The 57,671-nt window shown below is 67.6% G+C and carries 46 protein-coding genes (1 of these 46 running past the window's edge); 23 read left to right on the forward strand and 23 right to left on the reverse strand.

Annotation, left to right across the window (positions count from 1 at the left end; all coding sequences use genetic code 11):
• Window positions 1-83: 83 nt before the first annotated feature.
• Window positions 84-1,286 (reverse strand): amino acid aminotransferase, encoded by a 1,203-nt coding sequence (locus ACYP33_RS01145; protein WP_459619169.1) that lies wholly within the window; start codon window positions 1,284-1,286, stop codon window positions 84-86.
• Window positions 1,287-1,326: 40 nt separating this feature from the next.
• A complete protein-coding gene (locus tag ACYP33_RS01150) occupies window positions 1,327-2,718 on the reverse strand; it encodes an amino acid permease (protein WP_414439325.1) in 1,392 nt (463 codons plus the stop codon).
• Window positions 2,719-3,559: 841 nt separating this feature from the next.
• Here ACYP33_RS01150 and ACYP33_RS01155 point away from each other — a divergent pair.
• Window positions 3,560-5,278, forward strand: coding sequence for a phospholipase C (locus tag ACYP33_RS01155; protein ID WP_459619172.1), 1,719 nt, complete (start codon window positions 3,560-3,562; stop codon window positions 5,276-5,278).
• Window positions 5,279-5,373: 95 nt separating this feature from the next.
• Complete coding sequence (locus tag ACYP33_RS01160) at window positions 5,374-6,798, forward strand: cytochrome-c peroxidase (RefSeq protein WP_459619174.1); 1,425 nt, start codon at window positions 5,374-5,376, stop codon at window positions 6,796-6,798.
• Window positions 6,799-6,962: 164 nt separating this feature from the next.
• Here the strand turns inward: ACYP33_RS01160 and ACYP33_RS01165 are convergent, their stop codons facing one another.
• The gene (locus ACYP33_RS01165; protein WP_459619175.1) at window positions 6,963-7,172 is read right to left on the reverse strand and encodes a hypothetical protein; all 210 of its coding nucleotides are present in this window, start codon (window positions 7,170-7,172) and stop codon (window positions 6,963-6,965) included.
• A 16-nt stretch (window positions 7,173-7,188) separates the two neighbouring features.
• Between ACYP33_RS01165 and ACYP33_RS01170 the strand changes: the two genes are divergently transcribed.
• From ACYP33_RS01170 to ACYP33_RS01220, 11 genes are all read left to right on the forward strand, one after another.
• Complete coding sequence (locus tag ACYP33_RS01170; protein WP_414447477.1) at window positions 7,189-7,719, forward strand: GNAT family N-acetyltransferase; 531 nt, start codon at window positions 7,189-7,191, stop codon at window positions 7,717-7,719.
• A 296-nt stretch (window positions 7,720-8,015) separates the two neighbouring features.
• Window positions 8,016-8,360: a DUF6916 family protein gene (locus tag ACYP33_RS01175; RefSeq protein ID WP_459619178.1), complete on the forward strand. Its 345-nt coding sequence runs from the start codon at window positions 8,016-8,018 to the stop codon at window positions 8,358-8,360.
• Between the two features lie 43 nt (window positions 8,361-8,403).
• Window positions 8,404-9,018, forward strand: a complete 615-nt coding sequence (locus tag ACYP33_RS01180; protein WP_459619180.1) for a phage tail protein — start codon at window positions 8,404-8,406, stop codon at window positions 9,016-9,018.
• 97 nt (window positions 9,019-9,115) lie between these two features.
• Window positions 9,116-19,012, forward strand: a complete 9,897-nt coding sequence (locus ACYP33_RS01185; protein ID WP_459619182.1) for a DUF4347 domain-containing protein — start codon at window positions 9,116-9,118, stop codon at window positions 19,010-19,012.
• Window positions 19,009-20,658, forward strand: coding sequence for a TolC family protein (locus ACYP33_RS01190; RefSeq protein WP_459619184.1), 1,650 nt, complete (start codon window positions 19,009-19,011; stop codon window positions 20,656-20,658). Before ACYP33_RS01185 ends, ACYP33_RS01190 begins: the two co-directional genes overlap by 4 nt.
• The gene (locus tag ACYP33_RS01195; protein ID WP_459619186.1) at window positions 20,655-21,458 is read left to right on the forward strand and encodes an efflux RND transporter periplasmic adaptor subunit; all 804 of its coding nucleotides are present in this window, start codon (window positions 20,655-20,657) and stop codon (window positions 21,456-21,458) included. The genes ACYP33_RS01190 and ACYP33_RS01195 overlap by 4 nt, the downstream gene beginning before the upstream one ends.
• A 4-nt stretch (window positions 21,459-21,462) precedes the next feature.
• Window positions 21,463-22,905, forward strand: coding sequence for an efflux RND transporter periplasmic adaptor subunit (locus ACYP33_RS01200; protein WP_459619188.1), 1,443 nt, complete (start codon window positions 21,463-21,465; stop codon window positions 22,903-22,905).
• A gap of 16 nt (window positions 22,906-22,921) precedes the next feature.
• Window positions 22,922-25,036 carry an HlyD family efflux transporter periplasmic adaptor subunit gene (locus ACYP33_RS01205; protein WP_459619190.1) on the forward strand — a complete coding sequence of 705 codons (2,115 nt, stop codon included), beginning with the start codon at window positions 22,922-22,924 and terminating at the stop codon, window positions 25,034-25,036.
• 172 nt (window positions 25,037-25,208) lie between these two features.
• Window positions 25,209-25,439, forward strand: a complete 231-nt coding sequence (locus tag ACYP33_RS01210; protein WP_459619192.1) for a hypothetical protein — start codon at window positions 25,209-25,211, stop codon at window positions 25,437-25,439.
• Window positions 25,440-25,496: 57 nt separating this feature from the next.
• Window positions 25,497-26,054 carry a hypothetical protein gene (locus ACYP33_RS01215; protein ID WP_459619194.1) on the forward strand — a complete coding sequence of 186 codons (558 nt, stop codon included), beginning with the start codon at window positions 25,497-25,499 and terminating at the stop codon, window positions 26,052-26,054.
• A 189-nt stretch (window positions 26,055-26,243) separates the two neighbouring features.
• Entirely contained in the window at window positions 26,244-26,462 is a 219-nt protein-coding gene (locus tag ACYP33_RS01220; protein WP_414447461.1) for a hypothetical protein, read from the forward strand.
• A 54-nt stretch (window positions 26,463-26,516) separates the two neighbouring features.
• Here ACYP33_RS01220 and ACYP33_RS01225 read toward each other — a convergent pair whose 3' ends face one another.
• From ACYP33_RS01225 to ACYP33_RS01285, 13 genes are all read right to left on the reverse strand, one after another.
• Complete coding sequence (locus tag ACYP33_RS01225) at window positions 26,517-26,921, reverse strand: hypothetical protein (protein ID WP_459619196.1); 405 nt, start codon at window positions 26,919-26,921, stop codon at window positions 26,517-26,519.
• The gene (locus ACYP33_RS01230; RefSeq protein WP_414447459.1) at window positions 26,896-27,366 is read right to left on the reverse strand and encodes a hypothetical protein; all 471 of its coding nucleotides are present in this window, start codon (window positions 27,364-27,366) and stop codon (window positions 26,896-26,898) included. Before ACYP33_RS01230 ends, ACYP33_RS01225 begins: the two co-directional genes overlap by 26 nt.
• 40 nt (window positions 27,367-27,406) lie before the next feature.
• The gene (locus ACYP33_RS01235; protein WP_414447458.1) at window positions 27,407-27,643 is read right to left on the reverse strand and encodes a hypothetical protein; all 237 of its coding nucleotides are present in this window, start codon (window positions 27,641-27,643) and stop codon (window positions 27,407-27,409) included.
• Between the two features lie 10 nt (window positions 27,644-27,653).
• A complete protein-coding gene (rpsU, locus tag ACYP33_RS01240; RefSeq protein WP_414439341.1) occupies window positions 27,654-27,866 on the reverse strand; it encodes a 30S ribosomal protein S21 in 213 nt (70 codons plus the stop codon).
• Between the two features lie 69 nt (window positions 27,867-27,935).
• A complete protein-coding gene (locus ACYP33_RS01245) occupies window positions 27,936-28,205 on the reverse strand; it encodes a hypothetical protein (protein WP_414439342.1) in 270 nt (89 codons plus the stop codon).
• Window positions 28,206-28,592: 387 nt separating this feature from the next.
• Entirely contained in the window at window positions 28,593-29,315 is a 723-nt protein-coding gene (locus ACYP33_RS01250; RefSeq protein ID WP_459619199.1) for an SAM-dependent methyltransferase, read from the reverse strand.
• Window positions 29,309-30,145 (reverse strand): sugar phosphate isomerase/epimerase family protein, encoded by an 837-nt coding sequence (locus tag ACYP33_RS01255; RefSeq protein WP_459619201.1) that lies wholly within the window; start codon window positions 30,143-30,145, stop codon window positions 29,309-29,311. Before ACYP33_RS01255 ends, ACYP33_RS01250 begins: the two co-directional genes overlap by 7 nt.
• 32 nt (window positions 30,146-30,177) lie before the next feature.
• Window positions 30,178-31,338: a dihydrodipicolinate synthase family protein gene (locus tag ACYP33_RS01260; RefSeq protein WP_459619203.1), complete on the reverse strand. Its 1,161-nt coding sequence runs from the start codon at window positions 31,336-31,338 to the stop codon at window positions 30,178-30,180.
• A gap of 8 nt (window positions 31,339-31,346) precedes the next feature.
• Entirely contained in the window at window positions 31,347-32,186 is an 840-nt protein-coding gene (locus ACYP33_RS01265) for a 3-ketoacyl-ACP reductase (RefSeq protein WP_459619205.1), read from the reverse strand.
• Window positions 32,183-33,481 (reverse strand): MFS transporter, encoded by a 1,299-nt coding sequence (locus ACYP33_RS01270; RefSeq protein WP_414447453.1) that lies wholly within the window; start codon window positions 33,479-33,481, stop codon window positions 32,183-32,185. Before ACYP33_RS01270 ends, ACYP33_RS01265 begins: the two co-directional genes overlap by 4 nt.
• A gap of 72 nt (window positions 33,482-33,553) precedes the next feature.
• Window positions 33,554-34,384, reverse strand: a complete 831-nt coding sequence (locus ACYP33_RS01275; RefSeq protein WP_459619207.1) for a shikimate dehydrogenase family protein — start codon at window positions 34,382-34,384, stop codon at window positions 33,554-33,556.
• A 25-nt stretch (window positions 34,385-34,409) separates the two neighbouring features.
• A complete protein-coding gene (locus ACYP33_RS01280) occupies window positions 34,410-35,186 on the reverse strand; it encodes an enoyl-CoA hydratase/isomerase family protein (protein WP_459619209.1) in 777 nt (258 codons plus the stop codon).
• A gap of 47 nt (window positions 35,187-35,233) precedes the next feature.
• A complete protein-coding gene (locus tag ACYP33_RS01285) occupies window positions 35,234-36,775 on the reverse strand; it encodes an acyl CoA:acetate/3-ketoacid CoA transferase (RefSeq protein ID WP_459619211.1) in 1,542 nt (513 codons plus the stop codon).
• Window positions 36,776-37,016: 241 nt separating this feature from the next.
• Between ACYP33_RS01285 and ACYP33_RS01290 the strand changes: the two genes are divergently transcribed.
• On the forward strand, window positions 37,017-37,679 hold the full coding sequence (locus tag ACYP33_RS01290; protein WP_459619213.1) for a TetR/AcrR family transcriptional regulator: 663 nt from the start codon (window positions 37,017-37,019) through the stop codon (window positions 37,677-37,679).
• Window positions 37,680-37,700: 21 nt separating this feature from the next.
• Here the strand turns inward: ACYP33_RS01290 and ACYP33_RS01295 are convergent, their stop codons facing one another.
• From ACYP33_RS01295 to ACYP33_RS01315, 5 genes are all read right to left on the reverse strand, one after another.
• Window positions 37,701-38,747 (reverse strand): porin, encoded by a 1,047-nt coding sequence (locus ACYP33_RS01295; RefSeq protein ID WP_459619215.1) that lies wholly within the window; start codon window positions 38,745-38,747, stop codon window positions 37,701-37,703.
• 264 nt (window positions 38,748-39,011) lie between these two features.
• Window positions 39,012-41,552, reverse strand: coding sequence for a glucose/quinate/shikimate family membrane-bound PQQ-dependent dehydrogenase (locus ACYP33_RS01300; RefSeq protein ID WP_414447447.1), 2,541 nt, complete (start codon window positions 41,550-41,552; stop codon window positions 39,012-39,014).
• A 562-nt stretch (window positions 41,553-42,114) separates the two neighbouring features.
• Window positions 42,115-43,122 carry a cytochrome d ubiquinol oxidase subunit II gene (cydB, locus tag ACYP33_RS01305; RefSeq protein WP_414447446.1) on the reverse strand — a complete coding sequence of 336 codons (1,008 nt, stop codon included), beginning with the start codon at window positions 43,120-43,122 and terminating at the stop codon, window positions 42,115-42,117.
• Window positions 43,123-43,126: 4 nt separating this feature from the next.
• Window positions 43,127-44,533 carry a cytochrome ubiquinol oxidase subunit I gene (locus tag ACYP33_RS01310; RefSeq protein ID WP_414439355.1) on the reverse strand — a complete coding sequence of 469 codons (1,407 nt, stop codon included), beginning with the start codon at window positions 44,531-44,533 and terminating at the stop codon, window positions 43,127-43,129.
• A 325-nt stretch (window positions 44,534-44,858) separates the two neighbouring features.
• Window positions 44,859-46,187, reverse strand: coding sequence for a chloride channel protein (locus tag ACYP33_RS01315; RefSeq protein WP_459619218.1), 1,329 nt, complete (start codon window positions 46,185-46,187; stop codon window positions 44,859-44,861).
• 282 nt (window positions 46,188-46,469) lie between these two features.
• Here ACYP33_RS01315 and ACYP33_RS01320 point away from each other — a divergent pair, with 282 nt between their 5' ends.
• From ACYP33_RS01320 to ACYP33_RS01335, 4 genes are all read left to right on the forward strand, one after another.
• A complete protein-coding gene (locus tag ACYP33_RS01320) occupies window positions 46,470-47,180 on the forward strand; it encodes a GntR family transcriptional regulator (RefSeq protein ID WP_414439357.1) in 711 nt (236 codons plus the stop codon).
• Between the two features lie 85 nt (window positions 47,181-47,265).
• Window positions 47,266-48,063 (forward strand): SDR family oxidoreductase, encoded by a 798-nt coding sequence (locus tag ACYP33_RS01325; protein ID WP_459619220.1) that lies wholly within the window; start codon window positions 47,266-47,268, stop codon window positions 48,061-48,063.
• Window positions 48,064-48,111: 48 nt separating this feature from the next.
• The gene (locus ACYP33_RS01330; protein WP_459619222.1) at window positions 48,112-49,044 is read left to right on the forward strand and encodes a beta-keto acid cleavage family enzyme; all 933 of its coding nucleotides are present in this window, start codon (window positions 48,112-48,114) and stop codon (window positions 49,042-49,044) included.
• A gap of 186 nt (window positions 49,045-49,230) precedes the next feature.
• Window positions 49,231-50,532 carry an MFS transporter gene (locus ACYP33_RS01335; RefSeq protein WP_414447443.1) on the forward strand — a complete coding sequence of 434 codons (1,302 nt, stop codon included), beginning with the start codon at window positions 49,231-49,233 and terminating at the stop codon, window positions 50,530-50,532.
• Between the two features lie 58 nt (window positions 50,533-50,590).
• On the opposite strand, the gene ACYP33_RS01340 is transcribed toward ACYP33_RS01335, so the two are convergent.
• Entirely contained in the window at window positions 50,591-51,826 is a 1,236-nt protein-coding gene (locus ACYP33_RS01340) for a porin (RefSeq protein ID WP_414439361.1), read from the reverse strand.
• Window positions 51,827-52,207: 381 nt separating this feature from the next.
• Between ACYP33_RS01340 and ACYP33_RS01345 the strand changes: the two genes are divergently transcribed.
• The 5 genes from ACYP33_RS01345 to ACYP33_RS01365 all read left to right on the forward strand — a co-directional run bounded on the left by ACYP33_RS01345 (window position 52,208) and on the right by ACYP33_RS01365 (window position 57,524).
• Entirely contained in the window at window positions 52,208-53,137 is a 930-nt protein-coding gene (locus ACYP33_RS01345) for a LysR family transcriptional regulator (RefSeq protein WP_459619225.1), read from the forward strand.
• A gap of 97 nt (window positions 53,138-53,234) precedes the next feature.
• The gene (locus tag ACYP33_RS01350) at window positions 53,235-53,885 is read left to right on the forward strand and encodes a hypothetical protein (protein ID WP_459619227.1); all 651 of its coding nucleotides are present in this window, start codon (window positions 53,235-53,237) and stop codon (window positions 53,883-53,885) included.
• 48 nt (window positions 53,886-53,933) lie between these two features.
• Window positions 53,934-55,256 carry an MFS transporter gene (locus tag ACYP33_RS01355; RefSeq protein ID WP_414439364.1) on the forward strand — a complete coding sequence of 441 codons (1,323 nt, stop codon included), beginning with the start codon at window positions 53,934-53,936 and terminating at the stop codon, window positions 55,254-55,256.
• Window positions 55,257-55,371: 115 nt separating this feature from the next.
• Window positions 55,372-56,079, forward strand: coding sequence for a DUF2848 domain-containing protein (locus ACYP33_RS01360; RefSeq protein WP_459619230.1), 708 nt, complete (start codon window positions 55,372-55,374; stop codon window positions 56,077-56,079).
• Window positions 56,080-56,156: 77 nt separating this feature from the next.
• Complete coding sequence (locus ACYP33_RS01365; RefSeq protein WP_459619232.1) at window positions 56,157-57,524, forward strand: amidase; 1,368 nt, start codon at window positions 56,157-56,159, stop codon at window positions 57,522-57,524.
• Window positions 57,525-57,627: 103 nt separating this feature from the next.
• Here the strand turns inward: ACYP33_RS01365 and ACYP33_RS01370 are convergent, their stop codons facing one another.
• Window positions 57,628-57,671 carry the final stretch of a M24 family metallopeptidase gene (locus tag ACYP33_RS01370; protein WP_459619234.1) on the reverse strand. It continues 643 nt past the right edge of the window, so only the last 44 of its 687 coding nucleotides appear in the window; the start codon falls outside the window, past its right edge; the stop codon is at window positions 57,628-57,630.

Consider the following 57,671-nt stretch of genomic DNA (forward strand, 5'->3'; position numbering starts at 1 on the left):
GGCCGCCGCCCGTGCCGCATTCGCGACACGAGGCGGCGGCCCCGTTCAGGAGGTCAGCCGGCGCCAGCGCCGAAGCGCCGCGCTCAGACCCCGCTTGCGATCACCTCGCCGATCGCATCGACCACGATGCCGACGTTCGACTCGTTGAGCCCGGCCACGCACATGCGGCCCGAACGCAGAATGTAGACGCCGTGCTGCTCGCGCAGTACATCGACCTGCGTTTCGGTCAGCCCGCTGTACGTGAACATGCCGCGTTGCTTGATGTAGCGCGACAGCGCCTCGCCCTGGATATGGGCCTTCAGGCCGTCGTGGATCGCCGTGCGCATGCGCGCGATGCGGCGGCACATGGCGGCCAGTTCCTCTTCCCACTGCGCGCGCAGCTCGGGCGAACTCAGCACCGCCGTGACCAGCTTCGCGCCCTGCGTCGGCGGGTTGCTGTAGATCGCGCGCACGTTGCTGGCCAGTTGGCCGAGCACGCGGCCGGCCGTCGTGGCGTCCTCGCAGATCGCCGACAGGCTGCCGCAACGCTCGCCGTAGATCGAGAAGTTCTTCGAAAAGGACGTGGCGATCAGCGCCGGAATGCCGCGCCGCGCGATTTCGCGCACCGCGAACGCATCGGCGTCGAGGCCCGCGCCGAAGCCCTGGTAGGCCATGTCGACGAACGGCAGCAGCTCGCGCGCCTGCAGCACGTCGATCACCTTGAGCCATTGCGCGTCGTCGAGGTCCACGCCCGTCGGGTTGTGGCAGCAGGCGTGCAGCAGCACGGCGCTGCGCGGCGGCAGCGCGTCGAGCGCGGCCAGCATGGCGTCGAACTTGAGGCCGCCGGTGGCGTCGTCGTAGTACGGGTAGGTGTTGACCGTCAGGCCCGAGCGCTCGAACACGAAGCGATGGTTTTCCCAGCTCGGGTCGCTGACCCAGATCGGCGTGCCGGGGAAGTAGCGCTTGATGAAATCGGCGCCCACCTTCAGCGCGCCCGAGCCGCCCACGGTCTGCACCGTGGCGATCCGGCCGGCGTCGCGCACCGCGCAATCCTTGCCGAACACGAGCGTCTGCACCGCGTCGCGGTACGCCTCGATGCCGGCCATCGGCAGGTACGGCTTCGGGCCGATCGCGGCGGCCAACTGCTTTTCGGCCTCGCGCACGGGGCCCATCACCGGAATGCGGCCGGCTTCGTCGAAATAGATGCCGATGCTCAGATTGACTTTCCGCTCGCGCGGATCTTTCTGGAAGTTCTCGTTGAGCGAGAGAATCGGGTCGCCGGGAAAGGCGTCGATGTGTTCGAACATGGTGGTTCCTGGTCGATCGATGAAATGCGTGGCAACCGGCTCAGGCCGATGCGCCGCGGGCCGCGTCCGTGTCGTTCGGGCGGCGTCCGCGCCAACGATACCCGATTCCGAGCACGATCAGCCACACCGGAATCAGATAGACAGACAGCCGCAAGCCCGGCGACAGGTACATCACGACCAGAATCGCCGCGAGAAACGCCAGGCTCAGGTAATTGGTGAGCGGATAACCGAAGCTGCGGAACTGCGTCGGCTGGCCGGCTTCGCGCTTGGCGCGGCGGAACCGCAGGTGGATATAGCTGATCATCCCCCAGTTGATGATCAGCGCCGACACCACCAGCCCCATCAGGAAACCGAACGCCTTGCCCTGCATCAGGTAGTTGATCACCACGCACAGGCCGGTGGCCACCGCCGACACGCCCAGCGCCACCACCGGAATGCCGCGGCGGTTCACGGTCAGCAGCGCGCGCGGCGCGTTGCCCTGCTTGGCCAGGCCGAACAGCATCCGGCTGTTGCAGTACACGCCGCTGTTGTAGACGGACAGCGCGGCGGTCAGCACCACCACGTTCAGCACGTTCGCCACCAGGTCGCTGCCGAGCGCGTGGAAGATCAGCACGAACGGGCTGCCGCCGCTCGCCACCTTCTGCCACGGGAACAACGACAACAGCACGCCGAGCGCGCCGATATAGAAGATCAGGATGCGGTACAGCACCTGGTTGGTCGCGCGCGGGATGCTGCGCGAGGGGTCGTCGGCCTCGGCGGCGGTGATGCCCACCAGTTCGAGCCCGCCGAACGAGAACATGATGACCGCCATCGACATCGCCAGCCCGCTCACGCCGTTCGGGAAGAACCCGCCGTTGCGCCAGAGGTTCGCGACGCCGGCCTCCGGCCCCGCGCCGCCCGACAGCAGCAGCCAGCCGCCGAACACGATCATGCCGACCACCGCCGCGACCTTGACGATCGCGAACCAGAATTCGGTTTCGCCGTAGGATTTCACGCTGACGAAGTTCAGCAGGTTGATGATCGCGTAGAACACCAGCGCCGACACCCAGTTCGGCATGTCGGGCCACCAGTAATGCACGTACACGCCCACCGCCGACAATTCGGCCATGCTGACGAGGATGTACAGCACCCAGTAATTCCAGCCCGACAGGAAGCCGATGAAGTGCCCGCAGTATTTGTCGGCGAAGTAGCTGAACGAGCCGGCCACCGGTTCGTCCACCACCATCTCGCCGAGCTGCCGCATGATGAAGAACGCGACGATGCCGGCGATCGCGTAGCCCAGCAGCACCGACGGCCCGGCCGCCTGGATCGTTTCGGCGATGCCGAGGAACAGCCCGGTGCCGATCGCGCCGCCCAGGGCGATCAGTTGGATGTGGCGGTTCTTGAGCCCTCGCTGCAGTCCGCCGTTCTCGTTGTGTGTGTTGTCGACCATAGTGTCTCCATACAGTGCGCCCGGCCCCGGGCGTCACCTGTTGTCCCCCGTCAAGGCGCCGCGCGAGCCGCCCCGATCTGCCCGGAACGGCACCGGCTGCGCGCCGAAAATCCGCAATTGTAGCGGGTTGCACCGGCGCAACCTGCCGGCGGCCACCGAAACCGGCGGAAACCCGCGAAAAACTCGATGAAATCGATGCAAATAGTGTGTCATCGACCGAGGCCCCGATCGCCTCGAATCACCTTTCGTTCAGCCTGGTAATAACTTCCAATTTCATCCGATGAATTTCGGCGCGCCCTGCAACGCGCCGAAACCGGCGTCATGACCGAAACCGCACGCCACGCCCGCCGTGCGGACGTGGCACCGATGGACGCCGCGCCTTACGGGATCTGGCCCTGCACGAACGCGTGCGATTGGCCATGACGGGATCGCCGCCATTCGGCACAGCCCGGCACCCTCGATTGAAAGCAATCAGATAGTGATAAGAAATGAAATGGAAATCGATTCTTCCCGTGATTTTCATTTGGCCGTCAAATTCGCGTCACGGTTTCAGGCATATCCATGCCCGACCTACCAGGCGCGCAGCGAAACCCCTCGCGCGCCCGCCTTCGCATTTCTTTCCATTCAAAGTTTTCGTAATACAGGCGATACGCACACGTAACGATTACGAAAGTAACTCTTCCCGCCAGCTTCATACCGGCCTGTTCCAATGCACGCACTTCGAAGACAGGGGGGGTCTCCCGCTTCGAGGGCCCCGCCCGCTACCAACAATGGTCCGCGCCGTCTCGAACGGGGAATTACGTAATAAACACAAGACGGTCTTCCACTGGAGTCTCACACAATGCTGCTTCGTCGAACCTTGATTGCCACTGCCTGCGCCGCATCTGCGATCGCGCTGGCTGCCTGTGGCGGCAATGATGACAACTCGCCCGCCGCGAGCACCACGCCGGCCGCCACGGTGTCGTCGCAAGACGCCCTGACGACCAAGACCCCGATCAAGCACTTGGTCGTGATCTACGGCGAAAACGTGTCGTTCGATCACTACTTCGGTACGTACCCGAACGCGACGAACCCGGCAGGCGAACCGGCCTTCACGGCCGCCGCCAACACGCAGACCGACATTCAAGGTCTCGGCGCCGCAACCAGCACGCTGCGCACCGCCAACGGCAACTTCACGAACACGCTGAACACGACCAACGCCGCGAACCCGTTCCGTCTGGACCGTTCGCAAGCCGCGTCGGCCGACCAGAACCACGCCTACACCGCCGAACAGCAAGCCTACGACAACGGCGCAGCCGACCTGTTCCCGCTCTACACGGGTAGCGCAACGGCCGGCGGCGCGGGCGCCTTCGGCACGAAGGGCCAGGTCATGGGCTACTACGACGGCAACACCGTCACGGCCCTGTGGAACTACGCTTCGCACTACGCGATGAGCGACAACGCGTTCACGGACACGTATGGTCCGTCGACGCCGGGCGCACTCGAAGTGGTGTCGGGCAACACCAACGGCATGCAGATCGTGAAGACGTCGAAGGCTGTTTCGACGGTCGCCGCTTCCACGTACTACATCAACGATGGCCAAAGCGGCTACACGATGATCAACGACGTGGACCCGGGCTACGACATCTGCTCGAGCACGACCGACCAGGCCATGATGCAGGGCAAGAACGTCGGCGACCTGCTGAACGCGCAGAAGGTCACGTGGGGCGGCTTCATGGGCGGCTTCAACCTGTCGACGATCAACTCGAACGGCACGACGCAATGCAAGCGCTCGTCGATCGCGACGGCAGTGGGCGCGGCAACGGCCGACTACATCCCGCACCACAACTGGTTCCAGTACTTCGCTTCGACGTCGAACCCGAACCACACGCGTCCGAGCTCGACGGCCGCGATCGGTTCGAGCCTGCAAGCCGACGGCAAGACGGCTGAACCGGCGAACCACCAGTACGACACGGACGACTTCTTCGCGGCAGTCAAGGCCGGCAACTACCCGTCGGTCAACTTCCTGAAGGCACCGGCTGCACAAGATGCGCACGCTGGCTACTCGGATCCGCTGGACGAGCAAGCGTTCGTGACGAAGGTCGTCAACTTCCTGATGCAGCAGCCGGACTGGAAGAACACGGCCGTGGTCGTGACGTATGACGATTCGGACGGTTGGTACGATCACCTGTACACGGCACCGACCTCGGGCTCGTTCGACGCAGTCGACCAAGTCAACGGCAACGGCCTGTGCGGCGTCGCCAATACGCAACCGCTGGGTGTCGCAGGCAAGCCGGTCAATGGCCGCTGCGGTCCGGGCACGCGTATCCCGTTCGTCGTGATCTCGCCGTACGCCAAGACGAACTACGTCAGCCACAAGGCGATCACGCAAGCTTCGGTCACGCGCTTCATCGAAGACAACTGGCTCGGCGGTGCACGTCTGGGTGGCGGTTCGTTCGACGCCACGGCTGGCGACATGAGCGACCTGCTGAACACGTCGGCAACGGCAACGGCCAACACCACGCCGCTGTACCTCGACCCGACGGTCGGCACGCAACTGAGCGCCGCTCCGGCGAACTGATCGACCCGGTCTGATTGACCGAAAAACCGGCCGGCGCGCAAGCGCCGGCTTTTTGCCTGTGCGGCCTCGGCCGCCCCGAATACGACACTACCCGTATGAACGCTACCGTCACGCCAGTCGTTCCGCCCTCTTCCCCGGCACCGCGCCGCCGCACCCTGCGCAACGCCGCGCTGACGATCCTCGGCGCCGCCGTGCTCGCCGCGGTCGGCTACGCCGGCTATGCCGTTGCCTACCCGGCCAGCGTGCCCGACGCCGTGGGCGAGATCGTCGAGAACCTGACGGGCGCGAATCCGCATCCGGTGACGCTGCAACGCCCGCCCATGCAGCCGCTGTCGGCGGTGGCGCTGATCGGCAAGCAGTTGTTCTTCGACCCGATGCTGTCGGCATCGGGCAAGCTCTCGTGCGCCTCGTGTCACAGCCCGGCGCACGCCTACGGCCCGCCGAACGGGCTCGACGCCCAGCTCGGCGGCACCAACATGAAGCTGCAGGGCTACCGCCCGCCGCCGTCGCTGAAATACCTGGAGCGCCAGCCGAACTTCAGCATCGGCCCGGACGCCGGCGAGAACGACGCGGCGGCCACCGTCCAGCAGCTCGCCACGCAGAACGCGGGCGTGGTGAAGAACCAGAAGACGGCCGGCGGCGCGGCCTCGGTGCAGATGGTGCCGCAGGGCGGCCTGTTCTGGGACGGCCGTGCCGACACGCTCCAGCAGCAGGCGTTCGGCCCGCTGCTGAACTCGGTCGAAATGGCGAACCCGGACACCGACAGCGTGCTCAAGCGCGTCGAGGCCAGCCAGTACGCGAAGCCGCTCAAGCAACTGTTCGGCGAGTCGTTGTTCAGCAACCCGCAACTGGCGATCTCGGAAGTGATGTTCGCGATCGCGCGCTTCCAGTTCGAGGATCAATCCTTTCATCCGTACAACAGCAAGTACGACCAGTGGCTCGAAGGCAAGGCGCGCCTGACGCACGCCGAACTGAACGGGCTGCGCCTGTTCAACGACCCGGACAAGGCCAACTGCGCGGGCTGCCACCTGTCGCAACCGACCCCGGACGGCCTGCCGCCGATGTTCACCGACTACCAGTACGAGGCGCTCGGCCTGCCGCGCAACCACGCGCTGAACCAGAACAAGGACCCGGCGTTCTTCGATATCGGCGTGTGCGGCCCGTTCCGTACCGACCTGAAGGATCAGTCGCAGTACTGCTCGATGTTCCTGACGCCGACGCTGCGCAACTCGGCCACGCGCCAGGTGTTCTTCCACAACGGCATCTATCACGACCTGCAGCACGTGATGGATTTCTACAACGAGCGCAACACCAACCCGGGCAAGTTCTACCCGCGCGGCGCCGACGGCAAGGTGCAGAAATACGACGACATCCCGGCCAAGTACCAGGCCAACGTCGACGTGACCGATGCCCCGTTCGACCGCAAGTTCGGCGATCAGCCGGCCATGACGCAGGCCGACATCAAGGACATCATCGCGTTCCTGCACACGCTGAACGACGAGCCCGTGACGACGCACTGACGCTCGCATGTTCCGCCGCGCCGCCACGGGCGGCACGGCGCCGTGTCGCCCACATGAAAATCCCCCGCTTCGCGGGGGATTTTTTTTGCGCGCTTGGTGGCGTTTTTTGATCGCAAATCGAGTTGCCTATGCAATTTCTCGATTTTTTGAAAAAGTGTTTCGAATCAGTCCCCGAAAACGTTTGTTTTATTTTTTCCAATGCCGGGCATTGGGGCAATCACTGAATCCGGCTTAATAAAATCCAGTTGCCGCTCATCAGACAATTGGATAGCATCCCGAAAGTAAATTTTTCCAGCCGCGCATTTAACTTTTTCAGGCGTCATGAAATCCGTCCCGGCATCTGTCCCAGCAGTGAATTCGGCACCCGCAAACATTTGCGCGCAATCCGAATTGACATTGCACGCAGCCACGCCGGATGACGACGCGTTTCTGAGCGAAGTTTTCGTCAGCACGCGCCGCGAGGAATTCAAGCGTACCGGCTGGCCGCCCGAACGCATCGACGCGTTCCTGCACGAGCAGTCGCGGTTGCAGCAAACCTACTATCGCGAGCACTACCCGCATGGCTGCTTCGACGTGGTGGCGCTCGACGGCCAGCCCGTGGGCCGCCTGTACCACGCCTGGCGGCCCGCGCAGCTCGGCGACGAGGTGCGGGTGATCGACATCGCCCTGCTGCCCGCCCGGCGTGGCGCCGGCCTCGGCACACGGCTCATGCACGCGGTGCTGGCCGAGGCGGCCGCGCAGGGCCTGCCGGTCAGCCTCAGCGTGGAACCCGACAATCCGGTGCAATCCCTGTATCAGCGGCTGGGTTTCCGGAAAACCGGTTCGACCGGCGTGTACGACTCAATGCGGCGTGACGCGGCGCCGTTCGATCGGCCGGCCGAGGCGCTGGCATCGTTACGCCGCGTTACCACAGCAGCATGATGAAAAATAAATCGCGACAGTTTCGCAAATTCGCATGTAACCCTAAAGAAAGCGTCATGGATGGCGTTAACCGATCCAGACACATAGCGAAGTGATAATCGAAACCTTATTTCCGAGGTTTTAAAAAAAGTCGTCACGGGAATACGGTCCCGTGAAAAAAATGCAAAAGGACCCGTTGCGGAGTTATGGCCCGGATACACGAGGCCGAGCCCGAAATGGATCACAAGGATCGCCGATCGGCCTGCCAGGGGGTGTGGACGACCGGCGGGCGTACGGACCAACGCCTGGGAATTGATGTGTCGGAACTGCCTACCCACGACGAGTTGAAAGGCCTGATCGGCCAGGTCCTCGTCATCTCGACGGCCGACGAGGCCGCCGTGCCGCTGACGCAGACGCGTCTCACCGAGGCGCCGGACGGCGTCGCGATGAATCCGGCCCATACCTGCTATCTCGCTCATTTCGAACTGCCGATCGACGTACGGCTGCCGCAGGACACCTATCGGTTCGGCGCGCCGGATGGCCGTGCCTGGCTGCTGTTCGTGACCCCGACGCGCCCGCTCGATACCGGCGCCGGCACGTTGTGCGCCGTGATTCATAGCCGCGTCGAGCCGGACACGCCGGCCGGCGCGCAAGCCTCATAACAACACCCGTCACTTTCCCCACCGACCTCCTTCAGGAGTCAACATGTCCGATCAGTATCTTGGCGAAATCCGCATGGTCGCTTTCGACTTTGCGCCCTATGGCTGGGCGCTCTGTCAGGGCCAGATTATTTCGATTGCGCAGAACAACGCGCTGTTCGCCTTGCTCGGCACCAATTACGGCGGCACCGGCACCAGCACCTTCGGCCTGCCGAACATGATGGGCCGCAGCCCGGTCGGCACCGGCCAAGGCGCCGGCCTGCAAAACATCGTGATCGGCGAATCGTCGGGCACGGAAACGACGACGCTGCTCAGCTCCAACATGCCGATCCACACGCACGCTGCGATCGTAACGGGCGGCGGCGGCACCAGCACCGTGTCGATCTCGATCCCGGCCACCACCGCCACCACGGCGCCGCAATCGGTGCCGGGCAACAACATGGTGCTCGGCCCGGGCGCATCGAGCGGCCACACGGCCACCGTGTACAGCACCGCCGCACCGAACACGAACCTGCTGCCGTTCAACGCGAGCGTGACGATGGCGCCCCCGTCGATCACCAACTCGACGGCCGGTGGCAGCCTGCCGTTCTCGATCCGCAATCCGTACCTCGGCCTGACGTTCATCATCGCGATGCAGGGCGTCTACCCGACGCGCGGCTAAGCAGGTCGTTCGCATCACACATTGCCCGGGCTCGCGTATCGGCCCGGGAGCGCAAGCGCGGCATGGGCCGGGCGCCGCACAGAGGAGAGTCACCGTCATGAAGATCATCAAGCAATGGCTGGCGCGTCAGAATCAGGACGCCGGCCGGCCCACGCCGCGGGTCGCGGCCTCTCCCCTGATACTTGCGCTCGAACCGCGTGTCGTGTACGACGCCTCCGTGGCGGCCATTGCCGCCCAGCCGCACGCGCATGAACACGCGCACGCGGAAACGCATCGCAGCACCGAAACCCATACCGAGGTCGCGGCGGCCAACAGCGCGAACAGCGCGTCGGCCCCGAGCGCCCCGGTGGACAAGCCCGTGCGCAGCGCGGCGCGCTCCACCAGCGATCCGGCCTCCAGCACCACCGGCTCGGCCGGCACCACGGACACCCCCACGCAGGACACGCGTGCGGTCAAGAACGACATCAGCACCGAGATGCCGTCGACCCAGCAGACCCAGGTGGTGTTCATCAATTCGAACGTCGACAACTACCAGACGCTGATCGACGGGCTGCCGGCTGGCACGCAATACGTGGTGCTCGACGCCAATTCCGACGGCCTCGCCCAGATCGCGCAATATCTGCAAACGCACAAGGGCGTGGATTCGATCGCCCTGATCTCGCACGGCAACGACGCCGTGTTCGAGGTCGGCTCGACCCAGATCACCAATGCCAGCCTGGCGACCTACAGCGCGGAACTGGCCCAGATCAGCGCGGCGATGAACCCGGGCGGCGATTTCCTGATCTACGGCTGCGACGTCGCCCAGCAGGCCGACGGTCAGGCGCTGATCCAGCAGATCGCCGCGATCACCCACCTGAACGTGGCGGCCTCGACCGACCCGACGGGCGCCGCCGCACTCGGCGGCAACTGGACGCTCGAATACCAGGTTGGCGACGTGCATTCGGCGCTGGTCGAATCGGCGAGCGCGCAGGCACAGTTCAACGAACTGCTGTTCGACACCAACACGCCGGGGCACGAGTACTACGACCAGGCGGCCCAGGACCAATTCAAGGCGACCGGCTCGTCGCAGTTCACGCTCGACGGCATTGTCTACACGCTCGACCAGGCCGCCAACACGCTTGCGTACAACCCGTCCAACGCCCCGAACGGCGGCGGCAGCGATCTGAGCACCGGGCCGGACGACGGCGTGCTCAGCATCAATGACGATGGTGGGTCGGCGATGAGCAACGTGACCATCTCGCTCGCCAACGGCCATACGTTCAACCTTCAGCAATTCGAGCTGAGTTCGTTCAACGGCGACCTGTTCATTGTGGCGCACTACGCCAACGGCACGTCGAGCCAGCCGATCCAGCTCGCCACGGCCGCCGTGGGCGGCTTCGACGGCGCGGTGCAGTCCCAGCTCGGCAGCGCGTTCAACAATATCGTGTCGTTTTCGCTGATCGACCAGAACGATTCGGGCAGCTTCGAGGTTCAACTCAACAACCTGTTCTACACCGACACCGGCCCGACCGTCACCACCAGCACCTCGCCCGCCAGCACGGCCTGGAGCTCGGCCGACAACGGTGCCGGCACGGGCGGCGCGCCGGTGGCCGTCGACGCGGGCCTGACGCTCAGCGATGGCGGTTCGTCCACGGCCAAGACGGCCACCATCTCGATCACCAATTTCCAGACCGGCGACGTGCTCGGCTTCACGGCGCAGAACGGCATCACCGGCGTCTTCGACCCGACCACCGGCACGCTGACGCTCTCCACCGGCGCCGGCACCGCGACCATCGCGCAATGGCAGGCCGCGCTCGAGTCGGTGACCTACTCCAGCTCGCTGACCTCGCCGAACCTCAACACCACGACGCGCACCGTGTCGTTCTCGTTCAACGACGGCACCTTCGTCAGCAACACCGCCACCCGCAACGTGGCGATCACGGCGACCGACCAGTCGCCGGTGCTCACCAACAGCGGCTCGGCCAGCTACAGCTACCTCGTCGGCTCGAGCGCCGCCGCGGTCGGTTCCAGCGTTCGCGTCAGCGATGCCGACAACACCACGTTCCGCAGCGCCACCATCACGATCGACACCGGCTACGCGACGGGCGACATCCTCAACTTCCAGGCACAGAACGGCATTTCCGCGAGCTACAGCGGCGGCGTGCTGCACCTGACCTCGGGCAACGGCGTCACGCTCGCGCAATGGCAAACCGCACTCGATTCGATCACGTTTTCGACCACGAGCAGCTCCACCGCCCAGCGCGACGTCTCGTTCACGATCAACGACGGAACCAAGGACAGCGCCGCGCTGCATAACACGGTCGCTGTCTCCTCCGGCCCGACGGTCACCCCCGACAGCGGCTCGGCCTCGTTCGTGACCGGAGACAACACGGCCTCGACGCCGGTGGCGGTGGATCCCGGCATCACGATCTCGGACGGCGCCAGCAGCACGCTGAACCAGGCCACGATCCAGATCACCAGCAACTTCCAGGTCGGTCACGACCAGTTGTTTTTCAGCAACAACCCGGCGACGATGGGTGACATCAGCGCCACCTACAACACCAGCACCGGCCTGCTGACGCTGACCTCGGCCAGCGGCACGGCCTCGCTCGCGCAGTTCCAGGCCGCGCTGCGCTCCGTCACGTTCACCAACGACCTGGTGGTGCCGTCGAACGCCACGCGCACGCTCAGCTTCCAGATCAACGACGGCAGCCAGTCCAGCGTGGTGGCCACCCGCACGCTGACCGTGACCGACACCGACCAGACGCCGATCCTCGGCGGCGGCGGCAATACGGTCGGCTTCACGGCGGCCGACAACACCACCTCCACGCCGGTGGTGGTGAACAGCTCGATTACCGTGGCCGATGCGGACGGCGGCCCGATTCACACGGGCACCATCACGATCAGCGGCAACTACCAGGCCACCGACTCCCTGCAGTTCACCGCCAACGCCACGCTTTACGGCGATATCAGCGGCGCGTATACGAACGGCACGCTGACCCTGACCGGGTCCACCGCCACGCTCGCGCAATGGCAGGCCGCGATGCGCTCGATCGCCTTCACGTCGAGCGCCGTCACGCCGTCGAACGCCTCGCGCACCGTTTCGTTCACCGTCAGCGACGGCACCAAGACCAGCACCGCGGTGACCAGCACGGTGACCGTGACCGACACCGACCAGACGCCGCTGATCACCGGCTCCAGCGGCACCGTCACGCTGACCCAGGGCGACAACACCAATTCCACGCCGGTCACGGTGGACAACGGCATCGTGGTGTCCGATCGCGACAACACCACGCTGGCCTCGGCCACCGTCTCGATCGGGAGCTATGACAGCGCCTCCGGCGACGTGCTGCAGTTCGTGGCCAATCCGTCCACGATGGGCAACATCAGCGGCACCTATTCGAACGGCGTACTGACGCTGACCTCGGCGGGCGCCAACGCCACGCTCGCGCAATGGCAGACGGCGCTGCGCTCGATCCAGTTCCAGAACTTCTCGTCGGTGCCGAGCACCACGCCGCGCGTGATCAGCTTCGTGATCAACGACAGCGCCAAGACCAGCACCGCCTGGACCCGCACGGTGGACGTGGCGCTGACCGACCAGACCCCGCTGCTCGCCACCAGCGGCGGCAACACCACCTTCACCTCGGGCGACAACACCGCCTCGACGCCGGTGGCCGTGGATACCGGCCTCACGCTGAGCGACAGCGACAGCGCCACGATGGCCTCGGCCACCGTGGCGGTCACCGGCAACTACCAGCAGGGCGAGGACGTGCTCGCGCTCGGCAGCGGTTCGTTCGGCGACATCACCGCCAGCTTCAACGCCGGCACCGGCGTGCTCACGCTGACCTCGGCCGGCGCCTCGACCACCGCGCAGTGGACCGCCGCGCTGCGCTCGGTCACCTATACCGATACGGCCGTCACGCCGACCAGCGCCACCCGCACGATTTCGTTCGCGGTCAGCGACGGCACCAAGCTCAGCGCGAACGAGACCAAGTCGATCACCGTGGTGGCCACCCACCAGACGCCGGTCCTGACCTCGGGTTCCACCACCAGCCAGAACTATCTGCCGGGCAACTCGGCCAGCAACATCGACAGCAGCATCTCGCTCACCGACCTCAACGTCGGCAGCCCCTCGGCGCTGGTCTCGCTGACGATCACGGTGCGGATCACCTCGGGCTTCCAGAGCGGCGACATCCTGGCCTTCAGCGGCCTGGGCTCGGTGCCGACCAACGGCATCAGCCCGAGCTACAACCCGGCCACCGGCACGCTGACGATCACCTCCACCGGCGGCACGCTCGCGCAATGGCAGAGCGTGCTCGACAACCTGCAGTTCGAGACCGGCAGCAACGCGCCGCTGGGCGCGCGCGCGATCTCGATCACGGTCAGCGACGGCGTGAAGACCAGCACGGCCGCCACCTATTCGATCGACGTGATCAGCTCCGCCCCGGCGCTGGCCACCACCAGCACCGGCAGCGCCAGCTTCGTGGCCGGCGACAACAGCGCCTCCACGCCGGTGGCGATCGATCCGAACCTGACGGTGGCCGATCCGCTCGGCGACGTGGTGGACACCGCGATCGTCGCGATCACGGGCAACCTGCATTCCGGCGAGGATGTGCTCAACTTCACCAACGACGGCATCACGATGGGGGACATCACCGGCACCTTCAACGCGCTGACCGGCGTGCTGGTGATGACGTCGTCGAGCGGCACGGCCACCCTCGCGCAGTGGCAGGCCGCGCTGCATGCGGTGACCTATACCGACACGGCGATCACGCCGACCACGTCCACCCGCAGCGTCGACATCACGCTCAGCGCCGGCGCGCAGACCAGCAACACGCTCACGCGCACCATCACGGTGGCCGACACCGACCAGACGCCGATCATCAGCACCGGCAGCGTCGGCTCGGCCTCGTTCGTGGCCGCCGACAACGCGCCGTCCACCCCGGTCACGATCGACAACGGCATCTCGCTGTCCGATCTGGACAGCACCACGCTGGCCTCGGCCACCGTGCAGGTCGGCACGGGCTTCCACGCCGGCGAGGACGTGCTCGGCTTCACCAACGACGGCCTCACGATGGGCAACATCACGGCCTCGTACGACGCGGTGCACGGCACGCTCACGCTGACCTCGGCCACCGCCAGCGCCACGCTCGCGCAATGGCAGGCCGCGCTGAACGCCGTCACCTACACCGACACCGCCGTCACGCCCGACACCACCACGCGCACCATCAGCTTCACGGTGAACGACGGCGTCAAGACCAGCACCGCGTATTCGCGCGACGTGACGGTGGCCGACACCGACCAGACGCCGATCATCTCGACCGGCAGCACCGGCTCCGCCGCCTTCGTGGCCGGCGACAACGTCGGCTCCACGCCGGTGGTCATCGACAACGGCATCGTGGTGAGCGACCTCGACAACGGCACGCTGGCCTCGGCGACGTTCCAGATCGGCGCGGGCTTCCACGCCGGCGAAGACGTGCTCGGTTTCATCAACGACGGCGCGACGATGGGCAACATCACCGCCAACTACGACGCCGCCACCGGCACGCTGACGCTGACCTCGGTCGGCGCGTTCGCCACGCTCACGCAATGGCAGGCCGCGCTGCGCTCGGTGACCTATACCGATACGGCCATCACGCCCGACACCGCCACCCGCACCATCAGCTTCACGGTGAACGACGGCGTCAAGACCAGCACCGCGCTGTCGCGCAACGTCACCGTGGCCGATACCGACCAGACGCCGATTGTCGGCTCGTCCAGCATCGGCTCGGCCACCTTCGTGTCCGCCGACAACGCGCCGTCCACGCCGGTCGCGATCGACAACGGCATCGCGCTGTCCGACCTCGACAACGCCACGCTGGCTTCGGCCACCGTGCAGATCGGCAGCGGCTTCCATGCCGGCGAGGACGTGCTGTCGTTCATCAACGACGGCTCGATGGGCAACATCGCGGCCTCGTACGACGCCGCCACCGGCACGCTGACGCTGACCTCGGCCACCGGCAGCGCCACGATCGCGCAATGGCAGGCGGCACTGCAATCGGTCACCTACACCGATACCGCCGTCACGCCGAATACCGCCCCCCGCACCATCGACTTCACGGTCAGCGACGGCACCAAGACCAGCGCCACCTACTCGCGCGACGTCGATGTCACCGGCACGGACCAGACGCCGATCCTCACGACCGGCAGCACCGGCTCGGCCGCCTTCGTGGCCGGCGACAACGTCGCCTCCACGCCGGTGGCGATCGACGGCGGCATCGTGGTGAGCGACCTCGACAACGCCACGCTGGCCTCGGCCACATTCCAGATCGGCGCGGGCTTCCACGCCGGCGAGGACGTGCTCGGCTTCATCAACGACGGCGCGACGATGGGCAACATCGGCGCCAACTACGACGCCGCCACCGGCACGCTCACGCTGAGCTCGGTCGGTGCCAGCGCCACGCTCGCGCAATGGCAGGCCGCGTTGCGCTCGGTCACCTACACCGACACCGCCGTCACACCCGACACCGCCACCCGCACCATCAGCTTCACGGTCAACGACGGCACCAAGACGAGCACCGCGCTGTCGCGCAACGTCACCGTGGCCGATACCGACCAGACGCCGATCGTCGGCTCGTCGAGCACCGGTTCGGCCTCGTTCGTGTCCGCCGACAACGCCACGTCCACGCCGATCGCCATCGACAACGGCATCACGCTGTCCGATCTCGACAACGCCACGCTGGCCTCGGCCACCGTGCAGATCGGCAGCGGCTTCCATGCCGGCGAGGACGTGCTGTCGTTCACCAACGACGGCGCCACGATGGGCAACATCACCGCCTCGTACAACGCCGCCACCGGCACGCTCACGCTGACTTCGGCCACCGGCAGCGCCACGCTCGCGCAATGGCAGGCCGCGCTGCAATCGGTCACCTACACCGATATGGCCGTCACGCCCGACTTGGCCACCCGCACCATCGGCTTCTCGGTCAGCGACGGCACCAAGGCCAGCGCCGTCTACTCGCGCGACATTTCCATCACCGACACCGACCAGACGCCGCTGATCGGCTCGTCGAGCACCGGCTCGGCCGCCTTCACGGCCGGCGACAACGTCACCTCCACGCCGGTGGTGATCGACAACGGCATCGGGCTGAACGACCTCGACAATCCCACGCTGGCTTCGGCCACCGTGCAGATCGGTGCGGGCTTCCATGCCGGCGAGGACGTGCTCGCGTTCACCAACGACGGCTCGATGGGCAACATCACGGCGTCGTACAACGCCGCCACCGGCACGCTCACGCTGACCTCGGCCGGCAACACCGCCACGCTGGCGCAATTCCAGGCCGCGCTGCGTTCGGTTACCTACACCGATACGGCCGTCACGCCCGACACCGCCACCCGCACCATCGGCTTCTCGGTCAACGACGGCGCCAAGTCGAGCGCCGTCCTGACGCGCACCGTGACCGTGGCGGATGTCGACCAGACGCCGCTGATCGGCTCGGGCAGCACCGGCTCGGCCACGTTCGTGGCCGGCGACAACGCCGCCTCCACGCCGGTGAAGATCGACAACGGCATCACGCTCTCCGATCGCGACAACTCCACGTTCGCCTCGGCCACCGTGCAGATCGGCAGCGGCTTCCGCGCCGGCGAAGACGTGCTGGCGTTCACCAACGACGGCGCCACGATGGGCAACATCACCGCCTCGTACAACGCCGCCACCGGCACGCTCACGCTGAGTTCGGCCGGCTCGCTGGCCTCGCTCGCACAATGGCAGGCCGCGCTGCGTTCGGTCACCTACACCGACACCGCCATCACGCCGGCCACCGCCGCACGCACGCTGATCTTCTCGGTCAACGACGGCGTGAAGACCAGCGCACCGTACGTGCGCACGGTGACCGTGGCCGACACCGACCAGACGCCGCTGATCGGCTCGACCAGCACCGGTTCGGCCGCGTTCACGGCCGGCGACAACGTCGCCTCCACGCCGGTGGTGATCGACAACGGCATCACGCTGTCCGACCGCGACAACTCCACGTTCGCCTCGGCCACCGTGCAGATCGGCGCGGGCTTCGCGGCCGGCGAGGACGTGCTAGCGTTCACCAACGACGGCGCCACGATGGGCAACATCACCGCCTCGTACAACGCCGCCACCGGCATGCTCACGCTGAGTTCGGCCGGTTCGCTCGCCTCGCTCGCGCAATGGCAGGCCGCGCTGCGTTCGGTCACCTACACCGACACCGCCGTCACGCCGGCCGCCGCCACGCGCAGCATCAGCGTCAGCGTGAATGACGGCGAGAAGTCGAGCGCCGCGATCTCGCGCACCGTGACCGTGACCGACGTGGACCAGACGCCGGTCGCGACGCCGGGCAGCACCGGTTCGGTGGCCTTCGTGTCCGGCGACAACGTGGTGTCCACGCCGGTGGCGATCGCGAGCGGCATCACGCTGACGGACCGCGACAACGCCACGCTGGCCTCGGCCACCGTGCAGATCGGCGCGGGCTTCCGTGCCACGGAGGATGTGCTCGCGTTCGCCAACGACGGCGCCACGATGGGCAACATCACGGCCAGCTACGACGCCACCACCGGCACGCTGACGCTGAGTTCGGCCGGCTCGACCGCCACGCTCGCGCAATGGCAGGCCGCGCTGCGTTCGGTCACCTACACCGATACGGCCGTCACGCCGAACACGGCGGCGCGCACGGTGATCGTCTCCGTAAACGACGGCGTCAAGACCAGCGCGCCGATCACGCGCACGGTGACGGTCACGGCCACGCACCAGACGCCGGTGCTCGGCGCCGACGACACGCAACTGAGCTACACCGCCGACGGCAAGACCACCTCGACGGTCGCGGTCGGCACCGGCATCACGCTGACGGACCGTAACGGCAGCCCGCCCACCAGCGCCACGGTGTCGTTCGGCGGCAGCTTCGACGCCCGCCACGACGTGCTGAGTTTCGTGCCGAGCGCGGCCACCGGCGACATCCAGGCCAGCTTCAACGCCGCCACCGGCACGCTCACGCTGGTCTCGGCCAGCGGCACGGCCACCGTCGCGCAATGGCAGGCCGCGCTCACCGCGGTCGGCTACACCGACACGCAAGCCGAGCGCGCCGACGGCACGCGCACCATCGTGTTCTCGATCAGCGACGGCACCAAGACCAGCGCCCCGCTCACGCGCACGCTGCAGATCGTGGGCGTGCCGGCCCAGGTGGGCACGGCGATCCTGCCGCAATGGGTGCTGACGCCCGCCGCGAAGACGCTCGAGCGTGGCAGGGCCATCACCACCGACCTGCTGCGCGCCGCGCCGCTGCTCGCCGCCAACACGCTCGGCAGCTCCGACGGCGTGTCGAACGGGTTGATCGTGCTCGACGCGTTCAACGCGGACGCCAACGGCCTCGGCCGCGACGTCGGCGCCATCACGCCGCGCCAGACCTTCACGTTCGCCACCCACGACGCGCGCTCGAACTCGCTTGGCGACACCTTCGTCCAGCCGCTCGATTCGCTCGTGCCGGCCAGCCTCGACGCCACGCCGTCGGCCGCGCACCTGCTGCCGGCCGTGGATGTCCACCCGCTGCATCAGTCGGGCCAGGGCTTCGCGCTCAACGTCAAGCCGCTGCTGCATGCGCCGAACGCCGCCGCCGCGCCGAACCCGGCCGACACCGCCGTCACGCTCGCCAACGGCGCGCCGCTGCCGGCCTGGCTGCACTACGACGCCACCACCGGCGTGCTGAGCGGCACGCCGCCGGCCGGCGTGCACGAAGTGCGCGTGACGCTGATCCAGCACGACGCCGCCGGCAACCTGGTGCGCCGCGAAGTCGTGATGCGTCTCGACGCGCACGGCCCGGCCGCCAAGGCCCCCGCGCATGGCCCGACCCATCAGCCCGCCACGCCGCATGCCACGCCGCATGCCGCGCTGCCGGCCGCCAAGGCATCGCTCGCCGCGCAGTTCGCGAATGCACTCGCTTCACTGCACGTCACGCATCAGGACGCCGTGCCGACCGACCGTCAAGCCGCCGCCATCAACGGGGAACGCCGCTCATGAAATCCGCTTTCGCCAATCCACTCGCCCATTTTTCGAAGAGACCCGCTGACGTGAAAAACAAGACGCTCCGGGGACGCGCACCGCGTCCCGCCCTGCTCGCGGCCGCCCTCGCCGTCGTCTGGCTGTCCGGCTGTGCCATCAAGCCGGCCCCGTTCACCGATGCCGAGCGCGCCGACACGGCCCGCACCGACCGCGTGGCGATGTTCTCGAACCAGCAGGCGGTGAGCGGCCCGATCACGCTCGACGAGGCGATGGCCCGCGCGATCCGCTACAACCTCGACCATCGCCTGAAGATGATGGAAGAGGCGCTGGCCCAGCGTCAGCTCGACCTGTCGAACTTCGACCTGCTGCCGAAGCTGACCGCCGCGGCCGGCTACACGAACCGCAACCACGAACTCGCTTCGTCGTCCGAAGGCCTGTACACGCGCGATCAGTCGTTGATTCCGTCGTACTCGACCGACAAGAACAGCCGCACGGCCGACCTGAACCTGTCCTGGAACATCCTCGATTTCGGCGTCAGCTACTTCGAGGCCAAGGAACAGGCCGACCGCGTGCTGGTGCTCGAACAGCGCCGCCGCAAGGTCGTGCAACTGATGATGCAGCAGGTGCGCGAGGCCTATTGGCAAGCGGCCGGCGCGCAGCGCCTGCATGACCGCATCGGCCCGCTGCTCGACCAGGCCGGCTCGGCGCTCGACGATTCGCGCAAGACGCAGGCGCAAGGCCTGCGCTCGCCGATCGAGACGCTGAACTACCAGCACGCGCTGCTCGACCTGATGCGCCAGCTCGAAGCCGTGCGCGACCAGCTGGAGGAAGCCAAGCCGCGTCTGGCCTCCCTGATGAACCTGGAGCCGGGCAAGGACTTCACGCTGGCCGCCGGCAACGATTTCAAGGTGCCGACCTTCGACATGGCCATGCCGAAGATGGAAGACGTGGCGCTGCAACGCCGCCCGGAACTGGTCGAAGCCAGCTACAACGAGCGCATCAGCGTCAACGAAACGCACAAGGCGATGGCCAAGCTGCTGCCGGGCATCGAGTTCAGCCTCGGCGCGCATTACGACAGCAACAGCTTCCTCGTCTACAACGCGTGGCGTGCGGCCGGCATCAGCGTGAGCTGGAACCTGCTGAACCTGCTGAACGTGCGCAACATCCGCGGCACGGCCCAGGCCCAGCTCGACGTGGCCAAGATGCAGCGCATGGCGCTGAACATGGCGGTGCTCACGCAGGTGCACGTCGCGCGCAGCGAACTGGCCGCCAAGACGCGCCAGTTCGATCTGTTCAAGCAGATGAACGATGTCGACGGCCAGATCCTCGAACACACGCACAACGCCACCGTCGCCAACGCGCAGGGCAAGCTCGAGGAAATCCGCATCGCCACGCAGGCGATGATGTCGGAGCTGCGCCTGTATCAGAGCTACGGCGAACTCGAAAGCGCCTACGGCCAGATGCTCGCGACGCTCGGCCTCGACCCGGTCAGCGACAAGCTGAACGGCCAGGATCTCGCCTCGATCCAGAAATCGATCGTCGAAGCCCAGCAACGCTGGGACGTGATGGCGCAAGGCGGCGACCTGGCCGCCGCCGTGCCGGCCAAACCGGGCCCGACGCTCACCGCAGCCGCCGCGCTCGACGCAGGAGCCGTACAGAAATGAAGCAGTTCCGGCACTACCGGGCAGCCGGCGCAGCCGCGCTGCTCGTGGCATCACAGTTCGTCCTGGCGGCGCCGCCCGCGCAGCCGGCCCCCGCGCCGGTTGCCGCACCCGTGGCGTCGGCGGCCCCCGCCGCCGGCAACGCCGATTCGCGTATCCGCATCCAGCTCGTCTCGCGCGACCAGGTGGACGTGTCGAGCGAAATCTCCGCGAAGATCGCCTCGCTGCCGTTCCGCGACGGCGATGCGTTCCGCGCCGGGCAGACGCTCGTCACGCTCGACTGTTCGCTGTACAACGCGCAATTGCACAAGGCCCAGGCCGATGCCGACGGCGCGCGCGACCTGCTCGACACCAACCGCAAGCTGCTCGCGCTGCATTCGATCGGCCAGCTGGAAGTGCAGCAGGCGCAGGCCAAGCAGAAGGCCAGCGCCGCCGACGTGGCCTACATGTCGGCCACCGTGCGCAAATGCGCGATCGCCGCGCCGTTCGACGGCCGCGTGTCCAAGCGCAGCGCCTCGCCGCAGCAGTTCGCCGAACCGGGCAAGCCGCTGCTGACGATCGTCGACACCAGCCATCTCGAACTGAAGATGATCGTGCCGTCGAAGTGGCTGGCCTGGCTCAAGCCGGGCCACGCACTGAGCGTGCAGGTGGACGAAGTCGGCAAGACCTACCCCGCCAAGGTGGCGCGGATCGGCGCACGCGTCGATCCCGTCACGCAGACGGTGGACGTCACCGCCGCGCTCGATTCGGGCGCGCCGGACCTGCTGCCCGGGATGAGCGGCTGGGCTACTTTCGCGCGGTGACGGCATGACGGCAACACGGATGGCGGACGATGCGGCGCAGGTTCGCATCGACGGCCAGCAGCTCGCGCTGCTCTGGCAATTGTCGGCGCGCACGCGCGCCGCGGCGACCGAGACCACGCTCGGCTTCACGATCGTCAACGAGACGCTGGCGCTGGTGCCGTATCGGCAGGCCGCCTGGTGGCGCGGCGACACGCCCGGTCATGTCGCCGCCGTGTCGGGCTTGCCGCAAAGCGACCCGAACGCACCCTACGTGCAGTGGCTCGGCCAGTTGTGCAAGGCGCTCGCGCGCGGCCTGCAAAGCGCGCCGCCCGAAGCCGCCGGCGCCCGCGTGGAAGGCGCGGGCGCGCCCGTGCTGCCCGCGCGCCCGCGCGTGCGCACCTTCACCGCCGCCGATCTGCAGGCCGATGCGCAGCATGTGGCCGACGAATGGAGTGCGTGGTGGCCGGCGCATGGCGCCTGGCTGCCGCTGACCGACCGCGGCGGCCGCGCCGTGGGCGGCGTGGTGTTCGCGCGCGACGACGCCTGGACCGCCACCGACACCGCCCTGCTGACCGAGCTCGGCCAGGTCTGGGCACATGCCTTCGAATCGTTCGCACCGCGCGCCACCTGGCGCGAACGCGCGCGCGTCCTGCTCAAGCCCGGCCGCCAGCAGCGCCGCGTGCTGATCGGCCTGGTCGTGCTGTGCGTGATCCCGGTGCGGCTCACGGTGCTCGCGCCGGCCGAAGTCACGCCGAAGGACCCGTTCGTGGTGCGCGCGCCGCTCGACGGCGTGATCGACCATCTGTACGTGCGGCCGAACCAGCCGGTGCAGAAAGGCACGCCGCTGCTCGGCCTCGACGCCACCACGCTGCAATCGCGCTACGCCGTGGCGCGCAAGGATTTCGACACCGCGCAGGAAGAATTCCGCCAGACCGCCCAGCTTGCCGTCACCGACGACAAGACCCGCCTCGACATGGCCGAGCGCCAGGGCAAGCTCGATCAGAGCCGCGTCGAACTCGACTACACCGCGCGCCAGCTCGCACGCGTGAGCGTCAGCGCGCAGCGTGCCGGCGTGGCGATCTTCAGCGATCCGAACGAATGGACCGGCAAGGCCGTCGCCGTCGGCGAGAAGATCCTCGTGCTGGCCGACCCGGATCACGTGGAAGTGACCGCGTGGCTGCCGGTGGCCGACAACATCGACATCAAGCCGGGCACCGTGCTCACGCTGTATCCGAAGAGCTCGCCGCTGTCGAGCTACGACGCGCGCATCGATTCGGTGGCCTGGCGCGCCGAGCCGACACCCGACGGCGTGCTCGCCTATCGCGTACGTGCCACGCTCGACGCCGGCGACGCCCATGCGCCGCTCGGCGCGATGGGCACCGCGCGCATCCGCGGGCCGTGGGTACCGGCGATCTATTACGTGCTGCGCCGTCCGTTGACGCTGGCTCGCCAGTGGCTCGGCTGGTAAGTCGGGAATCCGAACCATGTCCCGACTTCCGCCGCTGCGCCAGGAACTGACGCTCTCGCCCGGCGCCGCCACGCCCGAGGGCTCGCCCACCTGGATGCTGCACGACCCCGCTGCCAACCGCTTCTTCCAGATCGGCTGGCCCGCGTTCGAGCTGCTGTCGCGCTGGCCGCTCGACGATCCGCACGCGATCGTCGAAGCCGTCAACCGCGATACCACGCTGACCGTCACGCTCGACGATCTCGAGGCGCTGCTGCGCATGCTGCGCCAGCAGAACCTGCTGGTCAGCGCCAGCGCGGCCGACACCGCCCGCCTCGAACAGCACGAAGCCGCGCATCATGTGTCGCGCGCGATGTGGCTGCTCAAGCATTACCTGATGATCCGGATTCCGCTGTGGCATCCGATGCCGTTCCTGCGCGCCACCGCGCGCTACGTGGCGTTCGCGTTCAAGCCCGCGTTCTGGTACGGCGTGGCCGCCGTCGCGCTGCTCGGGCTGTTTCTCGTGTCGCGGCGCTGGGACGAATTCCTGCATACGTTTCACGGTTACGCCGACTGGCGCGGGCTGGTCGGGGTGGGCATCGCGCTCGGCTTCGCCAAGGTGCTGCACGAGTTCGGGCACGCCTACACCGCGCAGCGCAACGGCTGCCGCGTGCCGACCATGGGCGTGGCGCTGCTGGTGATGGTGCCGGTGCTCTACACCGACACCACCGAGGCGTGGAAGGTGCAGGACCGCCGCGAACGGCTGCGGATCGGCTCGGCCGGCATGCTCAGCGAGCTGGCGCTCGCCGCGTTCGCGACGCTGGCCTGGAGCCTGTTGCCCGACGGGCCGCTGCGCGCCGGCGCGTTCCTGCTCGCCACCACCACCTGGGTAGCCACGCTCGGCATCAACGCCAGCCCGTTCATGCGTTTCGACGGCTATTTCCTGCTGTCCGACTGGCTCGACATGCCGAACCTGCACGACCGCGCGTTCGCGATCGGCCGCTGGTGGATGCGCGAACGGCTGTTCGGGTTCGGCGATCCGCAGCCCGAGCCGTGCAGCGCGCAGCGGCGGCGCTTCCTGATCGGTTTCTCGTTCGCCACCTGGCTGTATCGGCTGGTCGTGTTCATGTCGATCGCGCTGGTGATCTACCACGCGTTCTTCAAGGTGCTCGGCATGCTGCTGTTCTGCATCGAGTTCGGCTGGTTCATCGCGCGGCCCGTGTGGCGCGAGGCGCAGCACAGCTGGCAGCGCCGCGACGAACTGCGCTGGTGCCGCGAAACGCGGCGCAGCGCCTTGATCGGCATCGCGCTGGTGGCGTTCTTCGTGTTGCCGTGGCATGCCGGCGTGAGCGCGCCCGCCGTGCTGGCGCCCGAGCGCGCGCAGGGGCTGTACACCGTCGAGCCCGGCTATCTGGCCGAGACGCCCCCGCCCGCCCGTGACGGGCAGCGCGTAAAGGCCGGCGAGACGCTGGCCGTGCTCGTCTCGCCCGATCTGGAGGCGAAGCTGGCCGCCGCGACGGCCGAGGAAGCGCGGCTGCACTGGGAAGTCGACCAGCAATCGTTCGACGACCGCTTGCAGCAGCAAGGCACCGCGCTCGTGAAGCACTGGGATTCGACGCGGCAGACGGTGGAAGGCTTGCGCGCGGAGATCGCGCAACTGACGATTCGCGCGCCGTTCGACGGCACCGTGCAGGCCAACGACGACGCACAGGCGGCCGGCACCTGGCTGCCGCGCGGCGAGCGGCTGTACGACATCGTGGCGCCTGGCGCCGTAAAGGGCGACGCGTACGTCGATGAGCACGACGTGACCCGGCTGCAAGCCGGGCAGACGGCGACGTTCGTCGCCAACCTGCCCGAACTGGCCGCGCGCCGCTGCAAAATCGAGGCGATCGACAAGGTCAACGTGGCCACGCTCGACGAGCCGACCGTGGCCAGCACCTACGGCGGGCCGATTCCGGCCGAGCAGGACCCGAAGACGCATCAGATCGTGCCGTTGCAGGCCACCTGGCAGGTGCGGTTCGCCGGATGCGACGGCAAGCCGGGGCTCGGGCGCGAGGTGCCGGGCACGGCGCAGTTGGGGGCCGGGCGGGAGAGCTATCTCGGCAGCGGCGTGCGATTCGTGGCGGCGGTGTTGCAGCGGGAAGTGGGGTTTTGAACGCGAAACCGCAATCGCAAACGTTTTAAAAAAATAGGCCGTCGAATATTCGACGGCCTATTTTCTTTCAAATAAATAACGGCTATCAAAACAAAAACGATTGCCGCTCGATTTGCACAAGATAACCCCGCAAACGTCGATAAAACAACCGCACCCGAGATGCAAGAAGTGAATGACGAAGATTATTTACTTCGCGATGCAGAATAATGCGACGCGATATCCGAAAAGAGAACCGACAAAAATGAATAAGCAGGCCAGACTGGGGATGGGGTGCGGGGTGTCGATCGTGGCGCTGCTCACGGCGGGATGCGCCGCCGTGGTAGACGGCGTCCATCAACCGGTGTCCGTGACGATGCGTTCGAGCGATGGCCAGGACATTGCCGACGCCACCTGCAAGCTCTAAAACGCAAAGGGCATCTGGTATGCGACGACACCGGGTTCCGTCGTCGTGCATCGCTCCATGAGCCGTTTGCAGGTGTCGTGCACGAAGCCCGATGCGACGGCCGCGAGTGCCTCGACCGAGTCGCACCTGGACGGCTGGATATTCGGCAATATCGCAATCGGCGGCCTGATCGGGCTGGCTGTCGACCTGGGAACGGGCGCCGGCTTCAAGTACCCCCGCAGCATCACGATCGCCGATCGCAACGACGGCACCGTGCCGCCCGTCGATTCCGCACGCAATGCCGCGATCCTGCCGGCCGTGCGACGCGGCGTTACCGGCGACGCCCCGACCCTGGTGGCGGCACATGCCGACCTCGACGACATGTGCAAGACGAGCGGCGGCACACCGGCCGTGGAAGTGATCGAGACGTCGCGGCACGGCAGCGTCGACGTGCGAGCCGGCCAGTTCATCGGGCCGGACACGCAAGCCGCGCGCGCCTGCCCAGGCGGAAAAATCTACGGCACCCAGATCTACTACCAGGCCAATGCCAATTTCCACGGCCGCGATCGCGTGCGTTACGTCGTGGCGACGGCAACCGGACGCTTCGAGCGCGAAGTGGATATCGACGTCAATTGAACGGGCCGTGTATCAGCCGTAACGATGTGTTTCACCGCAGAGAGGCCCGTTGCGGTTGCAACACGCACGGGCCTCTCCCCGTTCCGATCAAGCCCGTATTTTGCTGTATGCTGAAAGTTCTGCTGTTGAACGTTCACCCCGGATCGCCGCATCTGCCACCACGCCGACCCACAATATCGCGAGGTCGCCATGGCTCAACACCGGTTCAGCATTCCACGCGCGGCACTGACGGCGCTGCATCACGACGTGTCCGAATGGATCGCCACCCGAGGCATGTTTCTACGGGACATGCCGGAGTTCATGATCTCGGGAGCAAGCGATGCGACCTTGCCCATTCTGTACACCGCCCAGCTCGAAGAAGCCTTCTTCCTTGCCTATCCGCATTGGGGGCAATACATCGTCAAGTGAGTGAATCGGCGCCATCGCAATGGATAAATGCAGCAGCGCACCGGGCCTGCCCGTCTAGATCTGGACGTAGTGTTTCAGATATCGAGAGCATGCCTCTCTGAGGAGAATTTGGTTCTCCCGAGCATCGGCAGGAAGCACGTCGAACGCCGTACGCGTCGACAGGAACGACACGACAAACGTCGGACCATACGCGGCATGCATGGCATGTGCGACATGGAACGATGCGTGGATCAAACAGATTCGATCACGCCAGTCGCATTTCATGCCTTGATGGGCAATCCATTCCCGCAACAATTCCACGAGCTGGGTAATGGACAACCACATGTTCAATTTTTGCTTCGCGGCCAACTGAGCAATGACGAGGAAGTACAACAGGCCGACATACCTCATGAACGCACGCTTTCCGGCGGGGCGATAGTTCATATCGATTTCTTTATCGTGACCGTGAAGGCGTTTCAAGGCGACCTGCTGCCGCCAGCCATTCAATCACCGTCGTTTTTTTCAACAAGATGCGCTCGCACACCCATTTGGTTTCGAACAAGCCCGTGCCTTCGGCCGTTTCGATCAAGCCGGCGTAGATATCGACTTCCCGACGCATTGCGCAATGCAAACTGTGCAAGGCGGTCGCACCCTTTTGATCGGCCACACAGGCACCCGCTGGCGTGATCGACGTATCCGACTCGGCCTCGTAATCTGCCTCATCCACGTCGTTGATCCGCCTGACGCACTGACCCAGCAGCCATCGCTGCTCGATCGTCTGATCGAGAACGGCGTCCATTTTCAGACGTTGCTCATCATGCAGCGAAGCACACGCGAGAATCCGTCTCACGCATTGCTCGGTGTGCCCGGCCAGGGCACGCGCCTCATGTAGTCCGTCCAACAGATCGCCTCGACGCTGCGACATGGTGGTCACCTCCAGGAAGGTAGACGATTCGCGACACCAATCAGCCAGACGGGCTCGGCTTGCTTTGCGGATCGGGCGTGATGCTCATTGCCTTTTCAATCGCGGCAATCAGCTTGAACGCATCCTCCCGACCTAGCGTGAAGCCGCGATTGGAATACTCGCAGCCGAACGCATAGTAGGTCGGCAGCAGGGTCAACATGTGGGTGTCCTGATTGAAGTCCACCTCGCAACCTGTCATTGCGAAACACGTCCTGCCTGCAAGGTGCGTCACTTCCATATTCCGCTCCTCAATACAGCTTCCGAGGCGGCATGGCACGCTTGATTCGAGCCCGTTGCCGGGACACCGCGCTGGCGGATTTGCGCTTGCGTTCCGTGGTCGGCTTCTCGTACGCGCAGCGATCCCGAAGCTCCTGAATCAAACCCGTTCTCTGGATTTCCCTTCGGAACCGACGCAGCGCCACTTCGATGGGTTCGTCGACCTTGAGCACGACTTTAGTCATGGCGCCCCCGCATGGAAGCGTTGCGTTTCAGCGATGCACCGCGAGCGCGCGGGATAGAACGAACCACACTCATGCCAACATCCAATTTTCACCGCCATTTTTATCGATGACACCTTCCGCAAACTTGAGCGACGCACGTCGCGCTTCACCTGCGGTCGTGAACGGCAGCGTCTCGTGCAGCTTGAACGTGTCGCTGTAGGTCGCAACGGGGCCGTACCGGCAGATTTTGACGGCGGCGGAAAAGCCATCGTCGTAATTGCGCCCGGAACCCGGCGACGACGCCGTATGGGGGTAAACCAGCGGATAGATTTCAAACCCGCGATACCAATGCATGCTCATGATCGCCTCCTGGCGAACAGCAGTAGCCAATGCCGTGAAGTGAGAAGGATTTTCCGAATGGAGCGGATTCGGAATTTTCGATAGATAGGACGTCGAACAATCGACGAAAGAGCCCCGAGGGAAGGTAACGCACGTCGGGGCAAATCGGCCGGGAGGGAAGGTGTGGCCTGGAACCGTGACTCATCATACACCGCTTGTTCGCGGCGAACGGCGCGAGGCCGGGAATTTATTTCGAACTGCGGTGCTCACCGGGCAAGCATTCGACCGAAGATGGGCGGCCTGAAACGATCGACGATCGGGCTGCGGCACGCTGCGCATGCGCCCCGTGCGGCGGTTCGAGAGCCACGCGGCACGGCTCGATCACGGGGGCCGCCAATGACTTGGGTATCAAAGCTCCCGAGCTGGCTCGCCCGCCGCGGCTTCGCGTCGCGCGGGCCAGTAATACAACGCCGACGAACTGAGCGGACCGGCGCGCTGCAACGACGCCGCCACCTGCCGGTCACGAAACCAGAACGACAGCGACACCACCGGCGTGCCCGGCCTGACGCTCCGATCGAGCAACTCGGCGATCGCACGCATCGGCTTGATCATCAGATAGCACGTCACCGCGTGCGCCTCGGTCAGATCGCATGCGAGAAAGTTGGCATGCCGAAGCGTCAGGTTCGCCAGGTTCCGGGCACGAACCCGCGACACCCAATACGGCAACGGCGAAATCTCGATCCCGCGAATCTCGGCGTGGGGAAATGCGTTGGCCAGCGCGATCGCCAGGGAACCCCATCCAGAACCGAGTTCGTACACCACGGCGCCGTCGGCCAGACCGGCTTGCCTGAGCAGCGCGACCACATCCTCGGCCGCCCGCGCGCTCGACGACAGCGGCGGGACGCCGGTCCGAAGCTGATACAGCAGGAGCGAGAGGCAACCGATCACCACAATCGCGACGGCGGCGACCGGAAGGACCTGATGCAGCACCACGGATGCGAGGGACATGGGATTCGGCGACGATGGATCGATGCGTGACGGCGGAGCGTGTGCATCGTAGCGGATCTGGCGAACCACGTCGCCAGACTCACCCCGGTCGGGGCCGAATCGATCGTGCCAGTCAGTCAGCACACGCTGACGAGCGCATCGGCACAGCGCCGCAGCACGTCGTCGGGTGCCTGCCGCCACCATCGGTCGCGAGAGAAGATTTCCACTTCGGCAAGCCCCCGATAACCGGCCGCCTCGACCTGGCGCCGGATTCCTGCCAGATCGACCACGCCGTCGCCCATCATGCCGCGATCGAGCAGCATGTCGCGCGTGTCGCGCAGCCAGTCGCTCAGGTGGAACGCCAGCAAGCGCCCCGTCGCCCCCGCTTCGTCGATCGAGGCCCCCAGCATCGGGTCCCACCAGCAGTGATAGATATCGGCCGCGACGCCCAGCCAGCGCGCCCCTTCTGGCTCCAGTTCCCGGCAGATCGACAGCGCCTGCGCGAGCGTGTTGACCACCGACCTGTCCGCCGCATACATGGGATGCAACGGCTCGATCGCGACCGGCACGCCCGCTTGTTGCGCGTGATCGAGCAGGCTGGCGATACCGTCGCGCACTTGCGATCGTGCGCCGGCCAGGTCCCGCCCCGTCTCGCCCAGGCCGCCCACCACCAGCACGAAGCAATGAGCCTCCAGCAAGGCGGCCTGATCCAGCGCGCGCCGGTTCGCCTCGATGTTCGCGCGCCGCTCGGCTTCGGTGGCGGCGGGAAAGTACGTCGAGCGGCAGTAGCCGGTCACCGCCAGGCCCAACGCACGAATCTGGGCCGCGATGGCCGGGGCGTGCGCGGCGTCGAGCTCATGCCGCCAGGGCGCGATGCCGCCGAAGCCCGCGCGCGCGATCCGATCAATCGTCACGGCAAGCGGCTCGCGGTGCCCCAGCGTGGCCGTATTGATCGAGCAACGATCGAGCGTCAAGGGCTGCAGGGCCGCCCCGCCCGCGCGCATCGTCATGCGATCCCGAACGTCGCCATCGTGCCGCGCATGCGGTCGACGGCGAGTTCGGGGTCCCGCAGCAGGTTGGCCTGATCGGCGAGCCGGAACACGTCGGCCAGATAGCGCGGCGGACGCATGCCGTGATGGCCGCCAAGCATGTAGGCATGAGGCTGGAAGCCGTTCAGATAGGCGAGAAACACCACGCCGGTTTTGTAGAACTGGGTGGGCGCACGAAAGATGTGCCGCGACAGCGGCACGGTCGGCGCAAGCAACGCGTGATAGCGATCGAGCTGCCCGGCGGCAAGCGCCGCCAGTGCCTGCGAGGCGGCCGGCGCGATCGCATCGAACACGCCGAGCAGCGCATGCGAATAACCCGCCTCGTCGCCGGCAATCAGCTCCGGGTAATGGAAATCGTCGCCGGTGTACATCCGCACCGAGGCCGGCAAGCGACGCCGGAACGCGATCTCCTTGCCGGCGTCGAGCAGCGAGATCTTGATGCCGTCGATCCGGCCGGCGTGCGCCTCGATGATCGACGCGCACACGTCCGCCGCCTCGGCGAAACCGTCATGCCCCCAGTAACCGGCCAGCGCGGGATCGAACGCCTCGCCGAGCCAATGCAGGATCACCGGCTGGTCGCACAAGGACAGCACCTTGGCGTAGACGCGCACGTAATCGTCCGGCGAGGTCGCGACCCTGGCCAGCGCGCGGCTCGCCATCAGGATGATGCGGCTGCCCACGCGCTGCACGGCCTCGATCTGCTCGGCATAGGCGCGCACCACGTCGTCGCAGTCGCGCGCCGCGTAGGGGTCGAGATGGTCGGTGCCGCAGCCGGACGCCACGCGCGCGCCGGGCAAGCCGCGCGTGGCGTCGAGCGTGCGCGCGATCAACTCGAGCGACAGCGGCCACGACAGCCCCATGCCGCGCTGCGCGGTGTCCATCGCCTCGGCAATGCCGAGCCCCTGCCCGATCAGGTGGCGTCGGTAGTCGAGCGTGCGCGCCCAGTCGATGGCGGCCGGCTCGTTCAGTTCGCCGCTGGCGAGCGGGTCGGCCACCACGTGGGCGGCCGAATAGGCGATCCGGTTGAACGGCGCGGACGGCGCCACGACGGGCAGCGGCGTGCCGCGCACGGTGTAGGTGTCGATGCCGCCGGAGCGGCCGGGAAGCTTGATATGCATGATCGGATTCAGAATTTTTGAACGAGAAGCCCGCCATCGACGCGAATCGCCTGGCCGGCGCTGTAAGGCAAGCCGCCGGTGGCGCAGGTGGCCACCACCCGCGCCACTTCATCCGGCGTGCCCCAGCGGCGGATCGCCGTGCCGCCGCCGTCGAGCAGCGTGTCGTAGCGCGCGCTCGACGGCGCCGTCATTTCCGTGGCGATCAGGCCGGGCTGGATTTCGTACACGGCCACGCCGTACTCGGCCAGGCGCAGCGAGAACAGCGTGGTCGCCATCGACAGCCCCGCCTTCGACACGCAGTACTCGCCGCGCGCCACCGACGCCGCCACGGCATTCGACGACGTGATCGTGACGATCGAACGGCCCGGGGGCGCGCTCGCTGCGCCGCTCTCCGCAGCCGCGGCAGCAGCAATACGCCGGCCGAACGCCTGCATCAGGAAGAACGTGCCGCGCGTATTGATGTCGGCGCAACGGTCGTAGCTGGCCGGCGTCACGTCGAGCAGATCGCCGCGCGACAGCACCGACACGCCGGCGTTGTTGACGAGGCAGTCGATCGGGCCGAGCTGCTGCTCGACGGCCGCGAGCAACGCGTCGTGCGCCTCGATGGCCGCGAGATCGGACACCCACGGCTCGCATCGCGCACCGGCGGCGCGAGCCGCCGCGCAGGTCGCATCGAGTTCGTCGGACGCCGCCGCATCGGTCGCCGCGATATCGAAACCCGCCCGGGCCAGCGCGAGCACCACGCTGCGGCCGATGCCGCGCCGCGCGCCCGTCACGACCGCCACCGGGCGCCGCGTCGCGGCAGCCGGGAGCGCGCCCGCACCGCCCATGTCGTGCGGCGCGCTCATGCGCCGACCGCCTGCGATTCGCCTGCCGTGGCGCGCGTGCGGGACGGCCGGATGAAGCGCATCAGCACCCACGTCACGACATAGGCCAGGCCGCAGATCGTGAACAGCACGTTGTAACCGCCGTTGATATTGCCGAGCAGCCGGAAGTGATCGAGCAAGGCGCCCACGAACAGCGGAAAGATCGATGCGCCGATCGCGCTGCCGAGGCCGCCGATGCCGGTAACGGATGCGACCTGCTCCTTCGGAAACATGTCGGAGGCCAGCGTGAACATGTTGGCGGACCAGCCCTGGTGAGCCGCGACCGACAGGCTCAACAGCCCGACCATCACCCACATGTTGTCGATCCATGGCGCGAACACCATCGGCACCACCAGCAGTGCCAGGCACAGCATGGTGAACGGCCGCGCCTTGCCGATCGGCCAGCCGCGCGCGATCAGCGTGGACGACAGCCAGCCGCCGGCAATGCTGCCGATCGACGTCGAGACATACACGATCACGAGCGGCAGGCCGAGATTGCGCAGGTCGAGATGAAAACGCTCGCTGAAATACGACGGCAGCCAGAACAGCAGGAACCACCAGATCGGATCGGTCAGCCCCTTGCCGATGAAGATCGTCCACGTTTCGCGCAGCCGGAACAGTTCGCCCCAACCCGCCTGCGGAGCCGGCTGGCCGGCGGCGGCACGATCGGCGCCGATCAGCGCCAGCTCGCGCGCGCCGACCTTCGGATGCGTGCCGGGCGACGCGTAGCGAAACTGCCAGAACGCCAGCCAGACGAAGCCGGTCAGGCCGGTGATCACGAACGCCGCCTGCCACCCGTAAGCCACCGCGAGCCACGGCACCAGCGCCGGGGCCGCGACCGCGCCGATGCTGGTGCCGGCCGTCACGATGCCCACCGCGAGCGCCTGCTCCCTGCGCGGAAACCACTCCGAGACCGCCTTGACCGCCGACGGAAAGCTGCCCGATTCGGACAGGCCGAGCAACGCGCGCACCCAGGCGAAGCCCACGGTGGTGGTGACCAGCGCATGCGCGCACGACGCGACGCTCCACACCAGCACGGACAAGCCATAACCGCGCTTGACGCCGATCCGGTCGATCAGCTTGCCGACCAGCAACATGCCGACGCCGTAGCTCATCGCGAACACCACCACCACGTGGCTGTATTGCGTCTCGCTCCAGTTGAAACGCAGCGCCAGGTCCGGCTTCAGAATCCCGAGCACCTGCCGGTCGAGATAATTGATCGTCATCGCCGCGAACAGCAGCAAGCAGATCTTCCATCGATAGCTGACTTCCTTCATTGCATGTCTCCTCTTGTCCTCTTGATATGTCCTGGTGTGAAACGTGTTCGGTCGCGCCGGCTTCGGGTGAACTCAGGCGGCCTCGCGCGCGATCAAGCCGAGCCAGTCGGCCATCGGCGCCACGGCCTGTTCGAGCAGGTGCCGCCCCGGATGCGTGCGCAGGCCGCGCGCCTCGGCGGCGGCGAGCAACGGCGTGCACGCGGGCTTCATGATCAGATCCGCGACGAGCGCGTCGGGCGCCGCGGCCGACAGGTCGATCGGCACGCCATCCCCGGCGCGCATGCCGACCGGCGAGGCGTTGATCACCAGCCGATGCGCCGCGTTGGCCGCCGGCTCGCCCACCGCGAACGCAACCTGCGGATAGCGCTCGGCCAGACGGCGCGCCAGCGCATCCGCCGCATCGCTTCGGATATCGAACAGATCGATCGCAGCCGCGCCGCGCTGGGCCAGCGCATCGGCCAGCGCAATGCCCGCGCCGCCCGCCGCGCCGACCAGCAGCGCGCGCGTCCCGGCGACCTCGTGGCGCTGCGCGGCGAGCCCGGCGACGAAGCCCTCTCCATCGAAGTTGTCGCCTTCCCAGCCGCCGTCGCCGGTCCGCCGGATGCAATTGATCGAGCCGATGGCGCGGGCGCGTGGCGTCAATTGCGCGACCCAGCGAGCGGCCTCGATCTTGTGCGGCACGGTTACCACCACGCCGGCCAGATTGCGGATCGCCCGCAGGCCGTCGAGCGCCACGCCGAGTTCGTCGGGATGGACATGCGCCGGCACCAGCACGGCATGAATGCCGTGCCGCGCGAAATGCGCGTTGAACAGTTGCGGCGACTGCACCTGTGAGACCGGGTCCGCGACGATGGCGACCCAGCGCGTGTCGCCGTCGATCGCGCCCGATGATTCGAATGACATGTCTGGCTCCTGTGGCGCGTGCCGCTCAATCGAACCGCGCCGCGCGCTTCTCGCGAAACGCGGCCACGCCTTCCACGGCGTCGGGGGTGGCCTTGCAGGCCGATGCCGCGAGTTCGTGCAGCACGTCCGCGCCGCCGTCCGCTTGCGCGCCCGCGCGCAGCACCCGCTTCGCCACCGATTGCGAGACCGGCGAGCGCGTGCGCAACGTGGCGCACACGGCCGCGACGCGCGCGTCGAGCTCGGCGTCCGGCACGGTGTCGTTGACGATGCCCCATTGCGCCGCCCGCGCGGCATCGATGCTCTCGCCGAGCAGCACCATCTCGCGCGCCCTGCCCACGCCTGCCAATGCCGCCAGGCGAGTGCCGCCGAGCCAGCCCGGGATCGCGCCCACGGCAGCCTCGGGAAAGCCGAACCGAGCCGAAACCGCCGCGTAACGCAAATCGCAGGCGAGCGCCAATTCGAGGCCGCCGCCGAGCGCACTGCCGTTCAACACCGCGATGCTCGGCACGTCGAGTTCAGCGATGCGCCGGAACACGCGGTTGCCGGCGCGGATGAAGCGGGTGCCCATCGCGGCGGGATCGATGTCGCCCCACTCGCGAATATCGGCGCCGGCGCAAAAGAACCGCTCGCTCGCGGAGCGCAACAGCAACGCACGCACCGGCTCGGTTTCGAGCGTCGCGAGCGCGCGGTCGATCGCATCGAGCATGCCGAGCGTCAACGCGTTGTGCTTGTGCACCCGGTTGAGCGTGATCGTCGCGATCCGATCGTCGTCGATCGTGAATCGGATGTCGTCATCTTGCATAGCAATCCTGATTAATAGGATGAAAACGAATCTTCGGTGAACCCGGATCAGGCAGGTTGAGCGGCACGCCTCACGCCCGCGCGCCCCTCGGGCGAGCGCAGCGCCGCATCCAGCAGCGGACGAAAACCCATGCGCGCCAGCACGTCGCGCTCCAGGTCCGCGCCATCGGCCAGTTCGATCAGGCGCACGCCGTCCGGGTCGAGCCGGAACACCGCGCGCTCGGTCACGTACAGCACCTCCTTGCCGTCCAGGCGCGCCTGCGTGCCGCTGAACGTCACGTGGCGCACCGTCTTGACCAGCTTCGGCACCGCGCCCGGCGCGAGGATTTCCAGCGCGCCGCCGGCACTGCGCCGCACGTCGAGCCCCTTGGCCTCGAACGCCCCGCAGAACACGATCTTGCGCGCGCCCTGCGTGATGTCCATGAAGCCGCCCGGGCCGACCACCGTGCTGCCGAGCATCGACACGTTGACGTTGCCGTCCTCGTCCATCTCGCCCATGCCGAGGAACGTCACATCGATGCCGCCGCCGCTGTAGAAGTCGAACTGATCGACCATCGGCACGATCGCATCGGCATTGCGGGCCGCGCCGAACATCGCCCCGTCGAGCATCGTGCCATTGTGGATGCCCTGTTCGACCGAACCCCAGTAGTCGTTGGCCCGCCCCTGCGCGGCCAGGATCGCCGGAATCGCCCCCGGAATGCCGAAACCGAAATTCACCGACTGGCCGTGACCCAGCTCGCGCGCCGCACGCTCGGCCACCATCAGGCGCAGGCCGTCGGGCATCTCGGGCGCGGGCAAGACATCGGTGCGCGCCTCGCCGCTGATCGACGGGTCGTAGTCGGCGATCGCGCATTGGCGTTGCGCCGCCACTTCCACCGTCATGTCCACCATCACGCCGGGCACCCGCACCAGCCGCGCCGGCACCGGCGCCACGTCGCGGCGCTTGACCTGGGCGATGACCTTGCCGCCCGAGTTGTGCGCCGCCAGGGCCACCGCGAAGATGTCGAGATCGGCGGGCTCGTGGCGCACCGTCAGGTTGCCGCGATCGTCCGCCGACGAGCCCATCACCAGCGCGAAATCGATCTTGAACGGACGGAAGCGCAGGTATTCCTCGCCGTCGATCTCGATCAGTTCGACCAGATCCTCGGTGGTCGCCGCGTTCATCTTGCCGCCGCCGATGCGCGGATCGACGAAGGTGCGCAAGCCCACCCGCGTGATGACGCCCGGCCGGCCGGCCCCGATCTCGCGGAACAGCGTGGCGATCACGCCGCCCGGAAAGCTGTAGCCCTCGATCAGGCCGGCTTCGGCGAGCCGCTGCATGTCCTTCGACCAGACCCAGTGGCCGCCGATCACGCGCTTCACCAGCCCTTCGTGCGCGAACCGGCCCAGGCCGCTGCCCTGCCCGTCGCCGAGGCCGAGCGCGTGCACGATCGTCAGGTCGCGCGGGCTGCCCGTTTCGCGGAACCGCCGCAGGATCGCCGAAAACAACGCGTCCGCTTCGAGCAGGCCGCCGCCCGAGCCGGTGATCGCGATCGTCGCGCCGTCATGAATCTGCGCGACGGCCGCCTCCCTGTCTGTCCATTTCGTCACGTCCGTATCTCTCCATTCGATTGACCGGTCAGATTAAATACCGAACCGGTTCGTTACTTGAGAGAAATGTTGGCATACGTAACGAAACGGTTCAAGCCGAATCGTGCGAACGCGGGTTTACGATGAGCGAGGCGGAATGCCGGGCATACCGGCGGCGGATAGGCGATGCAGGCCAGGCAGGCCAACCATGACGGTTTGCCTTCCAGCCCCGATAATGGAGGTTTTGCCGACACCCATCACCATGCCGACTTCCAAAGACTCGACGTCCCGGTCAGCGTCTGCCAAGCGCGCGCGCGACCCCGCGCAGACGCAGGCCCGCATCGTCGCGGCCGCGAAGGAGGAATTCTCGGAGGTCGGCCTCGGCGGCGCCCGCATCGATTCCATCGCGGAGAAGGCCGAGGTCAACAAGCGGATGATCTACGAGTATTTCGAGGGCAAGGAGAAGTTGTTCCAGGTGGTGCTCGAAGAGGCGTACACGCAGGTGCGTACCGCCGAGCGCAACCTCGGCCTCGATGATCTTCCCCCGGTCGAAGCGATCTGCAAGCTGATGCGCTTTACCTGGGAGCACTATCTGAAGCACCCCGAATTCATGTCGCTCGTGAACAGCGAGAACCTGCATCGCGCGCGGCATGTGAAGCAGTCCGCCTTGTTCGCGGAACTGCACGTGGGCTTTCTCGACATGGTGCAGCGCATTCTCGATCGCGGCGTCGCCAGCGGCGAGTTCCGCGCCGGCGTGGATGCGCGCCAGCTCTACCTGACGATCGCCTCGGTGGGCTACTACTACCTGACCAATCGCTACACGCTCGAAGTGATCTACGGCGTGGAATTCACCTCGCCGGACGCGCTGCAGGCGCGTATCAATTTCAATATCGACACGCTGATGCGCATTCTTCGGCCGGATTGAACCGGCAGGCCGCCCGCCCCGTCAGAAGCGCTGGATCATCCCCACCTGCACGCCCTTGACCGTCGCGCCCGGATACGCGGGCGTCAGCCCCGTCACGTTCACGCCGCGCAGCGTGAACGTGCCCGTGCCGCGATTGCGCAGCCAGCCCGCGCTGGCATACAGCAGCACGCGCGGCGACAGATCGTATTCGGTCATCGCGCTGAACTGGTCGGCGTCGTTGCCCTTGCCCGACCGGTCGCGCAGGTACGCATAGCCGAGCGCCGCCCGCCAGCGCGACGACACCGCATAGCGCACCGACACGGCCGCGCCGTCGTCGTGATAGCGCGGCGTGCCGCCGTCGCCGTTGAACATCGAGACGAAGCCGGTCAGCTTGCCGACCGTGTACGACACGCCGCCCATGTTCGAACGCAGCGCGCCCGAATCGTTGGTCTGCTGATGCGCGAACGCGATCCGGAACGGGCCCTGCCGGTACGCGAACGTCGCGATCGTGCCGCCCAGCCCGTTCGCGCCGCCGGCCGACGGGTCGCGCATCGACACCATCACGGTGCTCGTGAAGCCGTGAAAATCGGGCGATAGATACGTGATCGCATTGCTCTCGTACGGGGTGATCTTCGAGAGGTTGTTGAGGCCCGACGCGATGGTGCCCGCGCCGAACGCATCGATCTGCCCTTTGAACGGAATGTAGATCGGCGAATACTGCCGCCCCACGCGCAACTCCCCCCAGCGTGAGCCCACACCTACCCAGGCCTGCCGGTTGAACAGCGTGCCGGCGGTGGACAACGTGCCGTCGTTGGAGCCGAAGCCGCTCTCGATATCGAACAGGATGCGCACGCCGCCGCCGATCGGCTCCGCGCCGCGCAGGCCGATGCGCGAGCCGCGATACGCGCCGGAATCGAGCCGCGGCACCCAGCCCGAGCCGGGGTTGGTCACTTCGATGCTGGTGTCGATCACGCCGTAGAGCGTGACCGAGCCTTGCGCGAGAGCATGCATCGCGGGCACGCACAGCGCCGCGAACGCCAGCACGCGCACGCGGAAACGAGTCGAACGGCCGGACGGGGTGGCGCGCATGCTTGCGCGCGCAACGAAATCGTGACGCATGAACGAGAGGAACGGTCGTTTCGCCGGAACGCGTATCCGCGATCGACGGCGGCTCGCCCGCATGGGCGTCGAGCCGTCATCGGCCGTGGATACGCGGCCAGGTCGAACATGAAATGGAATGGAAAACCGCTGCGCCGGAAGCGAAACCGCCGGCGGGAAACCGGCCCGAAGGCCGCCTCCCGCCGGCGTCGATTCCAGCGCGGCGCACCCGAATGGCGTGCGCCGCATGCCGGGTTACTTGCTGTCCGGCAGCGCGTAGGCGATCACGTAATCGCCGAGCTTGGTGCCGAACGAGCCATGGCCGCCCGCCGCGATCACGACGTACTGCTTGCCGTTGACCTCGTAGGTCATCGGCGTGGCCTGGCCACCGGCCGGCAGGCGCTGTTCCCACAGCAGCTTGCCGTTGTTGGTGTCGTAGCCGCGGATGTAGTTGTCCGCGGTGGCGCCGATGAAGAACACGCCGCCGGCCGTGGTGGCCGGGCCGCCAAGCATCGGCATGCCCATGCGGAACGGCAGCGGAACCGGCGAGCTGTCACGCACGGTGCCGATACGGCGCTTCCAGACGATCTGGTTGGTCTTCAGGTCGATCGCCGACACGTAACCCCAGGCCGGCTGCTTGCACGGCAGGCCGAGCGGCGAGAGGAACGGGTTCAGCGTCACGCCGAACGGCACGCCGTATTGCGGCTGGATGCCCGATTCGGTGCCGCTGCCCTTGGCGCCGGCTTCCGGCTCCATCGGGTTGCCCGGCCCGCGCGGGATCAGCTTCGAGACGAACGGCAGCGCGATCGGGTTGGCGATGGCGATCTGGCGATCGGTATCGACGGCAATGCCGCCCCACTCGAACATCCCGAGGTTGCCCGGGAACACCAGCGTGCCCTGCTCCGACGGCGGCGTGAACGTGCCTTCGTAGCGCAGGCGATGGAACATCACGCGGCACACGAGCTGGTCGAACATCGTCGCGCCCCACATGTCGGCGTCGGTCAGCTTCTGCTTCGGACGGAACGTCAGGTCCGAGAACGGCTGCGTGGCCGATACGTGGTCGCCGGTCGCGGCGCCCTGCGGCACCGGCAGCTCCGGCGCCGGCACCACGGTCGCGCCGGTACGGCGGTCGAGCACGAAGATGTTGCCGGTCTTGGCCGGGGCGTACACCACCGGCACCTTGTTGCCGCTCTTGTCGGTGATGTCGGCCAGCGTCGGCTGGGCCGGCTGGTCCATGTCCCACAGATCGTGGTGCGCGGTCTGGTAGAACCAGGCCAGCTTGCCGGTCGATGCGTGCAGCGCCAGCAGGCCGCTCGCATAACGTTCCTGCTCCGGCGTGCGGTGGCCGCCCCAGATGTCCGGGGTGGTCACGCCCATCGGCAGGTAGACGATGTCGAGCTTGGCGTCGTAGGCGGCCGGCGCCCACGAGTTCGGCGAGTTCCAGGTGTAGTGCTCGCCCGGGCCGGGGATGTGGTTCGGGTCCTTCGCGCCCGGATCGAACGCCCACAGCAGCTTGCCGGTGCGCGTGTCGAAACCGCGGATCACGCCGGACGGCTCGCGCGTCGAGAAGTTGTCCTCGACCGAGCCGGCCACCACGATCACCTTGTCGGTGACGATCGGCGGCGAGGTCGGCTCGTACATGCCCGGCGTGGTGACCGGTTGCAGATGCTGCAGGTCGAGATCGCCGTTGCTGCCGAACTCGGCGCAGCGCTGGCCCGTCTGCGCGTCGAGCGCATACAGGTGGCCGTCGTTGACCGGCAGGTAGATGCGGCGCGTGCAGGCGCCCGGCGAGGTGTCGACGGCGGCGGTGGCCGGGGCCGACGGTGCGGCCGGCGCGCTCGCGGCGGCATCGGTGGCGCTGGCGGCGCTGCCCGATGCGGCGGCCGTGTCGGCAACCGAAGCAGCCGATGCGCCCGAAGCGGCGGCAGCGGACGCATCAGGCGTCACGCTGGCCGCGGCCTGCGATTGCGCGTCGGCCGAGAAGTCGTGATACGACACGCCGCGGCAGGTCACGTGCTGGAACGACGGATCGTTCTTCAGGCGCGGATCGAACTTCCACGCCAGCTTGCCGGTGGCCGCGTCGAGCGCGAACAGGATCTGGTGCGGCGAGCACAGGTACAGCAGGTTGCCGATCTTGAGCGGCGTGACCTCGTTGGTGATCTCGCCCGGATCGTTCGGGCCTTTCTTGTCGCCGGTGCGGAACGTCCACGCCACTTGCAGATTTTTCACGTTCTCGGGCGTGATCTGCTTGAGCGGCGAATAGCGCGTGCCTTCCTGGGTGCGGCCATAGGCCGGCCAGTCGGCGTCGGCGATACCGGGGATCGGCGAGGTTTGCGCGGGCGTCTCGGCCGCGAGCGTGCCGTTCAGTTCCTGCGGATCGTTGAAGTTCGCATAGACCAGCACGCCGGCCCAGATCAGCAGCGACACCGTCAGCGCCCAGCCGTTCGCGGCGCGCGCGCCGTTCAGCTTGCGCGTGACCAGCACCAGCAGCCAGACGCCGAACACCACCAGCACGCCTGAGCGCGGCGCGAGCGCCCAGAAATCGAAGCCGGATTCGCCGACCGACCAGATCGCGGTGCCGACCAGCAGCAGCGCATACAGCGTCAGCGCCACGGCGCGGCGGCCGCGAATCAGCCAGGCGAACACCAGCAGCACGATGCCGGCGACGATGTAATACACGGAGCCGCCGATCGCAGCGAGCCAGGCGCCCCCGACCAGCAGGTAAAGCCCTGCCAGCAAGGCGAACAGCCATGTCAGGCCGCCGATGACACCGAGCGACGAGGATTGTTTTGTCATGATCCCAACCTTTTGTTTGAGACGGTTTATCAACAGATCTGCGCGTGCGAGCACGCAGGTCATCCTCCATCGTTGTTTTTTGTTATGGCGACTACGGCAACGCGAAACGGCAAGCCCTACCGCCAGCGCGCTGCGCGCATGCGGTACGGCGGAATCTGGGAACACACCACGAAGCGTGCGACGCGTCCGGCCGCGCGAGAAGAAAATCGCTGCGACGACGGCGCGTGCATCATGTCGGCGGCAGCCCAGCCCCTCGCGTGCGTGAAGCAACGCAAGGCCCGGCTACCCGAAGAAACGCCCACCCGGTTTGCCTGATTGTCATGTCCTTCCCGTCACGTGAATGCCTGGCATACACATCGAATACGGAGACGCCGCGCGCATGAAGCGCGAGCCGTCAACGCATGAAAGACTTCTGAAACATTCGGCTCATATCGTTTAGGGTCGCAAATATAACGGGTTTTCCCGCAATCTGCACGTTCGCGGGGCCGGGGGTGCGCACCTTGCGGCGTCGAAACCGGCCTCGGCTTCGCGCCGTTCGGCTCACCGCAAAACCCGTTCCCGCTCAGTGATAACCGGCGTCGCCCTCTCGTACCTTGCCGTGGAAAACGCGGTACTGCATGAAGTTGTAGACGAGGATGATCGGCAGCACGATCACCGTGCCGACCAGGATGAACCACTGGCTTTCGGGCGGCGACGAGGCATCCCAGATCGACAGCGACGGCGGCACGAGATTCGGCCACATGCTGATCACCAGCCCGCTGTAGCCGAGAAACAGAATGGCGAGCGTCAGCACGAACGGCTGCACGTCGCGGCGCCGGTTCACGGCGCGGAGGATGCCGAAGGCGCAGGCCAGCACCAGGATCGGCACCGGCGAGAACACGATCAGATGGCTGCCGCCGAACCAGCGCTCGGACACGGCCGGCAGCCCGATCACGGTCCATGCGCTGACCAGGAAGATCGCGCCGAGCAGCAGCAGGCACAGCGGCTTCATCAGGAAATAGGCCTTCGCCTGCAGCGCGCCCTCGGTCTTCCAGATGATCCAGCCGCAACCGAGCGTGGCATAGGTGATCAGCAGGCAGAAGCCGCAGAACACGCTGAACGGCGACAGCCAGCCGAACGGATCGCCGGCGAAGGTGCCGTCGACGATCGTCGTGCCTTGCAGCAGCGAGCCGAGCACCACGCCCTGGCAGAAGGTGGCGAGCATCGAGCCGCCGATGAACGCGAGATCCCAGAGGTTCTGCGTGCGCGTGGCCTTGGCGCGCAACTCGAACGCCGCGCCGCGGAAGATCAGCCCGATCACCATCAGGATCAGCGGCAGGTAGTTGGCCGGCAGCAGCGTGGCGTACGCCACCGGGAACGCGCCGTACAGCACCGCGCCGCCGAGCACCAGGAAGGTTTCGTTGCCGTCCCACACCGGCGCGACGGTATTGAGCATGACGTGCCGTTCGCGCTCGGCGTCGAAGAACGGAAACAGCAGGCCGATGCCGAGGTCGAAACCGTCGAGCATCACGTAGAGAAACACGCCGAGCCCGACGATGAAGGCCCACAGCACGGGAAGATCGAGAACCATCGCGTCACTCCTGGTCGATCGCGTCGCCGGGCCGCGACAGCGCCCGATTGTGCAGCCCCGGATGGGCTGTCTGCCTGTCGTCCGCATGGCCGTGGCCCGACGATGGCCCCTTGCGCATCAGCTTCAGCATGTAATACACGCCGGTGCCGAACACCAGGAAATAGACGATCACGAACAGCAGCAGCGTGACGCCCACCTGCTGGCCGGTCAGCGGCGACACGGAATGCTCGGTGCGCAGCACGCCATACACGGTCCACGGCTGGCGGCCCACCTCGGTGGTGATCCATCCGGCCAGCAGCGCGACGATGCCCGACGGCCCCATCCACACCATGAAGCGCTGGAACAGCCGCGATTCGTAGAGCCGCGCGCCGCGCCGCAGCCAGCAGCCGAGCAGCACCGCGAACAGCATCAGGAAGCCGAGCCCGGCCATCACGCGGAACGTCCAGAACACGATCGGCGAATACGGGCGATCTTCGCGCGGAAAGGTCTTGAGGCCGCGTATTTCGCCATCCCAGCTATGCGTGAGGATCAGGCTGCCCAGATGCGGCACCTGGATCGCGTAGCGCGTGACCTCGGCGTCCATGTCGGGCAGCCCGAACAGGTTCAGTGCGGTGCCGCCGTGCTCGGTTTCCCAGATGCCCTCGATCGCGGCGATCTTGGCCGGCTGGTATTCGCGCGTGTTCAGGCCGTGCGCGTCGCCGATCAGGATCTGCAGCGGCACGAGCGGCAGCAGCAGCCACAGCGCCATCGAAAAGCTGCGCGTGACCGCCGCGTCGCGCCGCCCCTTCAGCAGATGCCACGCACCGCAGGCCGCCACCAGGAAGCCGGCCACGATGAACGCGGCCACCGTCATGTGCAGCAATCGATAGGGAAACGAAGGATTGAAGATGATCTTCCACCAGTCCACCGGCACCAGCCGGCCGTTCTCGATGCCGAAGCCCTGCGGGGTCTGCATGAAGCTGTTCGAGGCGAGAATCCAGAACGTGGAGATCAGCGTGCCGAGCGCGACCATCAGGGTGGCGAAATAATGCGCGCGCGGGCTCACGCGCTGCCAGCCGAACAGCATCACGCCGAGAAAACCGGCTTCCAGGAAGAACGCCGTCAGCACTTCGTAGGTCAGCAGCGGGCCGGTGACGTTGCCGGCGATGCGCGAGAAGCCGCCCCAGTTGGTGCCAATCTCGTAGGCCATCACCACGCCCGAGATCACGCCCATGCCGAAGCCCACCGCGAAGATCTTCGACCAGAACAGGAACATGTCCTTGTAGGACGAATCGCCGGTTTTCAGCCACATGCCTTCGAGCACCGCGAGGAAGCTGGCCATGCCGATGCTGATCGCCGGAAACACGATGTGAAACGACACCGTGAACGCGAATTGCAGACGCGCCAGATGCAATGCGTCGAAGATCTCCATGCGGCCTCTCCCTGCGCCGGCACCCGGGACGGGCGCAGGCTGCATGCCGTGCTGTCTGCGATCGTGGCGGCGGTAGCGCCCGCTGAATCCGGGATGCCCGCCGCGATGGTTGCCCGTGCATCGAATCGGCCGTTATCAAGCAGCGCGAAACAATCGGGTCCGTTGAAACGCGCCATCCGCTTCGCAGCGGGCGGCGCGGCCTCAACAATAAACCATCCTCGGGAAAGGTAAAAGGCGCTTGGAGGAGCGAGCCACCATCATGGAGCGGCGGGCAGCCTTCGTGCCTGTAAGGAAAATCGACAGGGCGCGCGCCCTGCCCGCCGCATCACGCCTTGGCGCGCGATGACACCAGCCGGTACGCGGCGATCGAGCCGCCCACCGCGATCAGCACGGGGATCAGGAAATCGTGGCCGACGCGCGTGAATTCCACCATCAGCACGATGGCCGTCAGCGGCATCTGCATCGAGGCGGCCAGGAACGCGGCCGCGCCGACGATCGCGAACGCGCCGGTGTCCGCGCCCGGCCAGACCAGGCTCCACACGCCGCCCAGCACGATCGCCAGCAGCGCGCCGTTGGCGAGGCCCGGCGTCAGCAGCCCGCCTTCCGCCCCGGCGCGCAGGCTGCCCCATTCGATCGCCACCTTCAGCACCAGCAGCGTGGCGGCCGTGCCGATCGTCAGCGCGCTGTCGAAGCCGAGCGCGGCCGGCCCCTTGCCGTTGCCGAGCAGCGCCGGCAAGGCGATCGACAGGCCGCCGATGATCGCGAAATTGAGTACCGACAGCACCGGCAGCCGCCAGTCGCGCGGCGCGGCGGCACGCGCGGCCGTGGTCAGGCGCGTGAAGCCGTAGGCGGCCACGCCGAACACCGGCCCGCACACGGCGGACCACACCACCAGCGAGGCATCGATGGCGAGCGGCCCGACCGTGTATTGATGTTCGTTCCCGAGGCCGATCCAGGCCACCACGGCGGCGATCGCCGAGCTGGCCAGCGCCGGCACGGCGGCCGACCAGCCGAAGCTGCCGAGCAGCACTTCCATCACGAACACCGCGCCGCCGAGCGGCACGTTGTAGACGGCGGCCAGCCCGGCGCCCGCGCCGCAGGCCACCATCAGCCGCTGATCGCCGGCCGACAGCCCGGCGCGATGCGCGATCCAGCCGGCCCACAGCGAACCGATCTCGCGCGGCGCCACCTCGCGGCCAAGCGGCGAACCGAGCGCCACCGTCACGATCTGCAGCAGCGCATGCACGGTCGTGCTGACGATCGGCATGCGCGGGTCGGCGGCCTTCACCGCGCGCTTGATGCTGACGAGCGGCTTGCCCCAGCGATACAGCGCCCACCAGCCGAACCCGGCCACCAGGCCGCAGCCGGTCAGCACCAGCACGCGGCGCAGCGGCGAGGCCTGCGACACGCCCTGCAGGAAGCTCTCGTTGCTGATCACGTGGGCAACGCTGTAGCCATAGGCCAGATGCTGGATCGCATGCAGCAGCAACGCCAGCAGCATGCCGCCGAGGCCCGCGCCCACGCCGGTCAGCACCGTGACCAGCGCGAGGCGCACCAGCGGGCGGCTCGCGGTTCGCGGCGCCTCGGCGACGGGCGCGGCCGAAGCGGCGGACGGACGGGACGAGGCGGCGGGACGGGCAGCGGGAGAGGACATGGTTCGGTGATCGAAGAAAGGGCGAAGGCCGGCGGTTGAACCGCAACATAAACGCGGGCGCACGCGCCCGCAATGATCGACATGCTAGACACCGCCCCTTCATGAAACAAATGGATTTTTCTACTCGATTCATTTGTTCGATGCATATCTCGAAAAGCGCCCGCGTCAGAACGCCCGACCCCGCGTTTTCCCTGAGCAGGCCAATCTTGACGCCGACACGCGAATCGACAACACTGCACATCGACACAGTGTGATCACAGATCAAACCCGGAGAGTCCCGCCTTGGCCCCTCGTATCGCCCCGCCCGCCCTGCAAGCCGTCGAATCGGAAACGATGGCCGATCAGGTCTATCTGCAACTGCGCGAAGCGCTGATGAGCGGCCGGTTCGCGCCGGGCCAGGCCCTGAGCCTGCGCGGCGTGGCCGAGGCGGTGGGCTCGTCCACCATGCCGGTGCGCGCGGCGCTCACTCGCCTGCGCGCCGAACGCGCGCTGGTGGACGGCCCGAACCGCGCGATGGTGGTGCCGCCGATGACGGTCGAGATGCTCGAAGAGTTGCGCGACGTGCGGATCGCGCTCGAAGGCTGCGTGGCGGCGCGCGCCACCGCGCGCATGAGCGATGCCGAAATCGAGGAAGTGCGCGCGCTTTGCGAGGTCATGCACGGGCACGCCGAGGCCGGCGACACGCGCGAATACCTGCGCGGCAACTTCGCGTTCCACCGCGCGATCTACCGGCACGGCGCGAGCGAAAGCACGCTGGCCATCGTCGAGAACCTCTGGATGCGGATCGGCCCGTTCCTGAACATGGTGGCGCCCGACATCCCCCACATGCGCCGCTCGATGGTGGCGCACCGCGCGATCGTCGATGCGCTGGCCCGCCGCGACAGCGCCGGCGCGCGCGCCGGCATCGCGCTCGACATCGATGGCGCCGCACACGACCTCACCGCCACGCTGAACACCGCGCAGGCCACCCGACTCAAGCCCGTGCGCGCCTGACGGCGCACCGGCAACGCGGCATCGGCGGCACCCGCCGCCGCGGTCGCGACAACCCTCAGTAGAACGAAACAGGAGACCTAACGGCATGGCCATTCTCGATCTGCTCAAACCCTATTCCGGCCTGCGCGTGCTCGTCACGGGCGGCGCCGCCGGCATCGGCCTCACGATCGCCGACGCGTTCGCGGAATGCGGCGCGCGCGTGCATGTGTGCGACGCCTCCGAGGCCGCGATCGCCGCGCTGAACGACCGCCCCGGCAAGCCCGCGATCGGCGCGACGCTGGCCGACGTGGCCGACCCGGCCGCCATCGACCGCGTGTTCGCCGACGTGCGCGCCACGCTCGGCGGCCTCGACGTGCTCGTCAACAATGCCGGCATCGCCGGCCCCACCGGCGGCATCGACGAGATCGATCCGGGCGACTGGGAACGCACCATGTCGATCAACCTCGACGCGCAATACCGCTTCGCGCGCCAGGCCGTGCCGATGCTGCGCGATTCCACGCACGGCGGCTCGATCATCGCGCTGTCATCGGTGGCGGGCCGGCTCGGCTATGCGTTCCGCACGCCCTACGCGGCCACCAAGTGGGCGATCGTCGGCCTCGTCAAGAGCCTCGCGATCGAACTGGGGCCGGCCGGCATCCGCGTCAACGCGATTCAACCCGGCATCGTGCGCGGCCCGCGCATGACCGCCGTGATCGACGCGCGCGCCAAGCAGCTCGGCCTCGGCTACGACGAGATGGAAACGCGCTACCTCGAAAAGATCTCGCTGCGCCGCATGACCGACCCCGACGAGATCGCCGCCACCGCGCTGTTCCTCTGCTCGCCCGGCGGCCACGGCATTTCGGGGCAGGCGCTGTCGGTGTGCGGCAACGTCGAAGTGCTGTAAGCGCGCGCCCCAACGATCCGATCCACGAACCTCACGAGAATTCCTGCCATGGCCAAAGCCCGCAAGGTCATCATCACCTGCGCCCCGACCGGCGCGATCCACACGCCGTCGATGTCGCCGTACCTGCCCGTCACGCCGCGCGAAATCGAGGACGCCGCGGTGGCCGCCGCCGAAGCCGGCGCCGCGATCCTGCACCTGCACGCGCGCAACCCGTCCGACGGCAAGCCCACCCAGGACCCGGCCGTGTTCGCCGAATTCCTGCCGAACATCAAGGCGCGCTGCGACGCCGTCATCAACCTGACCTCGGGCGGCAGCCCGCACATGACGATCGCCGAGCGCCTGCGCCCCGCGCATCACTTCCAGCCGGAAGTGGCCTCGCTGAACATGGGCTCGATGAATTTCGGCCTGTATCCGATGCTCGACCGCTTTCCCGACCTCAAGCACCCGTGGGAGCACGAGCACCTCGCGAACAGCCGCGACCTGGTGTTCAAGAACACCTTTGCCGACATCGAAACCATCCTGACGAGCTGCGGCGCGAACGGCACGCGTTTCGAATTCGAGTGCTACGACATCTCGCATCTGTACAACCTCGCGCACTTCGTCGATCGCGGCCTCGCCAAGCCGCCGTTCTTCGTGCAAAGCGTGTTCGGCCTGCTCGGCGGGATCGGCGCGCACCCCGAGGACCTGATGCACATGCGCCGCACGGCGGACCGCCTGTTCGGTTCGGATTACGAATGGTCGATCCTCGGCGCGGGCCGCAACCAGATCCCGCTCGCGACGATCGGCGCGGCGCAGGGCGCGAACGTGCGCGTGGGGCTGGAGGATTCGCTGTGGATCGGCCCCGGCAAGCTTGCCGAATCGAGCGCGGCGCAGGTCACGAAGATCCGCCAGGTGCTGGAAGGGCTGTCGCTGGAAATCGCAACGCCGGCCGAGGCGCGCGCCATGCTCGGCCTGAAGGGCGGCGACGCCGTGAACTTCTGACGCGCGGCGGCCCGGGCCCTGAGCGCTGGCCGCCCGGCCGCCCGGCCGCCCCGTTCGCCAGCCCGCGCTCGCCGAGCGCACCCCACCGATAAACGCGCGACCGGCACGCCCGCGCAGGCCCTTGACCGTGAACCCGCACGCCGGGCTGGCCCCGTGTGCCGGATCGTTGCAGATGGAGACCTTTCGATGTCAACGCACACCGCTTCCCTGTCCGCCGTCGAAGGCGACGCCCGCGCGTCGCTGAACCGGCTGCTGTTCCGCAAGCTGATGCCGATCCTGATCGTCGCCTACGTCATCAGCTTCCTCGACCGCACCAATATCGCCTTCGCGAAGCACGCGATGGGCGTCGACCTCGGCATTTCGTCGGCGGCCTACGGCCTCGGCGCCGGCCTGTTCTTCCTGACCTACGCCGCGCTCGAAATCCCCAGCAACCTCGTGCTGCACCGCGTGGGCGCGCGCTTCTGGATCACCCGCATCATGATCACCTGGGGCCTGCTGTCGGTCGCGATGGCGTTCGTGCAGGGCGAAACCTCGTTCTACGTGATGCGCCTGCTGCTCGGCGCGGCCGAAGCGGGCCTGTTTCCCGGCGTGATGCTCTACCTGACCTACTGGTTCGGCCGCGAGGAACGCGCACGCGCCACCGGTTATTTCCTGCTGGGCGTGTGCGTGGCGAACATCGTCGGCGGGCCGCTGGCCGGCGCGCTGATCGAACTCGACGGCGCGCTCGGCCTGCACGGCTGGCAATGGCTGTTCGCCATCGAGGGCATTCCGGCGATCCTGATGGCCTTCGTGGTGTGGCGCAAGCTGCCGGACCGGCCCAGCACCGCCACGTGGCTGCCGCCTGAAACGGGCCGCGCGCTCGAACGCTCGCTGCTCGCCGAGCAGCAGGCCGGCAGCGCCGCGCAAGGCGGCCATTCGTTCGGCCTGGCGGTGCGCGATCCGCAGATCTGGCTGGCAATCTTCGTCTACTTCTGCCACCAGTTGACGATCTACACGATGATCTTCTTCCTGCCCGGCATGATCTCCGCCTCGGGCAAATTCTCGCCGTTCGCGGTGGGCCTGCTCAGTGCAATGCCGTGGGTCGCCGCCGCGCTCGGCGCCGCGACGCTGCCGCGTCTCGCCCGCGATTCGAAGCGCTCGCGCACGCTGCTGTGCACCGGGCTGGTGGTGATGGCGCTGGGCCTGGTGTGCGCTGCCTATGCGAGCCCGGCGCTCGGCCTGCTGTGCGTGTGCGTAGCCGCCGCGATGTTCTTCGTGGTGCAGGCGATCATCTTCACGTTCCCGGCCTCGCGGCTGTCGGGCAGCGCGCTGGCCGGCGGCCTCGGGCTCGTCAACACCTGCGGCCTGCTCGGCGGCTTCGTCGGCCCCACCGTGGTGGGCGCGATCGAACAGGCCACCGGCAACGCCAAGAACGGCCTGACGCTGCTGGCCGTGGCGCTGGCGATCGCGGCCGTCGTAGCGCTGCGCCTGAAGCACGGCAACGAGTAACGCCGACGGGCGGGCCGAGGCCCGCCCATCTCCACTCGGCGCAACCGCTGCTTCCCGATCAGAAGCGGTGCGTGATGCCCGCCAGCACCGACACCTGATTCGGCGTCGACGAGGCCGTCAGCCCGTTGATGTTCGCCACCGCGGCCTGCCCCGTCGAATCGGTGCCCGACGCGTGCTGGTACAAGCCCACCAGATACACCTGCGTGCGCTTCGACAGGATGTAGGTCGCTCCGATGTCGCCCTGCTGATAGGTCACGTGATTCGCGCCATAGCCGCGCGTGTAGTCGTAGGCCGCGCCGAGCAGCCAGGCCGGCGTCAGGTAGTAGCGCAGGTTCAGCTCGGCGTTGTGGAACGCCGCCGCGCCGCGATAACCGAGCGGATCGAGCGCCGCGTGCGCGCCCAGCTCGCCGAAGCGCGTGTTGGTGTACACCGCGCCGATGATCGCCGGGCCGGCCGTATAGGTGCCGCCCACCGCCACGATCTGCTCGTTGCCCGCCGAGGCATAACCCGAATACACGCGGCTGGCCGCCATGTTGCTGCCGGTCGCGCTCGACGTGCTGTTGTTGCCGAAGTACGAGAAGTTCGGATCCTTCACATGCACGTAGGCCGCGCCGAGCACGAACGGGCCGCCCGTGTAGCCGAGCCCCAGCGACCAGATCGAATTGCGCCCGAACTGCCCCGGCGTGCCGCCGAAGCTGTACAGCCCGCTCGCGCGAAACCCGTTCACCGTCGGCGTGGTGTACTTCACCGAATTGTTCGAACGGTAATCGTTGTTGGTGTTGTCGAGGTCGCCCGGGTGGCCGCCCAGGTAGGTGGCCCATTGCGTGCCGGCGATGAACGGCCCGATGAAATCGACCGAGGCGTCGTACTGCCGTCCCACCGTCAGCGTGCCGGCGCGCTGCGACGCCAGCCCCATCCAGGCTTGCCGGCCGAACAGGTCGCCGCCCTGCTGGAAGCCGCCCGTCGTCGACGAATAGCCGTTCTCCAGGTCGAACACCGCGCGCAGGCCGTTGCCGAGATCCTCCGAGCCGCGCAGCCCCCAGCGGTTGCCGAGCACGTTGCTGCTGTTCATCTCGAACTGGCGCTTGCCGCCCGCGTTGTTGGCATAAACGATCGCCGTGTCGATCGTGCCGTACAGCGTGACGCTCGACTGCGCATGCGCGCTTGCGGCGGCGCCCAGCGCCGCGCCGGCGGCGAGGCTCGACGCCAGATGCGCGGCGAACAGGCGCCGGGTGCGCGAGCGACGCGGCGGCTGCGAATGACGCGGGTGGCGTGAATGGCGCGAAGGGTTCATGCGGGCTCCTCTTGGTCCGTCGGGCGGGCCGTTTCGTGGTGTCGTATCGTCAAATTAGTCAGGACTCCGACTCTCCCGGCACGCGGCGCGAACGCCGTCGCAGGCGGTGGTGAGGCGCGGGCCGATGCCGCGTTCGGATGCCGAAGTGTTGCCCAGCCCGCTCGCTTCGCTCCAACAAGAAAATAAATTCGCGTCAAAAAGTTTTTGCTATCGAACCGGCCGCGACGCAACGCCCGCCGCGCATCGTGCCTTCTCGAAAAATGGCCGCGCTATCATCGGGACCATTCTCGCCACGCCCGACCTGCCCCAATCTGCCCCGATTTGCCCCGGCCCGCGCCGCGCGCGCAGGCTCCGCTTCCGCCCCGTTTTCCACTCCGCATCATGAATATCCGTTTTCTCGAAACCTTCATCTGGCTCGCCCGCCTGCAGAACTTCCGCCTGACCGCCGAGAAGCTACACACCACGCAGGCGGCCGTGTCGAGCCGCATCGCCGCGCTCGAAGAAAGCTTCGACGTGCGGCTGTTCGACCGCAATTCGCGCTCGGCCACGCTCACGCCCGCGGGCCGCAAGATGCTCAGTTATGCCGAGCGGATCGTGCGGCTCGGCGACGAGATGCGCCGCGAGGTCGAGGACACCGACGGCGACGCCGGCCTGATCCGCATCGGCGTGATCGAATCGATCGTCCACAGCTGGTTTCCGGCGCTGATGGCGCAGATTCGCGAGCGTTTTCCGAGGCTGGAGGTGGAGGTGACGAGCGACACCACGATCCATCTCGTGCAGTGGCTGCGCGCCGATGCGGTGGATCTGATTCTTCAGACTGATACGCTGGCCGACCGCGAATTCGTCAACGCGCCGCTGTGCGAATTCCCGATGCGCTGGGTCGCCAGCCCCGCGCTGGGCCTGGGCAGCGAGCGCATCACGCTCGAACAGTTGGCCGAGCACCCGGTGATCAGCTTCTCGCGGCATTCGGGGCCGCATACGGCAATCGAGCGCGAATTCGCGCGCGCCGTGGAGCGGCCGGTGCGCGTGAACTGCATCAGCTCGGTGGCCGCCATCGTGCGGCTGGTGGCCGACGGCTTCGGCGTGGCCGCGCTGCCGCCCGCCATCATCGAGCGCGAGCTGCGCGACGGCTCGCTGGTGGTGCTCGACGCCGACAGCAACTTCACGCCGATGCCGCTGGTGGCCTGCCATCGCCTGCCGCATCCGCTGTCGGCGCGCATCGCCGAGCTGGCGGCGGATACGGCGCGCGCATTCATGGCCGCGCGCGGCCCCGAGCCCGACGACGCCTCGCGCCGCGCGCCGAAACGATAAGAAAACCTGTTCAAACCGTATTTTTTTTCTTGTTGGACCGACCCGGCCCACCCTCGCCACACTGCGCCTGTCCGAAACCTTACGCAGGAACGCCTCGATGAGCGATCAGCCGACTTCCCGGCCCGGCCAGCTTTGCATCTGGACCGACACCGACCCCAGCACCGAAGACGACTTCAACGCCTGGTACGACCGCGAGCACATGCAGGAGCGCGTCGGCATCGCCGGCTTCACGCATGCACGGCGCTTCCTCGCCAACGACGGCGCGCCGCGCCGCTATCTGGCGCTCTACGAAACCACGGCGCTCGACGTGTTCCATAGCGCCGCCTATCAGCAGGCGTTCACGCGGCAGACCGAATGGTCGCTGCGCAGCTTCGCCCGGATGCGCGACAACCAGCGCCGCGTCGGCGCGCTGACGTTCGCCGCCGGCAACGGCGAAGGCGGCCGCCTCGCGCTGTTCACGGCCACGCCGGCCGCGATCGCCTCGCCGGCCTGGCGCGCCGCCGCCACCGCCGCAGCAGCCACCACCGGCGTGCATGCGGTGCGCGTGTTCGCGACCGACGCCACGCTGTCCGCGCCGATCGCCACCGGCGCAGGCGCGCCCACCGCCGCGCTCGCCGATGCGCTGATCCTCGTCGAGGCCAGCTCGGCCAGCGCCGCGCGCGACGCCGCGCAGCATCTGGCCGCACTCGCCGATCTCGAACCGTCGCAGGTGCGCGGCTTCGACCTGCTCTGGCGGCTCGCGGCCTGAGCCGCCCGCCCCACACCACATCACCGCCGCATCACCGCCGCTACCCTGATGGAGAACAACATGAACAGCCTCGCCAGCCGGTCCCCGATGGCCGGACAGCCGAAAGCCGGACGCGGCCGCCTCGCCAGCGCGAGCATGATCGGCACCTCGCTCGAGTGGTACGACTTCACCGTCTACAACACGCTCGCCGCGCTCGTCTTCAACCACCTGTTCTTCCCGTCGGTCGACCCGCTCGCCGGCACGCTGCTGGCGTTCTCGACCTACGCGGTCGGCTACGTGTCGCGCCCGCTCGGCGGCCTGATCTTCGGCAACCTCGGCGACAAGCTCGGCCGCCGCGCCGTGCTGATGCTGACGCTGGTGCTGATGGGCCTGACCACCGCGCTGATGGGCGTGCTGCCCACCTATGCCACGGCCGGCATCCTGAGCCCGATCCTGCTGGTCGCGCTGCGCTTCGTGCAGGGCATCGCGCTCGGCGGCGAATGGGCCGGCGCGGTGCTGCTGGCGGTCGAGCACGGCAATCAGAAGAAGCGCGGCCTGAACGCCTCGTGGGCGCAGGTGGGGCCGTCGTTCGGCACGCTGCTCGGCACCGGCTGCATCGCGCTGCTGACCGCGGCCGTGTCGTCCGATGCGTTCCTCGACTGGGGCTGGCGCGTGCCGTTCCTCGCCAGCATGCTGCTGGTGATCTTCGGCATGTGGGTGCGCCGCAGCGTCGGCGAGACGCCCGCGTTCGAGAAACTCAGCGAATCGCACGCCACCGCCAAGGTGCCGGTGGCCGAGGTGTTCACGTTCCACTGGCGCCGCCTGCTGCTGGCCGGCGGCTCGCGGATCGGCTCGGATGTGCTCTACGCGCTGATCGTGGTGTTCACGCTGACCTACGTCACGACGGTGCTGAACCTGTCGCGCTCGCTGGCGCTGACCGCCGTGCTGTGCGGCACCGCCTGCAACGCGCTGACCGTGCCGCTGTTCGGCGCGCTGTCGGACCGCTTCGGCCGCCGGCCGGTGTATCTCGGCGGCGTGCTGGCGGCGATCATCTGGGCCTTCGCGTTCTTCTCGCTGGTCAACACTTCGCAGCCGGGCCTGATCGTGCTGGCGGTGGTGGTCGGCCTGGTGATTCACGCGGCGATGTACGGCCCGCAGGCGGCGTTCGTCACCGAGCAGTTCCCGACCCGCGTGCGCTATGCCGGCTCGTCGCTGGCCTACACGCTGGCCGGCATTCTGGGCGGCGGCTTCGCACCGCTGATCATCGTCGCGCTGTTCCGCCAGTGGCATACGACAACCGCCGTGTCGCTGTACGTGACGGGCGCGCTGGTCATCACGTCGATCGCGCTGCTGGCCGCCCGCGAAACCGCGCATCGTCCGCTCGAGGACTGACCCTCAAGCCCTTCGCGGCCCGCGTGCCGCACTCCCCGCCGGCGGCGCCCCGGCGCGCGCCTTCCAGCAAGGCCGCGCGAGGCGGCGCCGGCTCCCGCACTTCCCGATTCCGATCATGACTCTGCTTTCCTTTACCGTTTCCTCGCTCGACAGCGAGCCGCGCACGCTCGACGTCGCTCTCGACGCGCTCGTGATCGCCGGCTGGGCCGGCCGCGACGCCGCCGCGATCCAGCATCACATCGACGAACTCGCCGCGCTCGGCGTGGCGCCGCCCACCAGCACGCCGTGCTTCTATCGCGTTGCCGCCGACCAGTTGACGCAGGCGCACGACATCGAGGTGCTCGGCGGCGACACCAGCGGCGAGATCGAATGCGTGCTGTTCGACAGTCCGCTCGGCACGCTCGTGACGATCGGCTCCGACCACACCGACCGCAAGACCGAGGCGTACAGCGTCGCCGTGTCGAAGCAGGTGTGCGCGAAGCCGGTGGCGCGTGAAGCGTGGCGTTACGCCGACGTGGCCGCGCATTGGGACCAACTGGTGCTGCGCTCGCGCTTCGTGGCCGCCAACGGCACGACGCGCCTGTATCAGGAAGGCGCGGTGGACGGCCTGCTGCCGCCCGCCGCGCTCTGGCAGCGCTATGCCGAACGCGATGCGGCGGCACTGCCGGCCGGCTGCGCGATGTACAGCGGCACGCTGGCCGTGCGCGGCGAGATGGCGGCGATGACCAGCGGCGACGCGTTCGAACTCGAACTGCACGATCCGGTGCTGGGCCGCAGCCTGCACCATCACTATCGCGTCGAAGCGCTGCCGGTCGTCGCCTGACGCATCCGCCCCCGGGCGCGCCCGCCGCGCGCCCGTTTCCCTATTTCGCACACGATAAATTTGCCGGAGACGCCCCGATGACCTTCGCTCCCGCCACCCCGCTGCTGCAACTGGCCGCCCAACTCGATGCCGGCGCCACCACCAGCCGCGCCCTCGTCGATACCGCGCTCGACCGGATCGCCGCCGACGGCGGCCACGGCGCGCATGCGTTCTGCCATGTCGATGCCGACGATGCCCGCCGCCAGGCCGATGCGCAGGATGCGCTGCGCCGCGCCGGGATTCGCCTGTCGCCGCTGGCCGGGCTGCCCGTCTCGGTCAAGGACTTGTACGACGTGGCCGGCCAGCGCACGCGCGCTGGCTCGCGCGTGCTGGACGACGCGCCGCCGGCCGCGCAGGACGCGCCGACCATCGCGCTGATGCGCCGCGCCGGCGCGGTGCTGATCGGGCGCACCAACATGAGCGAATTCGCGTTCTCGGGGCTTGGCGTCAACCCGTGGTACGGCACGCCGCGCTCGCCGTGGCAGCCGGACGAGCCGCGCGTGGCGGGCGGCTCGTCGTCGGGTGCGGCGGCCTCGGTGGCGCAGGGCATGGCGGCCGCCGGGCTCGGCAGCGACACCGGCGGCTCGCTGCGGATTCCGGCCGCGTTCTGCAGGCTGACCGGCTTCAAGCCCACCGCGCGGCGCATCACGACGCGCGGCATGTTCCCGCTGTCGACCACGCTCGATTCGGCCGGCGCGATCGCGCCGAGCGTGGCCTGCTGCGCGCTGGTGGACCGGCTGCTGGCAGGCGAATCGATCCAGGCCGGTGGCTTCGCGCTCGACGCCGCGCCGCTCGAGGGCCTGCGTCTCGCGGTGTTGAGCCACTACGTGACGGATCAGATGGACGACACGGTGGCGCGCGCCTGGGACGACGCGCTGGCCCGCCTGTCGCGCGCCGGCGCGAAGCTCGTGCCGCTGCGGCTGCCGGTGCTCGACGCGCTGCCGTCGATCAACCGCTTCGGCTTCTCGCCGATCGAGGCCTACGCGACGCATCGCACGACGCTGGCCACGCGCGCGGGCGATTACGATCCGCGCGTGCTGGCGCGGCTGCGGGTGGGCGAGCCGGCCGGCGCGGCCGACTACCTCGACCTGCTGGCCGCACGCGCCGATGCCATCGCGCAGGCGCGCGCGGCGCTCGACGGCTTCGACGCATTCCTGATGCCGACCGTGCCGGTGGTGCCGCCGCCGATCGCGCCGCTCGAATCGGACGCCGCGCGCTTCGCGGCGGCGAATGCGCTGGCGCTGCGCAACCCGTCGGTGATCAACTTTCTCGACGGCTGCGCGGTGTCGCTGCCGTGCACGCCGGCCGGCGCGGCGCCGGTGGGCTTGAGCGTGGCCGGCCTGGCGCTGGACGACGCGCGCGTGCTGCGCGTCGCGGCGGGTATCGAGCGGGTGTTCGGCGGCTGATGTCGGGCTTGGGCTTGGCTTTGGCTTGGCTTGGGCTTCGGCTTCGCTCAGAGGCTCGCGCTTCGCACTTAGAAACTCGGGCCTCGGGCCGGGCCCTCCCCCCTCAGCGCCCCTCGATCTCCCGCTCCACCATCAGGTCTTCGTAGA

It is taken from the genome of Burkholderia sp. 3C, from assembly GCF_054589155.1.

Excerpts from the sequence above, each read along its gene's own strand:
- ACYP33_RS01145 (WP_459619169.1), bottom strand. The coding sequence starts at position 1,286 with ATGTTCGAACACATCGACGCCTTTCCCGGCGACCCGATTCTCTCGCTC.
- ACYP33_RS01150 (WP_414439325.1), bottom strand. The coding sequence starts at position 2,718 with ATGGTCGACAACACACACAACGAGAACGGCGGACTGCAGCGAGGGCTC.
- ACYP33_RS01155 (WP_459619172.1), top strand. The coding sequence starts at position 3,560 with ATGCTGCTTCGTCGAACCTTGATTGCCACTGCCTGCGCCGCATCTGCG.
- ACYP33_RS01160 (WP_459619174.1), top strand. The coding sequence starts at position 5,374 with ATGAACGCTACCGTCACGCCAGTCGTTCCGCCCTCTTCCCCGGCACCG.
- ACYP33_RS01165 (WP_459619175.1), bottom strand. The coding sequence starts at position 7,172 with ATGTTTGCGGGTGCCGAATTCACTGCTGGGACAGATGCCGGGACGGAT.
- ACYP33_RS01180 (WP_459619180.1), top strand. The coding sequence starts at position 8,404 with ATGTCCGATCAGTATCTTGGCGAAATCCGCATGGTCGCTTTCGACTTT.
- ACYP33_RS01185 (WP_459619182.1), top strand. The coding sequence starts at position 9,116 with ATGAAGATCATCAAGCAATGGCTGGCGCGTCAGAATCAGGACGCCGGC.
- ACYP33_RS01190 (WP_459619184.1), top strand. The coding sequence starts at position 19,009 with ATGAAATCCGCTTTCGCCAATCCACTCGCCCATTTTTCGAAGAGACCC.
- ACYP33_RS01195 (WP_459619186.1), top strand. The coding sequence starts at position 20,655 with ATGAAGCAGTTCCGGCACTACCGGGCAGCCGGCGCAGCCGCGCTGCTC.
- ACYP33_RS01200 (WP_459619188.1), top strand. The coding sequence starts at position 21,463 with ATGACGGCAACACGGATGGCGGACGATGCGGCGCAGGTTCGCATCGAC.
- ACYP33_RS01205 (WP_459619190.1), top strand. The coding sequence starts at position 22,922 with ATGTCCCGACTTCCGCCGCTGCGCCAGGAACTGACGCTCTCGCCCGGC.
- ACYP33_RS01210 (WP_459619192.1), top strand. The coding sequence starts at position 25,209 with ATGACGAAGATTATTTACTTCGCGATGCAGAATAATGCGACGCGATAT.
- ACYP33_RS01215 (WP_459619194.1), top strand. The coding sequence starts at position 25,497 with ATGAGCCGTTTGCAGGTGTCGTGCACGAAGCCCGATGCGACGGCCGCG.
- ACYP33_RS01220 (WP_414447461.1), top strand. The coding sequence starts at position 26,244 with ATGGCTCAACACCGGTTCAGCATTCCACGCGCGGCACTGACGGCGCTG.
- ACYP33_RS01230 (WP_414447459.1), bottom strand. The coding sequence starts at position 27,366 with ATGTCGCAGCGTCGAGGCGATCTGTTGGACGGACTACATGAGGCGCGT.
- ACYP33_RS01235 (WP_414447458.1), bottom strand. The coding sequence starts at position 27,643 with ATGGAAGTGACGCACCTTGCAGGCAGGACGTGTTTCGCAATGACAGGT.
- rpsU (WP_414439341.1), bottom strand. The coding sequence starts at position 27,866 with ATGACTAAAGTCGTGCTCAAGGTCGACGAACCCATCGAAGTGGCGCTG.
- ACYP33_RS01245 (WP_414439342.1), bottom strand. The coding sequence starts at position 28,205 with ATGAGCATGCATTGGTATCGCGGGTTTGAAATCTATCCGCTGGTTTAC.
- ACYP33_RS01260 (WP_459619203.1), bottom strand. The coding sequence starts at position 31,338 with ATGCATATCAAGCTTCCCGGCCGCTCCGGCGGCATCGACACCTACACC.
- ACYP33_RS01265 (WP_459619205.1), bottom strand. The coding sequence starts at position 32,186 with ATGAGCGCGCCGCACGACATGGGCGGTGCGGGCGCGCTCCCGGCTGCC.
- ACYP33_RS01270 (WP_414447453.1), bottom strand. The coding sequence starts at position 33,481 with ATGAAGGAAGTCAGCTATCGATGGAAGATCTGCTTGCTGCTGTTCGCG.
- ACYP33_RS01275 (WP_459619207.1), bottom strand. The coding sequence starts at position 34,384 with ATGTCATTCGAATCATCGGGCGCGATCGACGGCGACACGCGCTGGGTC.
- ACYP33_RS01280 (WP_459619209.1), bottom strand. The coding sequence starts at position 35,186 with ATGCAAGATGACGACATCCGATTCACGATCGACGACGATCGGATCGCG.
- ACYP33_RS01290 (WP_459619213.1), top strand. The coding sequence starts at position 37,017 with ATGCCGACTTCCAAAGACTCGACGTCCCGGTCAGCGTCTGCCAAGCGC.
- ACYP33_RS01295 (WP_459619215.1), bottom strand. The coding sequence starts at position 38,747 with ATGCGCGCCACCCCGTCCGGCCGTTCGACTCGTTTCCGCGTGCGCGTG.
- ACYP33_RS01300 (WP_414447447.1), bottom strand. The coding sequence starts at position 41,552 with ATGACAAAACAATCCTCGTCGCTCGGTGTCATCGGCGGCCTGACATGG.
- cydB (WP_414447446.1), bottom strand. The coding sequence starts at position 43,122 with ATGGTTCTCGATCTTCCCGTGCTGTGGGCCTTCATCGTCGGGCTCGGC.
- ACYP33_RS01310 (WP_414439355.1), bottom strand. The coding sequence starts at position 44,533 with ATGGAGATCTTCGACGCATTGCATCTGGCGCGTCTGCAATTCGCGTTC.
- ACYP33_RS01315 (WP_459619218.1), bottom strand. The coding sequence starts at position 46,187 with ATGTCCTCTCCCGCTGCCCGTCCCGCCGCCTCGTCCCGTCCGTCCGCC.
- ACYP33_RS01325 (WP_459619220.1), top strand. The coding sequence starts at position 47,266 with ATGGCCATTCTCGATCTGCTCAAACCCTATTCCGGCCTGCGCGTGCTC.
- ACYP33_RS01330 (WP_459619222.1), top strand. The coding sequence starts at position 48,112 with ATGGCCAAAGCCCGCAAGGTCATCATCACCTGCGCCCCGACCGGCGCG.
- ACYP33_RS01335 (WP_414447443.1), top strand. The coding sequence starts at position 49,231 with ATGTCAACGCACACCGCTTCCCTGTCCGCCGTCGAAGGCGACGCCCGC.
- ACYP33_RS01340 (WP_414439361.1), bottom strand. The coding sequence starts at position 51,826 with ATGAACCCTTCGCGCCATTCACGCCACCCGCGTCATTCGCAGCCGCCG.
- ACYP33_RS01345 (WP_459619225.1), top strand. The coding sequence starts at position 52,208 with ATGAATATCCGTTTTCTCGAAACCTTCATCTGGCTCGCCCGCCTGCAG.
- ACYP33_RS01350 (WP_459619227.1), top strand. The coding sequence starts at position 53,235 with ATGAGCGATCAGCCGACTTCCCGGCCCGGCCAGCTTTGCATCTGGACC.
- ACYP33_RS01355 (WP_414439364.1), top strand. The coding sequence starts at position 53,934 with ATGGAGAACAACATGAACAGCCTCGCCAGCCGGTCCCCGATGGCCGGA.
- ACYP33_RS01360 (WP_459619230.1), top strand. The coding sequence starts at position 55,372 with ATGACTCTGCTTTCCTTTACCGTTTCCTCGCTCGACAGCGAGCCGCGC.
- ACYP33_RS01365 (WP_459619232.1), top strand. The coding sequence starts at position 56,157 with ATGACCTTCGCTCCCGCCACCCCGCTGCTGCAACTGGCCGCCCAACTC.